The organism is Paenibacillus camerounensis (assembly GCF_000723885.1).
Lineage (GTDB): Bacteria > Bacillota > Bacilli > Paenibacillales > Paenibacillaceae > Paenibacillus_AQ > Paenibacillus_AQ camerounensis.
On the sequence record NZ_CCDG010000084.1, the window covers coordinates 1 to 57355 of the forward strand.

Here is a 57355-nt window from a genome sequence, read left to right on the forward strand (position 1 = left end):
CCCCCCCCACTACCCCCGCCTGTAATATGCTCCTCGGACTCCGCCGCCGCTTGTCTTAGGAATTAGCAAAATCCCGTCCCCGCCGTCACATGAAATTCACACAACTCCGGCTGCACCGGGTATCCGGTGCTTTATTACTTTTGCACTCTTTGTATGCGGTTACATTATTTTGGTGCAGCCAAGCCTTCGGCAGAGCTTTTCGTTCATGACAGGTGATAGGCGCTGCATACAATACAATGAGGCTGTGTGTCCCTTAGACTTGCAGGGATGACGGCAACCCAGAGAGTCTGAGAGGATGAGACCTATGCAGCAATATATTGCCCGCAAGGGAGATACCGTCAGCCGGATCGCGGCGAGATATGGACTTACACCAGAGCATGTTATTCAGGGGAACCCGTGGGCGGGCAGGCAGCCATATCTTTATCCGGGGCAGATTCTGTTCCTGCCCTCTGCTCCGCGTAAGCGTTACGCCGTGCAGGAGGGGGAGGATGCAGCAGCCATCGCCGGTCTGTTCGGGGTGGATATAGGTGAACTGGAGCTGCTGAACCCGGGTATCGCCGCCGGCCGCTGCTGCACTCCGGGCAAAGTGCTGGTCATTCCCAACGCTGCCCCAAGCAGTATAGTAACCATAGAAGGCGAATACGGCCCGGCGGAGCTAGAGGAGGATACCAGGCTGCTTACACAAAAGTATCCTTTTATTGATGCGAGCAGTATAGGAATGAGCGTTATGGGCAAGCCGCTGCAGTTGCTGCGGATCGGCAGCGGCCCCTGCCATCTGCATGTGAATGCCGCCCTGCATGCCAACGAATGGCTGACCTCCCCGTGCCTGATGTCTTTCATAGAGCAGTATGCGGAAACTTATGCAGCCGGCGGTGACTGGCACGGGCATGATCCGGCACGATGGTTCCGGGATTGGACGCTATGGGCTGTGCCGATGGCTAATCCCGATGGTGTGGAACTGGTGCAGGAAGGGGTGCTGCCGGGTCATCCCTATTACACTGAGGTGCTGAAATGGAACAGCAGACGGCGCAGCTTCCGCCACTGGAAGGCCAATATCCGCGGCGTTGATCTCGGCGACCAGTTCCCGGCTCACTGGGAGGAGGAGCGTAAGCGGCGGCAGATTTCCGGGCCTGCACCGCGTGATTACAGCGGCCAGGCACCGCTGAGCGAGCCTGAAGCAGCTGCGCTTGCCGCACTTGCGGAGCAGTATCCCGGTGAAGCGGCAGTTTCACTGCACAGCCAGGGTGCTGAAATCTATTGGAATTACCGCGGATATGAACCGCCTTCGAGCAGGCAGCTGGCGGCAAGCTTGGCTGCAGTAAGCGGCTACAGGGCGGTAGAGCTGGCCGGCAGCGATGCCGGTTATAAGGACTGGTTCATCCAGCGGTTCCGCAAGCCGGGCTTCACAGTCGAGCTTGGGAACGGCAAAAACCCGCTGCCGCTGGCAGACTTTGAAGACATGGCCTTGGAGACCGGTCTTATTATCGCGGAAATCCTTACGAATTTGCATAAAAATTGAAACAAAAGCTGCAAATTTGCGTAAGATAGCAGCAAAGGGTACGGCCGCAATCCTGATTATCGGTGCTTAGCGGCTGTATCCTTTTTATATTTTTTATTAAAAATGAAACAATAACTGCTGATTTGCGTAATGAACAGCAAAGAGTACGGCCGTAATCCTTTTACAGGTACTATAGCGGCGGTACCCTTTTCATTTGAGGCAAAAAAGCAGGAGGAATGTAATCTATGAAACTAAGAAAACTGCTGTCCCTGAAACAGTGGTCCTATATATTCAAAAGCACCTGGAAATTCGTAATGTCGCCTTCCGTCTCGCTGGGGGATAAGCTGCTTTTTACCATACCGGCACTGCTCTACTGGATTTTGCCTGATGTAATGCCATTCATGCCGATTGATGATATAGGGGTAACCATGCTGCTGATGGGCTGGTTCGTGTCACGGATGGACCGCAAATATCCGGGTCTGGGAAGCGTAAGATGAAAGTTTAAAGAATTTTGTACGTATTTTGTCATAAGACGTCCTTCTATTTGTCCGGGAAGGTTGCTTTTGCAGACTACTTTCCTTAAAATGAATTATTGAGGTTTTAAAGTAGATGCTGAGGAGATGGATGATGATGAACGTCAAAATTACCCGCAATGCGGCTAAAGTGATAAAGAAAACCATGGAACTCGAAGGCAACAGCGAGCTTAAGCTGCGCGTAGCCATTACACATGCCCACGGCGACCATGCTCATTACGGTCTGGATCTGGACACGCCTAAGGAAAATGACATCGTGGTCTCCACCGACAAAGATATCGATGTTATTCTTGATCCGAACCAGCCGCTGCTGGACGGTGTGAAGATCGATTACTTGTATCTGCCGGAAGAAGGCTTTGTCATTACTAATCCGTCCAAAGGCAATCACGGCGACCACTAAACCGCCGCTGTAAATAAGGACATAAAGAAGGGTTGCTCCATGGCTAACGAAATACAGATCTGTGATCAATGCAATCACACCAGAATGAAGACGATCATGCCCAAGCTGCGTAAGATGGCGCCTGACGCCGAGATCAAAGTCGGCTGCAAGTCCTACTGCGGACCTTGCGGAAAACGGGCCTTTATCTATATTAACGGACGTTATGTAAGTGCTCCTACCGAGGATGAGGTGCTGGCTAAGGCAGAAGCTTTTGTTAAGAAGCCGGCGGCTGTTAAGGAATAAATTCAAATAATGGGTATGCCGGATGGACTGGCGTTCCCGGACAGAAGTCCCTGCTCTCCGGCGGGGGCTTTTGTGTTATGCAGAGGAATTGCACTGATTTGGGGCAGATTGCTTGACGTGTTATAATATACAGGTTGTTGATTGATCTATTACATAGGCGGCAGCCGCCAAAACTTAGGAGGGAATGAGACGGTATGAAGCATCTTAATGGCAGCACGGTTCTGAATAACGGGGTTCATATGCCCTGGTTTGGTCTTGGTACGTTCAGAGCAGAGGGAGCCGAGGTGGCTAATGCGGTAACAACCGCACTGGAGCTGGGCTACAGAAGTATTGATACTGCTGCGGTATACGGCAATGAAGAAGAAGTCGGACAATCGATTGCATCAAGCGGTGTAGCACGGGACAGCCTGTTTGTGACGACTAAAGTCTGGAATTCCGATCAAGGCTATGATACGACGCTGCAAGCTTTTGACTCCAGCTGCAGGAAGCTTGGTCTTGATATGATCGACCTGTATCTGATTCACTGGCCGGGCAAGGATAAATATAAGGATACCTGGCGTGCACTTGAACGCCTCTATCAAGAAGGCCGGGTGCGGGCGATCGGGGTCAGTAATTTCCAGATCCATCATCTGGAGGAGCTGCGCAAGGATAGCGGCATTGTACCTGCCGTTAACCAGGTGGAGCTGCATCCGCGTTTTATCCAGAAAGAGCTGCATGACTACTGTGCTCAGCATCAGATTCAGATCGAGGCGTGGGCGCCGCTGATGAAGGGCAGACTGCAGGATAACGGGCTGCTGCAGGGCATCGCCGGTAAGCACGGCAAGACCGTGTCCCAGGTGATCCTGCGTTGGGGCCTGCAGAACCGGATCGTTATTATACCGAAGTCGGTTACCCCGTCCCGCATTAAGGAGAACAGCGAAATCTTTGATTTTGAGCTGACTTCTGAAGAAGTTAGTGCTATTAGCGGACTGGATGCCGGTGAACGGATCGGGACAGATCCGGATAAACTGATGTTCTAGCTATGAAAAGCATCATCTGAGCTTAGAAGTACAATCGGTATTACGCAATAAGAAGAGCCTTAGACCACAGCCAGTGATGCTGTTGTGGTCTAAGGCTCTTCTGTAAGCTCTTATTGCGGCTGACGAGGCGGGAGCGGTCCCAGATACTGATAATACTGGCACTCAATCCGGCCGTTGTACAGCTTGCGGCGCTTGTCCGCTTTGCGGCCGTAATATTGCTCGAATTCCTTATATGGACTGATTGCGAAGAAGGACCAGGTCGGCAGATACAGCATCATCTCGCCAAACTGGCGGGTGAGCTTCTCTACTTCCTTATCATTACTGATCCGCTCACCGTAAGGAGGGTTCGTGATGATGCAGCCGTATTCGCCTTCCGGACGGGCTTTGGCGGCGGCCATATGCTTGAATGTGATCTCGCCGGCGAGACCTGCGCTCTTGGCAGCGGCTTCGGCAATTTCAATAGCCGCCGGGTCAATATCGGTACCGGTCAGCTGCAGCGGGTAATCATCGCGCACAGCATCAAAGGCCTCGTCGCGGGCTTCCTCCCACAGGCGCTTCGGAATTTCCGGCCAGTGTTCGGACGGGAACGAACGCCGCAGTCCGGGCGCGATGTTCCAGGCGATCATCGCCGCCTCAATCAGAAGAGTACCAGAGCCGCAGCAAGGATCGTATAGCGGACGGTGTCCATTCCAGCGGCTGAGCTGAATAAGGGCGGCGGCCATCGTTTCCTTCAGCGGGGCTTCGGTTGCCTGGCGGCGGTAACCGCGCTTATGCAGCGCAGGACCGGTGGTATCCAGCGTAATCAGAGCAATGTCATTCAGCAGAATGACTTCAACCACATAACGCGGGCCGTTCTCCGTGAACCACTCGGTGTGATATGACTGCTTCAGCTTCTCAACAATCGCCTTCTTGACAATCCCCTGGCAGGCAGGTACGCTGGTAAGCTGGGATTTGTGGGACCTTCCCTCAACCGGGAACTCCCCGTTCTCAGGAATCCAGTCCTCCCAGCTGATGGCCTTGACGCCTTCAAACAGCTCATCGAAGGTCCGGGCCGGGAACTGGCCCATTTTGATCAGGACCCGGTCAGAGGTGCGCAGCCAGAGGTTGCAGCGGCAGATATCGATAAGATCCCCGCTGAATAACACCCGGCCGTTCTCAACAGTGGTCTCATAACCCAGTTCATTTAATTCACGTGCGACTACAGCCTCCAGACCCATAGGGGCGGTGGCGATCAGTTGTAATTTACCCAATTGTGCTCAACTCCGTTTAGCTTGTAGATGGTGGCTCCCAGCCAGTACAATAAGGAAAGCAGACAGTCAAAGCGGGTTCTTATACCTTCTTCATTCCGTGCATGCCTACGCTTAGTAAGGCCTGGCCTAGCCAATCCTTTTAAGTATAGGGGAACGCGCGTGACTTCACAACAGGATAAGGAGAATACATATGCTCAATCAGGAAGAATACAGTGAAATGTTGTACACAGAAGACGAATTATTGCTTGAGGTAAAAAAAGCGATCCTTGCTAACGGCATGCCGGAGGTCTCCGTCGCTCCGGGATACGGGCGGCTGCTGTCGATGCTGGTCAGGCTGTCCCGCTCCACGCGCATTCTGGAGATCGGCGCACTTGGCGGCTACAGCGGTATTTGCCTGTGCCGCGGATTTGCCTCCGGCGGACAGCTGACCTCCCTTGAGCTGAAGGCGGAATATGCGGAGCTGGCGCAGAGCCATCTAACCAAAGCCGGCTTCGGAGAAGCAGTGGAATATAGAATCGGCCCTGCACTGGACAGCCTGAAGGAGCTGGAAGCGGAGGGCCGGACCTTTGATTTCTATTTTATCGATGCGGATAAGCTGAACTATCCGGACTATCTGGAGTATGCGATCCGGCTTGCGGCGCCCGGGGCGATTATCGCCGGAGATAATATTTTTCTGCGCGGCCGCACGCTGAATCTGGAGCGTAACGGCCCTGCGATTCAGGCGGTGCGGAGCTTCAATGAAAGGATCGCAAGTGATGAACGGCTGATCAGCACCCTGCTGCCGGCTTATGACGGACTGGCGCTGGCGATGGTGAAATAAGTATCCGGCACATCATTAGCGGAACAGCTGGTGACGGGTCGGCTTGTACAGCTTGAAGCGTACCCAGACGGTATTGATCAGCAGGAACCCGCCGGAGATGATGAACAAGCCCTCGATACCGATATAGCCGGACAAAAACCCGCCGATTACCGCCCCCAGCATATTGCCCAGGGCCAGCGTGCTGCTGTTGAAGCCGAAGGCCCTGCTCTCCTTGCCGTCAGGGGTGTAGGAACGGATTAGTGCGTTCACACTCGGCAGCAGCCCGCCCATAAAGACTCCCATCAGGAAGCGTACAATAATTAATTGCCATACACTTGTCACAAAAGCCTGAGGAATCAGAAACAGCGCAGCCCCGATTAGCGCATACGTCAGAATCCGGTGGGCACCGACCTTATCGCTCAGCTTACCGAGCAGCGGTGAGGCAAGCATATTGGAAATACCGGTCACCGCGCTGACCATTCCCGCCCAGAAGGCGATATTGACAGCCGATCCGTGCAGCTTTTCGACGTAGATCGGCAGCAGTGACATCGGGCTGATCATCGCGAACTGCAGCAGAAAGGTCACACCGAACAGTGCAGGCAGCTGCGGCACCTTGGCCAGCTCCTTGAATCCCTCCAGCACAGACGCCTGCGGCACCTTGGCCGCCTCTTCGCGGCTGAATTTTTCTTTTACCAGGAATAAAGCAAGCAGTGAGGCTACAAACAGCAACGCACCTACGACGTAAAAAATCGGGCGGAACCCGATCCAGTCAGCAAGCAGGCCGCCGATAAGCGGTCCCAGGATGGTACCTGCTACCGAGCCGGACTGCATCAGGCCCATGGCAAATCCCATACGGTGCTTGGGGGTTGTACCGGACACCAGAGCGATCGAAGCCGGATTGAAGCCTGATATTGTCCCGTTCAGCAGCCGGAGCAGCAGCAGCTGCATCGGGGTCTGGGCAAAGCCCATCAGCACAATGACAATCGCCATGCCGAAGCTGGAGCGCAGCAGCATGATCTTACGGCCGTATTTGTCGGCGAGCTTACCCCAAAGCGGCTGAAATATAAATGAGGTCAAAAAATTTGCGGCAAAAATAAGTCCTGCCCAGAGTCCGATTTCCCTGTCACCGACAACACCTAAATCCTTCGCGAGATAAAGGGACAGGAACGGGGTAATCATAGTCATACCGGCATTTACGAGAAATTGGCCAAACCAAAGCACCATGAGGTTGATCTTCCAGGTCTCCCGGTTCTTCAAAGTGCTTTCACTTCCTTTCAATAAATATTATGCGAAAAAATTCACGAAAAATTGACATTATATCAGTATATCATAAAATTTAAGCTTCCCGGTGCAACACTTGTCATAGTAATGTCATTGGATTGTCATTCCGTCCGGGTGAGAACGCTTGTTACCCTCTTTTAAAAGGGGCATAATAAGTGATATGCGTGTGCAACTATCCTATCAAAAAACAATGGAGATCTTATCATGACCTACAATGACACTTTTATCCGCGCCTGCAGACAGCAGGAGACGGACCACGTTCCCGTATGGTACATGCGGCAAGCCGGCCGTTATGATCCCGAGTACCGTAAAATCAAGGAGAAATATTCGCTGCTGGAAATCTGCAGCCAGCCGGAGCTTGCGGCTGAAGTAACCTTGATGCCTGTGCGCAAGCTGGGTGTGGATGCGGCTATCCTGTATTCCGACATTATGAATCCGGTCGCTTCGCTTGGCATTAAATTCGACATTGTGAAGAATATCGGTCCGGTGATCGAGAATCCGATCACCAGTGCTGCCGATGTAGACCGTCTGAAACCGATTGATGTAGAAGGCGATTTGGGCCATATTCTGAAAACAATCGCTATCCTGGACAAGGAGCTGGAGGTGCCGCTGATTACATTTGCCGGCGCACCGTTCACTATTGCCAGCTATTTAATTGAAGGCAGGCCTTCAAAGAGCTATCACCGGACCAAAGAAATGATGTTCAGCCAGCCGCATGTCTGGGAGCAGCTGATGGATAAGCTGGGCGATATGGTTATCACTTATCTGCGTGCCCATGTAAAGAGCGGCGGCAAGGCGTTCCAGCTGTTTGACAGCTGGGTCGGGGCGCTGGCCCCGCGTGATTTCGAACGCTACGTATTGCCTACAATTACCCGTATTTTTGCCGAGCTGTCGGATCTTAATGTGCCGAAGATTTATTTTCCCGGCGTAAGCTCCGGCGAGCTCCTTCCGAGCCTTAAGGACCTGAAGGCTGATGTAATCGGACTGGACTGGCGTGTAAGCCTTACAGAAGGCAGACGCAGAACCGGAGGCGGCTTTGCTGTTCAGGGCAACCTCGATCCTTATCTGCTGACCGCACCGATGGAACTGCTTAAGGAGCGGGCCAAGGATCTGATCGACGAGGGGATAGAGCAGCCCGGATATATATTCAACCTGGGGCACGGCTTATTTCCCGAGGCTTCGCTGGATACGCTAAGAGAGCTGACGGAATACATCCACGACTATTCGAAGCAGGCGCTGAAACAGGCGGCTAAGCCGCACAATTAACATAAGGAGCTGAATTCCATGACTGCAAAAATCGGTGTTCTAGTGATGTCGTACGGCACACCCGAAAGCCTGGAGCAGGTAGAGGCTTATTACACCCATATCCGGCGCGGGCATGCCCCTTCTGCTGAACAGCTCAAGGAGCTCAAAGACCGCTATGAAGCCATTGTCGGAGGCGTATTTCCGCTTAGGGAAAATACCGACCGGCAGGTTGAGGCGCTTCAGGAGACTTTGAATAAATCTGGCGGGGACGTAGAATATGTGTGTTATCAGGGACTGAAGCATGCCAGGCCTTTTATCGAAGACGGTGTGGAAGCAATGGTGCGGGACGGCATTAATCATGCTGTCGGTATCGTGCTGGCCCCGCATTATTCGGTTATGAGTGTTGGAACATACATTAAACGGGCAAAAGAAAAAGCGGAAGCCTGTGGAATCACCATAACCTTCGTAGAAAGCTATCATCTGCACCCGGAGCTGGTTGAAGTGCTCAGCCGCCGGGTATCGGTGAAGCTCGACCAGTTCGAAGAGACCGGTTCGGCGCGCGGCGATGTGCGCGTGCTGTTCAGCGCACACAGCCTGCCTGAGCGGATTCTGGCAATGGGAGACCCTTACGTCGATCAACTGCTTGCAACCTCGCAGGCTATTGCTGGTCAGACGGGTGTAAGCAATTGGCAGTTCACCTGGCAGAGTGCGGGAAGAACGGCTGAGCCGTGGCTGGGTCCGGACATCCTTGATACCATGCGTGAGCTGGCCAAGAGTGAAGTGAAATATGTGCTGTCAGCCCCGATCGGATTCGTGTCTGATCATCTGGAGGTGCTGTACGACCTGGACATCGAGGCCCAGGCGCTTGCCGCTGAGCTGGATATGCGCCTGATGCGTATTGAGTCGCTGAACAGTGATCCGGCATATATGTCTGTTCTCAGTGATGTGGTCCGCGCCAAAGCCGGCGAGCTGCAGGTGAAGCAGCTATGACCGCACCACACCGTAAAGTAGTGATTATCGGCGGAGGCCTCAGCGGCCTCAGCGCCGCTTTTTATGTGCGTAAGTACTACCGGGAAGCAGGCGTCCAGCCTGACATTGTTCTTCTGGAGAAGGATAATGTTCTTGGCGGGAAGATCGAGACGCTGCAGCGTGAAGGCTTTGTTATCGAGAAGGGCCCGGATTCGTTTCTGGCCCGCAAGACGGCAATGGTTGAGCTGGCCCGGGAGCTTAAGCTTGACCATGAGCTGGTGAGCACGAACCCTAACGCCAAGAAGACGTACATACTGCAAAAGGGCAAGCTGCACCCGATGCCGGCAGGACTGGTGCTTGGTATTCCGACTGAGCTGAAGCCGTTCCTGCAGAGCGGCCTGGTCTCCTTCGGCGGCAAGGTCCGGGCGATGCTTGATTTTGTGCTTCCGCCGCGCCGCAGCCGGGAGGATGAATCACTGGGCGAGCTGATTGAGCGCCGTCTTGGGACAGAGGTGCTCGAGAATATGACCGAGCCGCTGCTGGCGGGGATTTATGCCGGCGATATGCGCAAGATCAGCCTCCAGGCGACGTTCCCGCAGTTCGGGGAGGTTGAGCGCAAGTATGGAAGCCTGATTCGGGGTATGACCACCGGCCGCAAGCCGGTGGAGACCCATACCGGCACCAAGAAGAGCGCCTTCCTAACCTTTAGGGGCGGCCTGCAGAGCCTTGTGCAGACGATGATCCGGGAGATGCATGATGTAGAGCAGCGGACCGGAGCAGCAGCAGCGGCCATTAGTAAGAGCGGATTACAGGATGCACCGCGGTATCTGGTGCACCTGGAAAGCGGCGAAGTTCTGCAGGCGGATGATATCTACGTTACCGTGCAGGATTTTGCCGCTGCCGGCTTACTCCGGCCGCATGTGGATGTATCACCGCTGGAGAACGTGAACTATGTATCTGTGGCAAATGTAGTTGTAGCGTTTGCCAAGAAAGACATCGTTACAGAGTACGACGGCTCAGGCTTCCTGGTCCCCCGCAAGGAGGGCCGTAATATAACCGCCTGCACCTGGACTTCGACCAAGTGGCTGCATACCAGCCCGGACGATAAGGTGCTGCTGCGCTGCTATGTCGGCCGCTCCGGGGATGAGCAGAATGTGGAGCTGCCGGACGATGCGCTTACAGAACTGGTGCTGAAGGATCTGCGGGAGATTATGGGCATCACCGCAAAGCCGCTCTTTACGGAAATTACCCGTCTCCGCCGCTCCATGCCGCAATATCCGGTCGGCCATCTGGCCCGGATTGCCGGCCTGCGCAGTGAGCTGGGGCAGAAATTGCCGGGCGTATATGCCTTTGGGGCAGGCTATGATGCAATCGGCCTGCCGGACTGCATCAGGCAGGCTAAGGATACTGCCGGAGCTGCGGCTGGCGGCCTTGGGAAGCTGCCGGAGCCAGAGGCGGCGGCTGTAAAATAAGAAGGAACGGTGAAGCTGGGGCTTCACCGTTTTTTTCTGCGGTTTGGGATACGCCGGGCGCATTAGTATGATTTGGAGGGCAGCCTGCCAGATATGCTATAATAGAAACACTTTTACGCATAAAGGAGATTATTTGTATCCATGTATCCGTCGCGATCACAGAGCCGCAAGAAAGATGAAAACAAGAAAAAACGCCGGCGCAGAACGGTTTGGGCATGGACTAATGTAAGTCTGTTATTGTTGATCACCGCCATGTTAACCTATTATTTCATAGGAGACCGAGGGAGCGGCAGTGCTGTGGAACTTCCGCCGGCTGAGAGCACGGCAACTGCGGCTCCAACACCATCGCCGGAGCTCCCGTCAGCAGCCCCTTCCTTAGCGGCTGAGCCGTTGCCTACAGCTGAGGCAACTCCGGAACCGTCACCATCGCCAACTGCGGAGGCCACGCCATCGCCGTCACCATCGCCTGCCAAGGAAGAGCCGTCACCAACACCGTCAGCAGATGGAATAGCGGAAGACGGTGCGCAGACAGGCGGCGGCCAGGAACAGGATGTCTCCGGCCTTCCTGAGAATGCTGCGGGGCAGACCGTTACCATGAATTTTGCCGGCGATGTCATCTTTGCGGGTAAGGTTGCCGAGCTGCTTCAGAAAAAGGGCTATGAGTATTCCTACTCTGCACTGGACGGGATGTTCAAGAAGGACGATCTGACGGTTGTAAATCTGGAAACTCCGATTACGACTGGCGGGGTTGGCGCAGCTGATAAGCAATTTGTGTTCAAAGGCGCACCCGCAGCACTGGATGCACTCAAAGCGGCCGGTGTGGATGCGGTCAATCTGGCCAACAATCATACGCTGGATCAAGGCGAGCAGGGCCTGCTGGATACACTGAGCCATCTTAGCTCACGGGGAATTCCTTACGTCGGAGCAGGCAAGAACAGCAAAGAAGCTTATACTGCACAGTATTTTGAACGCAATGGAATTAAGATAGCCCTTCTGGGCTTTACCCGGGTCATTCCCCGCAGTGACTGGACGGCCGGAGCCGCTAAACCGGGCTTAGCGGCGGTGTACGACAGTACGGAAGCGCTCAAGACGATCTCAGCCGTTAAGAAAAAAGCGGACATCGTCGTTGTAGTCGTCCATTGGGGGAAAGAGCGGGTGGAGCAATATGACTCTACACAGCAGACACTGGGGCGCAGCTTCATTGATGCCGGAGCAGACCTGGTTATCGGCGGCCATCCGCATGTGCTTCAAGGGATTGAGCCTTATAAGGGCAAATGGATTGCCTACAGCACAGGTAACTTTATTTTTACCCGCTCCACAACCCCGGCTACCTGGGAAACGGCAGTCTTCCAGGCGGAGTGCAGCATTAAAGGCGAGTGCTCGCTGACGCTGCATCCGATGGATGCCGAGCTGGGACAGCCGGTGCCGATGAACGATGCCGACGGACAGCTGCTGCTTAGCAAGGTTCAATCCTTGTCGGCGGGCCTGGTCAGAATCGGCAGTGACGGGCGGGTTGTCCAGGCAGGAAGATAATCTGCGTCCGGCTGATACAGCACAAGGATGATCTAGATCCAGTCTTGACCCGAGTATGTGACAGGCCATTTCTTCAGCTGGAGGGATTGATGATGATGAATAATAGTTGCGTAGCCCATCGCGGTTTTTCCGGCAAAGCGCCGGAGAATACACTCGCTGCCGTACGTATGGCGCTTGCCCTTCCTTTTGTCAGCTGGATGGAAATTGATGTGCAGCTGACCAGGGACGGTGTGCCGGTCGTCATACATGACTTCACGCTCGACCGCACGACGAACGGGCACGGTAAGGTGAAGAATATGGATTTTGAGCCTATGCGGCGGCTGGATGCGGGGAGCTGGAAGGGGCGTGCTTTTCGCGGGGAGAAGGTGCCTTCGCTGGAAGAGGTGCTGGAGCTTGCCTCCGGGAGGCTGAAGCTGAATATTGAGCTGAAGACAAGCGGAGATATGTATCCGGGGCTGGAGAAGGCGGTTATTGATCTGGTCTCCTCCAAGGGCATGCGGGACGAGGTCGTCCTGACTTCCTTCGATGCAGGAGTACTCCAGCGGATTAAGGAGCTCGATACACGCATCGTTACGGGACTGATCTATGACTCACGGCTGGGTGATCCTGCGCGCAAGGTGAAGGAGCTGGACTGCTCCTTTCTGTCGATCAGCTTTGCCAGGCTGAATCCGGGGCTGGCCCGGCTGATGTCGGAACGCGGGGTGAAGATGATGGCCTGGACGGTGGATAAGGCGAAGGAAATGCGCCGGCTGTCCGAGATGAACGCTGATATTATGATCTGCACGAACCGTCCGGATATTTGGGGCGATACTTTTCTGAAAGCCTGATCTGTCATCATATTAATAGGGAAGCGAGCTGAAGCTATAATGTGTGCTGATATTAATAATGTGTATTGTGTTGGTAGGAACTACAGATTGCATGCGGAGGAGCTCGGGAACAAGGTTCCTCAAGAGCCGCTGATTTTTTTGAAGCCGTCCCATGCTGCTGTAGCGCTGGATAAGGCGATTATCCATCTTCCCCAGAATGCCGGCCAGATTCACTATGAAGGTGAGCTGGTCCTGCGCATTGCCCGTGATTATGTCCCCGGCATGAGTGTGGAGGAGCTGGTGGATGTGATGGCGCTGGGCCTGGACTTCACGCTGCGTGATGTTCAGGAGGATCTGAAGAAGAAAGGGCTGCCCTGGACGGCGGCAAAAGGCTTCAAAAATGCGGCTCCGCTGACACCGTACATTGCTTTTCCTGAAGAGGAGGAGCTGGACGCTACTGACTTTACTGTCCGTAAGAACGGGGCAGAGGTGCAGCGCGGCAACGTGAAGGATATGATTTTCCCGCTTCAGAAAATTGTTGATTTTATTGCAGCCAGATACGGTCTCGGCAAAAATGACCTGATCTTCACAGGGACACCGGCCGGGGTCGGACCCGTGGTTTCGGGTGATTCCTTCGAGCTGTTCTGGGGTGACAGGCTGCTGGGCACCTGCATCATCGGATAAAGGAGCTGGCCGGCAATGGTGTCTTGGATAATTGGCGCCTTGGGCGCTATGCTTGTGGCGGGAGCGGCATACCGCAGGCAATCACTCAGCTTCTCAGGGATGATCGCAGCCTTTGTGATGGGGACGGTTTATTTTGGGGCAGGCAATGCCTTCTGGTTCGGCATTCTGCTGGTCTTTTTTATCTCATCAAGTCTTCTCTCCAGGCTGCATCACGAAAATAAAGCGGAGCTGGAGCTCACTTACGACAAAACAGGGACGCGGGATGCCGGGCAGGTCTTTGCCAATGGCGGGATGGGCATGCTGCTGGTATTGCTTAACGCGGTTTATCCGCTGGAGCTATGGGAGCTGCTCTTTATCGGTGTTATGGCTACGGTGACGTCCGACACCTGGGCGACAGAGATCGGCACGCTGGCCAAGCGGCCGCCGCGCTCTGTGCTGACCGGCAAGGTGCTGCCGGCCGGCACCTCAGGCGGCGTGTCGCTGCCTGGCACGCTGGCCGCCGCCGCCGGCGGAGTCCTGATTGGCGCAGCCTCCTGGCTGCTGCGGGCGGTCTCCGGCATGGAAGAGCGCTCCTTCCTGCTGCTGACGCTGGCAGGACTGCTGGGCGGGCTAGTCGGCGCCTTCGCCGACTCGATCCTGGGGGCCACGGTACAGCGGATGAACCGCTGCGGCGTATGCGGCCGCGAGGTAGAAGCCTCGCGGCACTGCGGCCGACCTACAGTACATGCCAGGGGCTGGCGCTGGATGAATAACGATGCCGTCAACGCGCTTAGCACGCTGGCCGGCGGCGCGGCGGCCCTGCTGGTCCGCCTGCTCTGATCTAGAACAGGCGGCAGAATGCTCCTGCACGGGGCAAAGCGATTATGATTTGGAGGTGAAACGGTTGGGCAGCACAGTAAGTCACAAGCATACAGCTATTCTCGATGCGGCTTATGAACTCTTCGGCTCAGGGGGTTTTTATGAGACGAAAATGTCCGAAGTGGCAGAGCGGGCGGGAATTGCCAAAGGTACCGTCTACTTATATTTTAAAAGCAAGGAAGAGCTGTTTCTGGCTGTTACACGCCGGGATTGCGAAGATTTCCTGGAGCAGCTGGAGATGAAGCTGAAAGGCTGCAGCAGCCTGCAGGACCAGCTCGCCGTAATTGCCGGCCATCATCTGCTGTACTATTTTGAGCGTAAGCAGCATACCAAGCTGTTCTTCCGTGCGCCTAATAACCATCCAGAGCTGATGGCTTTTATGGCCCGTTTTATGGAGGACTATATGCATGCGGTAATGAAGGTTATGCAGGACAGCGGTGCTGAGGAGCCGGAGCTGCTGGCCGAATCCTATATCGGCACACTGGACAGGCTCAAGATGGATATTATGCTGCGTCCCGGGTTCACGGAGGAAGATGCGCGTAAACGGGCGGATTTTGCGGCAGGGCTGTTTATCCATGGGGCACTCGGCAGCCTGAAGGAAGAACGGGTACATACCATACCTGAAGAAGAGGAAGAAGACAAAGCGTAATCCGCTATCAAACTATATAGCAAGTGAGGACAGAGCATGAATATTATGACAGTGGAGCATCTTTCCAAAAGCTACGGGGAGAAAGTCCTGTTCAAGGACGCATCCTTCGGGATGGATGACCGGGACAAAATTGGCGTTATCGGTGTGAACGGCACAGGCAAATCGACTTTTCTCAAAATAATTGCCGGGCTGGATACTGCGGACGAAGGGCAGATTGCCATCGGTAACGGTGTGCGGGTCCAGTATCTGGCGCAGAATCCGCCCTTTGAGCCGGGGAATACAGTGCTGCAGCAGGTGTTTGCCGGCGATGATCCGGACCTGCGGACTATGCGTGAATATATGGAGATTCTCTCCGGACTGGACAATAATCCGGGCAACGCTGAGCTTGAGGCTGCACTGGTACGGATTGGCCAAAAAATTGACGCGGCCGGGATCTGGCAGCTGGAAAGTGAAGCCAAAACAGTGCTTACAAAACTGGGGATTACCCAGTTTGATGCGCTGATAGAGACGCTCTCGGGCGGCCAGCGTAAGCGTGTTGCTCTTGCTGCTGCACTGATTACCCCGTCTGAGCTGCTTATTCTGGACGAGCCTACCAACCATATCGATACTGATTCTGTGGCCTGGCTGGAGCAATATCTGCAAAAACGACGCGGAGCACTGCTGATGATTACGCATGACCGCTACTTCCTGGAGCGTGTCGCGAGTGTGATGCTGGAGCTGGACGGCGGGCGGCTGTACCGTTATGAAGCGAACTATTCGCGGTTTCTGGAGCTCAAGGCGGAGCGCGAGGAGCGCGAGGCGTCTGAAGAGCAGAAGCGCCGCAACCTGCTGAGAACGGAGCTGGCCTGGATCCGCCGCGGAGCCAAGGCGCGCACAACGAAGCAAAAGGCGAGAATTGACCGGTTTGAAAAGCTTAAGGACAGCGTAGGCGGAAGTTCAGCAGGCTCTATGGACATTTCAGTGGCATCGACGCGTCTGGGGCGCAAGATTATTGAAATGAAGGATCTAACCAAAGTGCTGGACGGCCGTACCTTGATTAAGGACCTGACTTATATTGCTGTGCCGCAGGACCGGGTCGGTATTGTGGGGCCCAACGGCAGCGGCAAATCCACACTGCTGAATCTAATTGCGGGTAGGCTGCAGCCGGACAGCGGTGAGGTAGAGCTGGGTGCAACCGTTAAGCTGGGCTATTTCACTCAGGAGCATCAGGACATGGATGATACGATGCGGGTCATTGAATATGTAAAAGAAGAAGCGGAAATCGTCCGTACAGCGGACGGCAGCGTTATTACAGCCGGTCAGATGCTGGAACGTTTCCTGTTCCCGCCGGCGATGCAGTGGACACCGATTGCCAAGTTGTCCGGCGGAGAGAAGAGACGCCTCTATCTGCTGAGGGTGCTCATGGGCGCGCCTAACGTGCTGCTGCTGGACGAGCCGACGAATGATCTGGATATCGGAACGCTGGCGATTCTGGAAGATTATCTCGATGAATTCCCCGGTGTAGTTTTCACCGTATCCCATGACCGGTATTTCCTAGACCGCACGATTGATAAGCTGATCGCGTTCGAGAACGGTTCAATCCGGCTGCATGTCGGTGATTATACTGAATATGAAGAATGGCTGGCCAAAAATGTGCCCGCCGGTACCGACGGAGCTGCCAAGCGAAGTTCAGTACAGGAGCCTGCTGCTGCGGCTGTTACAGCCCCGGTAAGGGAGAAGGTGAAATTCACCTTCAAGGAGCAGAAGGAATATGAGACGATCGACGGGATGATCGAGCAGGCAGAGCAGCATCTGGTTGATCTCTCGGCGAAGATGGAGGCGGCCTTTGCCGATTCGGCAGCCCTTCAGGAGCTGGTTGAGCAGCAGAAGCAGGGTGAGGCTGAGCTGGAGCGGCTGATGGAGCGCTGGACCTATCTGAATGAGCTTGCAGAGCGGATCGCCGCTAAGTAGCCCAGGCCAGTGTAGGTGAATCACTTTTGAAATACAGGAGGCGTCTGGCTTGGATACAAAGATGCAGGAAGCCATAGCACTGCGGGAGAACGGCCGGGCAGAAGAGGCGCGGGTGCTTCTTCTGGATCTGCTGGCGGCAGAGAGCAAGGATGACGCGGCTGATGCCGGTGCCGATAGCATTAGCGGTTCCAATGCCGAGCTGCTGTACCAGCTCGCCTGGACCCATGATGTGCTTGGACTTGAGCGGGAGGCAGTTCCCTACTATAAGCAAAGTCTTGCCATAGGGCTGCCGCTGGAGCAGAGGATTGGAGCATTGTTGGGGCTGGGCAGCACGTACCGGACACTGGGCGAATATACCCGTGCCAGGACAATACTGCAGCAGGCAGCTGAGGAATTCCCGGAGTGGGCAGAGTTTCAGGCTTTTCTTGCAATGACACTGTATAACCTGGGAGAGCACGGTGAGGGCATGGGGATATTGCTCAGGCTGCTAGCCGAAACCTCTGCCAACACAGGCATCCAGGAGTACCGCAAAGCAATCTCGTTTTACGCGGACAAGCTGGATCAGGTGTGGAAATAAAGTCTCGTTGTTTAAACAAAAAACAAGCTAAGACCGGAGCGCCCGGTAATTAGCTTGTTTTTTTGTTTATAGAGGGGTTAGTTGCTTATTATCTATTTTATATATCTTTACAGCATCACTAATTTGTTTTTCGAACGTATATCTACCAGGGTCGTGTAGCTCCAAATCAAATAAATTATCAAAGCCATAACCTTTTAAGCTCTGTGTTTCATAGATCCCGTTAATTTTGATGAAGCTGACTGGAACCTGCCACACGTAATGATCTTCTCTAACAAACCAGATACTTACTCCTTGCTCGTATTCATAAAAATTTGTCAAGTAAACTGTGGACTGTTCCCATAACTCTCTGTCTGTACTGTCCAAAAGATCTTTAGTGATTTTTTGGATATTGTTTTCGATTGCTTTGATGATTTCTTCTTTAGTTTCAGAAACTCCATAGTTTGGAGTATGTGCATGCTTGACATCCAGAGTAAACCTGTCAATAACCTCATAATTACTCAAAGATAGTACACTATTTTCAATATCCGCGATACCATCACAGTATACAAATCCGTTAAAAGTTTTAAAGATGGCCAGCCAATCTCCAATATCTGTATGAATATAGGGAGTATCGGGGGCGCTAGCGTATAGGCGGATTTCTGCATTGATTTTTTGTCCAACATAAGAATCGAATTCATAGCTGTTACCAGGTACTGACTTTGGATAAAACCATAACCGGTAGTTAACATATTCATCAAAAGCCCTTTGAATTTTATCTGTTGTGAAATCTGCTGGCAGTGAATGCATCGGGTGAGAGCTATCCTTTGATCCAATTTGGTTAGAGCATCCATTTGCAAAAATCATAATAACAATAACTATAACGGTAAGTATGTTTTTCATGGTTCAACCACCTATTGAATAAATAAAAGATGCAACAGAAGGTAGCTTCGATCCTTCTGTTGCTGAATCCATAATCGACAATCAAAAATTAATTTAAATTAAAAAAGATATTGTGAGTTGCGCGTTCGGAGGCAGTATCAAGACTGGAGTGACTGGTGATTGCTGATCTTGAAGTAGGATTTTGAAAGGAGCTGCTTGAACTAAAAACAATTACTATATTTTTTATAGGAACGAAGGTGGAGCCTCCATTCAGACTATATTTAATACCTGATCCGACAGGAGTTACATCTTGACTAACACCAGTTAAAAAATATGAAAGTCCAACAAAAAACAACTGATTGGATATTCCCGGTGGCTTGGTGATGATGTCAGCATAGTCGGTCGTGCTGGATGTTGTTAAAAGAACGCACGCATTCCAAACTGCGTTACTCCACAAAGATGAGCTTGTATTTGGCACCCGGGCGTTAGTAGTTCCGCTTGAGGATCCTGTGATGGGTTCAAATGCGCCTGATTTAGTAGCAACACCTCTATAAGTGCCACCACCAAATTCAGAAGAATTTTGGAGTTTTCGATTAATTAGTACCCATGTCACAGCATTTTGGTCCGCGCTATTAGATGTGTTTTCAGCATAGATCAAACGGCTCAACAGCTCAACATCGGATAGCCCGCTGTACCAATTAGAACTATATGAAATTGATTTACCAAAATTACTGTCTTGCATCAGTGATGTCCTCCACTGGCTGATCTGTGTAAGCATGGCTTGCGAAACAAATGGAGTTACAAGTGTATCACCACTTACGATATATTCATTAATTTGTGAATCATAGTATCTGTCGCCATTATAGTATAATCCAGATTCTATATCATAATAAAAAGAATGTAATCTAATAAGGTTAAGGTTACCTATAAAATTGGGATCCTGACTTTGATCGATCCAAGCACCGTTAGTATCTTTTCCTAAAATAGATGAGGTTTTTCCGTTGCTATCATATTCATATCTAACAATTTCAATGCCATTTGTGTCCACAATTGCGATAACATTTAAATCATCATCTTTAATATAACCATAGTATATGCCATTAAGCTTGAAACCGATAAGATCATTTGTAGAGTCGTAGATATACTCATAGCTATCGTTATTTCGATGTTCTTCTATTAATAGCGATTGTTCATTGTAAGAATATATTGAGTTACCTTTTTCTGATACTTTTGTCAGTCGGTTATTATTATTGCTATAAGTATAGCTATAATCAGAACCATCTACTGTTACTTGTGTGATTACTCTACTATCGGAGTTATTAGACCACTCAATAGAATATTCTGACGTATCCTGTATCTTGGAAGTTTGAGAGCTTGCGGCGACTAGATTACCAAATAATAAAGTTGATGATAGTGCAAGAAGTGCTACCTTTTTGATCATTTAACATCATCCTCCTAAATAAAGTAATGAATACCAATTTAGCATAAAGGAAGATGTATGAAGATTGTGTCGGAATATGACATATAATCGCGTGTGAATAAAAAAATTCACAAAAAATACAATATAACCCTATTTCAGTCGAAAAATGAGAGATGATGAAGTAACTTTTGAAGTATAAATATCCAGATGAACTCAAAGAAAGATATAGGAAAAATGAAAAAATAAGGTGCAGGTCAGCAATTGAAGCCTTACTGATCTGCACCTTAAAATTAATTTCCGCTACTTCCCGCCCGCCACCGCAATCATCTGCACCACCGGACGCGAGTCGCCGGTCAGAACCGCCTCATCGGCGTTCAGCTGCGAGGAGCCGTCGCCGTCGAGGAAGATGCCTTCCCGGCCGTCACCGGGAACGGTGTCCAGCACGGCCTGGCGGAACGCTTCCGCCGTGCTTAGCGTAGGCGTGACGATCAGCCACAGCTTCCCGTCACTGTTATAGACAAGCCCCGAGCGCATGCGCTGCTCATCAGCAAAGGGGAGCTGCTCGGTCAGGCTTGCAGCCTTCCACAGCTCTTCATGCTGCAGATTCATGCTGATGCCGCCCTGGGCCCAATAGCGGCCGCGGTCTGTGACCGTCAGCTCGTCTCCGGAGGAGACGGTCTGGACGGACAGCGTGCCGGCAGCACCATCCCACACCAGTGTGCCGCGGGCATACTTGGCGTTGAACCAGCCGGAGCCGTAGGCTCCCTTGACCCCGTTAACGGGGTCATCATTCATGATGGCCACAGACAGAAGGTCTGTGCCATAAAAGAAGCCGCCATTGATACCATAGGCGGCAATCTGACGCAGCGGAAGGCCATCGGCCCGCAGCATAATATCTTCTGGCACAACAGCCAGCATATGCAGCTGTACTTTGCCGGGGCTCTCCGCCTCAAGATACTCATAGTTATGCGGGAGTCCGCTGAAGGCCTCCTGCGCCGGCATATCCGCCTTATTCAGCAGAGCTGCCGCCAGCACAATCAGCAGCACCAGCATAACCAGCAATGCTGAGCTAAGCTGCCAGCGTCTATGCTGCCACAGCCGCCGCCATTTACGTCCTGCTGGTTCAGTTGGTGCCGACATAGGCGGCCAGCAGCTTGGCTGTATTCAGGACAGCCTGCTTATGTGTACGCTCCATGGAGTGCGAAGCATGCACGCCGGGGCCGATCAGTGCTGCGCGGATATTGTTGCCGCCGCGCAGTGCTGCGGATGCATCGGAGCCGTACTGCGGATAGATATCGACCGCAAAAGGTATAGCCAGACTATTCGCCAGCTCGATCAGACGTCCGGTCATCGCATAGTCGTACGGGCCGGAGGAATCCTTGGCACAGATAGAGACGTCGGTCTCTTTACAGCTCAGGTCATCACCCATCGCGCCCATGTCTACAGCAATGAATTCGTTGATCTCGCCGGGAATCCAGGCTGTGCCGTGTCCAACCTCTTCGTAATTCGAGATCAGCAGGGAGAGGTTATGCAGGGGCTTCCAGCCCTCTCGTTTGCTGCTTTCCAGCAATCCGAACAGTGCGGCTACACTGGCTTTGTCATCCAGGTGACGGGATTTGATGTACCCGCTCGGTGTAATAACCGCCCTGGCATCGAAGGAGATGAAATCGCCGACGGAAATGCCGAGCTTTAGCACATCATCTTTAGTTGAGACCAATTCATCAATCCGCACTTCCATATTTTCTTCGGCACGTTTGAAATCACGGGCGTCGGCATAGACGTGCACAGAAGGGTGGCTGGTTAGAATAGTACCGGTATAAGTCAGTCCGCTGCGGGTATGAATGACACAGTATTCATTTTCGATGCTGCTCATCGTGAAGCCGCCGACCGAGGTCAGGCGCAGTGTGCCGTTTGGTTTAATGGAGCGGACCATGGCCCCGAGCGTGTCCACATGGGCACTGATCCCGATGGTACGGGAAGGGTCGAGTCCAGGCACATTGAGAATAACGCCGCCTTTTTCATTCCAGGTGAGCGGAATATCCAGGGCTGCCGCCTCCTCGGCGATCAGCGACATTACTTCGGCTGTGAAGCCGCTGGGGCTTGGGGTATCGAGCAGTTTTTTGAGCAGGGATAGAATGTACTCTTCATTTGGCTGAATTGTTAGCATCGGTTATAATTCCTCCATCCGTCTTTTATGATAATGTAACCGTTAATTAGAGCGTCTCGTCCGGCAGCGGTGTTAATGTGTCAAGCGAATGATCTGTATCGCGCAGCTTGGACAGCTCGGCTGTAAGCGACTTAATCTGCTTCTGCAGCTTGTACTGGCGGAAAATCCCGTAGGAGCCGACAATGATACCGCCGATCAGCGCGCAGCCCAGAATAACCAGAATAAGCGGAATGCTGACCTGGTCGAAGCCGAAATTAACCTGTACCGGATCAACATTAATCACTGCGAACACAGCTGTAATCAGTGCAAAGAAAAGCCCCAGAATAAGTGACCATTGAAATTTCATATCATAGTTACCCCCATAGACGAGTTTGACAATATAAATCCCCTGCCTGGCAGCAGGCAAGGGATGACAGCTTGGTTAAGCGGATTTGTAGAGTCTTATTTGGTCAATTGCTCCATCTGCTCAATTACGCTTTCGAACACACTCATCGCTTCGCGGATCGGCTCAGGAGTAGACATATCAACTCCGGCTTTGGCCAAAATGTTGATAGAATAATCGCTGCCGCCGCTCTTCAGGAAGCCGAGGTAACGGTCCACTGCCGGCTTGCCTTCCTCCAAAATCTGCTTGGAGAAGCTGGTTGCCGCTGAGAAGCCGGTAGCATACTTGTAGACGTAGAAGCTGTTATAGAAATGCGGAATCCGCGCCCACTCCATTTCAATGTCCTTATCCACTACCATATCTGCACCGTAATATTTCACGTTAAGATCATAGTAGACAGCGGACAGATCCTGCGGAGTCAGTGATTCACCCTCTTCAGCACGCTGGTGGATGATTTTTTCGAATTCAGCGAACATAGTCTGCCGGAATACCGTAGTGCGGAACTGGTCGGCATAGTAGGTCAGCAGGTACATTTTTTCCTTAGGATCTGTAGATTTGTTCAGCAGATAGTCCATCAGCAGCGCCTCATTGGTTGTGGAAGCTACTTCTGCCAGGAAAATGGTATACTGCGCATCACGGTATTTAAGCGCATTATCCGAATAGTAGGAATGCAGGGCATGCCCCATTTCGTGCGCCAAAGTGAACATGCTGTTCAGGTTATCATTATGGTTCAGCAGCACATAAGGGTGTGTACCGTAGGCTCCCCAGCTGTATGCACCGGTGCGTTTGCTCTCATTTTCGTAAATATCAATCCAGCCGTTGTCATAGCCTTCCTGCAGCACATTGAGGTAATCCCCGCCGAGCGGCTTCAGCCCTTCTTTGGTGATCTTTTTTGCTTCTTCAAAGGTAATATCCAGCTTGTATTCGTCCACCAGCGGCGCGAACAGGTCATACATATGTAGTTCATCAACGCCGAGCAGCTTCTGGCGCAGCTTCATATAGCGGTGCATCAGCGGCAGGCTCTCGTGAATCGTATCAATCAGGTTCGTATAAACTTCCTTCGGAATATTATCGCCGTAGAGTGACATTTCCAGGACAGAAGGATATTTGCGCACCCGTGAGTAAAATACATTTTTGTTCACATTCGCACTGAGTGTAGCGGCGATAGTGTTCTTTTGTTTAGCATAGGTTTCATATACGGCTTTAAAAGCATTCTTGCGCACTTCGCGGTCCGGGCTTTCCAGGAACTGAATGTAGCTGCCGTGGGTCAGCTCGACTTCCTTGCCTTCCTCGTTCTTGATCTTCGGGAATTTAAGGTCAGCATTGTTCAGCATACTGAAAATATTCTGCGGAGCCTGCGAAATGTTGCCGACCTGGGCCAGCAGCGCTTCCTCTGCCTTGGTGAGAACGTGGGCCTTTTCCCGCTTCATTTCAGTCAGTGTAAAAGTGTAGGCGGACAGAGAAGGGTCAGCGATGAACTGATCCAGCTTTTCTACAGGCAGAGACAGAATTTCCGGTGTTACAAAAGATAGTGCTTCTCCGGCTTCTACACTAAGCTTCTTCGCCTTTTGGGTAAGGGCCTGGTAGGTTGGAGCCGCAGTATCTTCATCCTGGCGCATATGGGCATAGACGTAGAGCCGTTCGGTCAGCTGTGACAGCTCATCATCGAGCTCAAAGCAGGCTTTGAGCTCGTTCGCCGAATCCAGCTTGCCCTGGAAGGCGGAGGCTTTCTTGATCAGCGCTTTGACTTCGTTGTATTCCTTATCCCACTGATCCTGTGAGGCGAACATATCTTCAAGCTTCCAGCGGTTCTCGGCAGGCACTTCACTTCTCTTTAATAACGGGTCCATAGAAATCCTCCTTAAATGATGGGATATAGCCGGCATGGACTGTTGTGCTGCAGACTTTGAGGAGCTTAGCGGCAGCAGGGACAGTGCGAGCACAAGCGAAAGAAATCTGGCGGTAAAGGGCATGACTTGCGCCTCCTGTATCATAGAGTCGGCTTAGTATGCCCTGCCAATTTCTGATTATGAACTTCTGTAACAAGAGTTATGCAAGCAGGCTATAAATAATGAAGATAAAAGCAAAAGCAATCAGAACAACTGCAGTCAGAGCCATACCGCGCTTGAGGCGGGGCGGCAGTTTGTCCTTACTCATAATAAGAACGGCTCCTAGGCAGAGGACAACAATGATATAAATAACCAGATTTTCATTATTCATACCAGCTTAGACCTGTTTGAATGCCGCAATAATATTTTTGTATTCTTCCTCGTTGTCTTTATAAGACTCTTTGTTAAAGCGGTTGTTAACCCATTCCATCATGGCCGGACGGCTCATAAAGGTATGGGTTTCCTCTCCCCACTGGTCAGAAATTTCCCTAAGAATAATGTAGCGTCCCTGAACCTCGACGGTCATCATATTCCATTTGTCTGTTTTGTATATTTCGTGTTTTTTGATCATGTCATTACCACCCTGGCGATTTTTGGCTTTTGGGTCAATGATAACGCACGGGGTTGGTGAAAAGCAAATTAAATCACTAATATAGGGAAAAAGTGGATTGCTTTGCAGGAATAGTTGGGGTATAATGTAAGCATACGCCATATATGGCGGTATTTTTAGGAGGTTGTTCATTTGAAAGGTACAGTAAAATGGTTTAACGCAGAAAAAGGTTATGGTTTCCTTCAGGTAGAAGGCGGCGAGGATGTATTCGTTCACTTCTCAGCTATCCAAGGTGACGGATTCAAGACTTTGGATGAAGGCCAAGCGGTTGAATTCGACATCACTGACGGTAACCGCGGTCCTCAAGCAGCTAACGTAGTTAAATTATAAGATACGGCTGGACAGTTTAGCTGTCAGCTGCAATATATATTTGATTTATGGCATGCCCTTACAAGAGTGGTAACCATCAACTTACACAGCACACAGTTCTTCCGGGAGCTGTGTTTTTTTATACCCTGAAGAGCCCCTTCCGCAATTGCAGAAGGGGCTTACCCGGCTAGAGTGTGGCTTTGTGTGAAGAGGCCGCTTCTGCAGCCGGTGAGGTGGTGACGGATTCCGTCTCAGGAGGGACGGCAGGGAGTGGCTTTTTACGGAAATAACGCCGTGAAGGTCCTCCGATATCAAGCAGATGCTTGACGAAGAAGCCGATGAATGCGAGAACAGAGAACATAGTAGCTACCAGATAGAATGTACTGCGGCCGGCATCCTCGTAAATCAAACCGCCGAATGTCCCGCTTAACAGCCCCGAGGCACTGGACCACACTACGGTAAACAGCGCGAGACCGGTTGCCCGCAGGTGATCGGGTATAATACGTGTAATATAACGGATAGCTGTTACGAAAAATACACCGAATGAAATACTGTGCAGCGCCTGGATGGCAATAATCGCCCCCGGCTGGACGGCCTGGGACATTAACAGAAAGCGCAAGCCGTACATGAGACTGGCAAAAGCGAGCAGCGGAAGCTCCTTGAACCGTTCACCGTGTTTGCTGAGCAAAAAGAAAACCGGAATCTCGCTGAGCGCCGAGGCAAGCAGTGCCCAGCCGATTAAATCGTCGCCGGCATTCATGCTTTTTAGGCTCAAGGTCAGAAATGCTTCGTTCATCCGGTGCCCGAGGGCCAGAACAAAGACGCAGCCGAAGAACCACAGCACTTCCTTCTGCAGCATAATCTCCTTCAGTCCGCCGCTTTGTCGAGGTGTTTTGCCGGAAGAAGGGGGGCTGCCCGCTGTCTCTGCTAAAGGCTTCACGTCCTTTAATCCGATAGTCAGAAGCAGGGCGCTTACAATAATAACGATACATACCCCGATGCTGTAGGATGAGCCGAGCGCTCTTAACACATACCCGATCGTAAGGGCGAAAAAGGAATAACCCAGGGAGCCAAATACACGGATGGTTATAAAGTTCCTTCCGTGGCGCTGGGCAACTTTGATCGCCATTGTGTCCGCCAGCGGGAAAACAGGGTAATAGAAGAAATAGAATAAGGATATTATAAGCATTACCATTGAAAAATCGGTAGCTCTTGCCAGCAGAATGGCGGTGACCAATTGTCCTGCCAGCAGAATGGCCATGATTTTTTTGATCGTTCCGAGCCGGTCGCTCATCATGCTCCAGAACAGATTAGACAGAATGGAGATCAGCGGTCCCAGAGAATACAACAGACCTACCTGTGTGCTGGTGAAGCCGAGATGCGTATAAAAGAGCGGGAAATAAGAGACTACCAGTACACTGGTCCCGAACAGTGTAAAGATGAAGGAACGCAGCCAATTCTGATCACTGTACTGGCCGCCGGTCCGTCCTGATTCCATGTGTTTGCACTCCTTGAGGTATCAAATACGCTCAGTATAGCATAAAGGCTGCTGCCGATGTTTGTTAAAAGTTTATTAAAATGGTGCGATTTCTGAATTTTTCAAGGATTTGCGAAAGTGATTTTGTTGTTTGTACAAAAACGCTTCGCATATTATAATAATGATGATTTGGATAAGGAGACAACAATGTGGAGGCACTGTCATTGAATGAATTTGAGCAAGGCCGTTACCTAAGCCCGCGCGGCCCAATAGGGCTTATGAGCCGGGTTTACAAGTACGTGCTGCCGGAAGTGCGGGAGTGTCTGCACTCCTGGCGACAGGATGCGGAAGGGATTCCCGATCCCGAGCTCCGGAAACAAGCGCTTGCCAGCATTGAAACCAAGCAGTTTCACTGTGAAGGCGGAGGTATTTATGCTGCCGGCAATTTGTCGATGAGACATATACTGATTCCGCTTATTGTCGCCTATCAAACGATCAGTGATTATCTGGACAACCTGTGTGACCGCAGTACCTCGCTTGATCCCGCCGATTTCCGGCTGCTGCATCAGTCGATGCTGGATGCGATCACTCCGGGTGCTGTGCCCGTTAATTACTATGCACTGCGCAGTGAACAGAATGACGGGGGATATCTGCACCGGCTGGTCCGCAAATGCCAGGAGATGACGGCGTTACTGCCCGGATATGCCGCTGCGGCTGAGGAGATTTATGATCTGGCCGTGCTGTACACAGACCTGCAGGTGTACAAGCATATCCGGCCTGAGCTCAGGGAAGCTGCTCTGAAGGAATGGTGGGCAGTGGAAGGTAAGCGGGCCTCCCATCTTGAATGGAATGAATTTGCGGCGGCAACCGGCTCAACACTGGGTGTGTTTATGCTGTTTCTGTCTGCCTGTGATCCCCGTCTGGACAAGTCGAAAGCGGCTTCGATCCGTGCTGCTTACTTTCCGCATGTCTGCGGACTGCACATTATGCTGGATTATCTCATTGATCAGGATGAAGACCGGGCCGGCGGTGATCTCAACTTCTGCAATTATTATGACAATACTGATACGATGCTGAATCGGATTGCTTCCATCGTGGAGTGGGCCCGCAAAGATGTCCGGAGCTTACCTGAGAACTCCATGCATCGTATGGTTATCGAGGGGCTTCTGGCACTTTATTTATCCGATCCAAAAGTCAGCGAACAGCGGGAGGTTCGTACGGTGTCCAAGCGCTTAATGAAAAGAAGCCCGCTTACCAGGCTGTTCTTCTTCGTCAATAGCCGCTGGATACGCAAACACATGTACTAAAGGCTGTGAAGCGTACATCCCCTTACCGGGGCCGTGCTTCGCACAATTTAAGGAGGAACTAACAGGATGTCAAACGTAAAAAAAATCGCAGTATTAACCAGTGGGGGAGACTCACAGGGGATGAACGCGGCTGTCCGCGCGGTTGTGCGCAGCGCAATCTTTTACGGAATTGAAGTGTACGGAATTCAGCGCGGCTACCAGGGCCTGCTGAACCGTGATATTTTCCCGATGGATCTGCGCAGTGTAGGCGACATTATCCAGCGCGGCGGTACGATTCTGCAATCGGCACGCTGTCTGGAGTTCATCAAACCGGAAGGCCAGCAGAAGGGTGCAGATATTCTTAATGAAATGGGAATTGACGGCCTGGTTGTGATCGGCGGTGACGGTTCTTATCAAGGCGCGAACAAGCTGAGCAAGCTTGGGATCAAGACGATGGCTTTGCCGGGAACCATTGACAACGATATCTCCTTTACGGATTACACCATTGGCTTTGATACAGCGGTAGGCGTTGTTGTGGATGCGATCAACAAGCTTCGCGACACTATGTCCTCCCATGAACGTTCTTCTATTGTCGAAGTTATGGGCCGCCACTGCGGTGATATTGCCCTTCATGCCGGCCTTGCTTCCGGCGCTGAGACCATTCTTGTACCGGAAATGCCTTATGACCTCAACGAGGTGGCCGACCGGATGAAGGATAACTTTACCAGAGGCAAACGCCACAGTATTGTAATTGTTGCTGAAGGCGTGGGCAAAGGTGAGGATGTAGCACAGGCGCTCAAAGACCGCCATGCTTCACTTGATGCACGTGTAACCGTTCTGGGCCACATTCAGCGCGGGGGTACTCCGACACCTGCTGACCGCAACCTGGCAAGCCGTCTTGGTGATTTCGCCGTTCGAAAGCTGATTGAAGGCGAATCTGCCAAAGCCTGCGGAATTATCAAAGGTGAATTGACAATTACGGATATTGATACTGTAGTTAACACCAAAAAAGGCTTTGATACGGAATTGTACGAGCTGGCTTCACGTCTGTCCCAATAATATAGAATGCATTACAGCCGTCTGGAAACAGGCGGTTTGTTTGCGTTTTGAGACTATATCCCGAAATACGAATAGACCCGTCTTCCCTTGAACTACAGGGTGAGACGGGTCTATGTGAAATATTAGGCTCCTGTGATTTCACTGTCTCTGCGGGCAGAGAAGCTCCGCTGGACCTTGACCAGGCGTCCCAGGAGCAGAATAGCTCCGATGGCGAGGCCGGCAATTAGGCCGATCCAATAGCCGTAAGCACCCATATCTGTGTAGGTTGCCAGCAGATAACCAGTAGGGAGGCCGATCACCCAATATGCGATGAAGCAGATGATAAAGGCCGGATTCACATCCTTATAGCCTCTAAGTACCCCTTGAGTCGGCGTAGCGATGGCATCAGAAATCTGGAAAAAGATTGCGTAAATCAGGAAATGCTGAATCAGCTCAATCACCTGAGAATCGTCCGAATACAGTCCCGCCACATGGTGGCCTGCAAACAGCAGGACCAGAGCAGTAAGCAGGGAGAGCGCAGCCGCAGAAGCGATACCCATAATACTGTACTGCCGGGCATCCTTCAGCCGGCCTGACCCGGTCTCGAAGCCGATGAGAATGGTCAGACTCATGCAGATGCTAAGCGGAATCATGTACAGTGTAGAAGCAAAGTTAATGGCTGCCTGATGGGCGGCTATCGTTACAGTATCGAAGCGGCTCATCAGCAGCGTTACGGCTGAAAACACGGCAGTCTCAAAAAAGATGGAAAAGCCGATCGGCACCCCGATCTTAAGCAGCTCCTTGAAGCTGCTTAAGGAGATACCGTAGAATTTGCGGAACAGCTGCAGACTTTTGAACGGTTCAAACCGGTATACGAAATGAAGGGCAATTGCAAAGATAATCCAGTAGGTGATAGCTGATGCAACTCCGGCTCCTACACCGCCCATGCGGGGGAATCCGAGGTTGCCGAAGATCAGCAGATAGTTCAGTCCGACATTGACCGGAAGGGCGATAAGCGTAATCAGCATGGATATCCGTGTCTGGCCGAGTGCATCAATCGTGCTGCGAAGCACAGTGTAGCCGAACAGCGGAATGATGCCGAATGAGATCGCACACAAGAAGCGGAAGGCGATATCCCTGACCTGCGGCTCGAGATTCATGAAATTCAGTACAGGCGAGAGTACGATACTGCCCACTGCCAGCACCAGAAGAGAGATCAGTAAGGAGAGCCAGAGTCCCTGGGTAACCTGATAAGCGACAACCTTATCTTTTCTGCTCCCGAGCAGATGGGAGACGATTGGAGTGATTCCCATCAGAATACCGCTGAGTCCAGTCTGGACGGGAATCCACAGACTTGTTCCGATTGCTACACCGGCAAGATCATTTGTGCTGAATTTACCTGACATATTTGTGTCGAAGAAGGTGATAGCTGATAATGCGATTTGTGTAATAAGAATGGGGAATAAGATATGTATAAACTGCCCTGCTTTTTTACTTAACGAATGCGTTTGTTTCATGAATAGCTGCCTCATTATCTGTTATTTGATATTTCCAGGAAAAGACCCGGCATTCGCCGGGTCTCAGGTATGCAAAGCTGTTGTATATCATTGTTTATAATGGCTGTAAGTTTATTATTGCTCGTAATCAACATCTGAAGTGTAACGGTTGTTGGCGTTCCAGAGCAGGAATTCGTCAACATTCTCATCTTTGAGAGCACGGATCTGATCTTCCACCTGCTGCTTGCCATACTTAACAAAGTGTCCGCTTCCCAGCCAGCTCGCGGTAAAGTCCTGAATCCACGGCCGGATAACCGGCTTATAGCTGCCAAGCGGATCAAGCTTCTTGTGGGTATCAACCATTGATCCTTTGATGGTAGCATAAGGGTCCTTGTCCGGATCTTTAACATCAAACCAGCCGGTGGAGTAATGGCTCGGATAAACCATCGGGCTGATAACATCTACATTTTTGGAAATCTTCACAAAGTCCTGGCCGATGCCTTCCGCCGCAGGTACAGATGCCGCATAACCGAAGATATCTACAGATACCCTTACCCCGAGCGGGGCAAGCTCAGCCTTGGCATATTTGACGAAGTCGGCAATAATCTCAACGCGCGGACGGTCACTCTTCGTATATTTCAGGGAGTCAGCACGTTTCTCGAAGCCCTCAGGGAAACGGACGTAGTCAAACTGGATTTCCTTAAAGCCGAGCTTGGCTGCTTCCTTGGCGATGTCCACGTTGTATTTCCATACATCTTCATTATAAGGATTGACGAAGCTGTCACCGCCTTTGTTCTTCCAGACACTTCCGTCTGAATTCACAAAGGACAGTTCCGGATGTTTCTTGGCCAGCACGGAATCCTTGAACACAACGATACGGGCAATAGGATAAACATCATGCTCTTTGAGCCGTGTCATCAGCTTGTTGATATCACCGATAAATTTCTGGGGGGTGCCCATTTCCTGCAGCTCAGCATTATCAGTCTTATATGTGATATAACCGGCATCATCCTTAATGTCGATAACCATTGAATTCAGCTCAGTCTTGTCGAGCAAAGCCAGCAGCTGTTCCATTCGTTCGCCGCCTGCACTATAAGCAGTGACATAAATGCCTTTAACCTTGGGTGCATCAGGCTGCGGATCGGTATGGAGTGCGCTGTCCGCAGCTCCGGGTGTAGTGCTTGGAGCAGGGGATGCTGACGGATTGCCGGCTGATGTATCCCCTCCCGAGGTTCCGGCCTGTCCGGCGGTGATTGGCGGGTTAGCAGCCGACTGCAGGGCTGCAGAGACATCTGCCTCATGCCCGCCGGTATGCTGGACGCCAACTCCTCCGAGAGCCATCATGAGTAATGCCCAGGTGATATTCATTGTTATTCTCTCCCTTTATGTACATTCCTTTAAAGTATAATGGAACGGCAGCTTCCAAAAAGAACAGACTTGTAACAATCCCCTGCAATTTTCGGAGCTCAGGATATTTACCGTTCCCTGTGTTTTTAAACGGGATGTACGGATTCTAAACCTCCATATTAAAAAAGTAAATGCCGCCCGGAGCGGCAAACAGCTGGCTCCGGGCGGCAAACATTGAAACTTGCCATCAAGCGGTATAGCTTATTGAAGATACGCAGGATTCTGGTGTTCGCAAATGCTGTAGTGGATGATATCCATGGCATCTGCCGGTTCGAGAATACTCAGACCATCGCGCAGAACGATTACGGAATTCAATTCGTCCTGCTTGAGAAACGGCATCATATCCGGATACCACCTCATGACGATTGCTGACAGTTTTACCGTTTCCATTTCCACAAAAATCACCCTTTCTTTTTCGAATGGTACTGAATTGACATTCAGGGTACACCCGTAAAGCGAAGTGCCTGGAAAAAAGAGGGTAAAGCACAATCTTCATGAAAGTGTTAGGCCTGCGTGAGTCTAATATATCACAATTTTAAAGTATGCGCATTTCTTTCAATTTGATCTTTTCCGGAAGGAGCCCATCACACCTACAGTCTCTACAATATTGACAAAAGCCTGGGGATCGCTTGTCTTGATGATCCGCCGGAGCTCCGCCAGCTCATATCGTGTTGTCACTGTCATTAGCATATCCCGTTCGACGTGAGAATAAGCGCCTTCGGTTTTTATTTTGGTGACGCCCCGCTGCAACGGAAGAAGATGGTCGAGGAGCTCTTCTGTACGATTGGTTACAATATATACAGTGACTTTGATGTGGCTGACATGAATCAGGTCCACAACCTTGCCGGTGACGTAAATGGATACCATAGAAGCCAGTGCCAGGTTCCAGTTGTTATCGAAATAGGCTGCGGCCAGGATAACCAATCCGTTCAGCCCGACGAGCACATTGCCGATTGGAAAGTCCCGGTAACGGGTAATAATGGAACCGAGGATATCAAAGCCGCCGGAAGATCCGCCCATACGGAAGGAGATGCCGGCGCCCACTCCAACAAGCACACCGCCGAATACGGAGGCCAGCAGCATGTCGGAAGTGACTGTAAATTCCGGAATCAGCGTCATCAGCCAGGTGGTGGAGCCAACGGAAAGGATGCTGAGAATAATAAACCTCCGTCCCAATTGAAACCAGCCGGCAGCGAGCAGCGGAATATTGAAGAGCAGATACAGCAGGCTGATATTGAACGGAGTGAAATAACCGACCAGCATAGCAAGCCCTGAAACCCCGCCGCTGAGCAGCCGGTGCGGGATCAGAAACAGATTGAAGCCGCATGCAATCATCGCTGAACCGAAGATGACGGCAAGGCAGCTTCCGATTTGTCTTAATTTTAACAAGTGTTTCACCTCTGACGTGTAATGTAAGTAATGAAAGTAAGGAATACACTGGTATTCCTAATTGGGTTTGTGATATAATGTATAGGATATTCTTGAGTAGAACGTTACAATGGTATTTTTGCATTGCTTCGGATGTGAAGCTACAATTGTTCAGGCCTTTAACCGGACCTGATCTTAGGACATTTTCGTCCCATACGCGTAAACCCATGCAGAATTTACCGCATGATTGGACAGCCTATAAAGGTGTTTACCGCTACTTAAGAATACAGATAAGCATGTGGAATGTCCACTGTATAGAAGGAGCATGAATAATTTGAAAACATTCGCAGAATTCGGCTTGGAGCCTAAGGTGCTTCAAGCAATCACAGAGCTAGGATTTGAGGAATCAACACCGATTCAGGAGCAGGCGATTCCAATCGCGCTGACTGGAGCGGACATGATCGGCCAGGCTCAGACAGGTACCGGTAAGACCGCTGCCTTCGGTATTCCTCTTATCTCCAAAATCTCCCGGGAAGATGAAAGAATTTCAGCGCTTGTTATGACGCCTACCCGTGAGCTGGCAATTCAGGTTGCTGAAGAAATCGGCAAGCTGTCCCGCTTCAAAGGTCTTCGTTCCCTGGCCATCTATGGCGGACAGGATATCGGACGCCAGATCCGCGGCTTGAAGAAGAAGCCACAGATTATTATTGGTACCCCAGGCCGTCTCCTGGATCACATCAACCGTAAGACCATCCGTCTGGATGACGTTCAGACCGTAGTGCTGGATGAAGCTGATGAAATGCTGGATATGGGCTTCATGGAAGATATCCAGTCTATCCTCAAGCTGGTTCCGGAAGAGCGCCAGACCATGCTGTTCTCAGCAACTATGCCTCCTAACATTCAACGTCTTGCCCAGCAGTTCCTGAAGAACCCTCAGCATGTATCGGTTATTCCTAAGCAGATCAGTGCGCCGCTGATTGACCAGGCATATATTGAAGTTCCTGAGCGCCAGAAGTTTGAGGCTTTGAGCCGTCTGATTGATATGGAATCCCCTGAACTGGCAATTGTCTTCGGCCGTACCAAGCGCCGTGTCGATGAGCTTGCTGAAGGATTGCAGAAACGCGGCTACTCCGCTGACGGACTGCACGGTGACCTGTCACAGAACCAGCGTGATGCTGTTATGCGTAAGTTCCGCGACGGCAGTATTGATGTCCTCGTAGCTACAGACGTAGCAGCCCGCGGCCTCGATGTATCCGGTGTAACCCATGTAATCAACTTTGACCTTCCGCAAGATCCGGAGAGCTATGTACACCGTATCGGCCGTACCGGACGTGCAGGTAAAGAGGGTACTGCATGGTCGTTCGTGACTCCGCGCGAAATGGATCACCTGCACCTGATCGAGCGTGTTACGCGTCACCGTATTACCCGTAAGCCGCTTCCTACTATGGCTGAGGCTATCGAAGGTAAACAACGCATTACAGCTGAACGCCTGCTCGCAATGGTTGAAGCCGGTGAACTGAACGAATACAAAGGAATTGCAATCCAGCTGCTGGAGCAATACGATTCCGTACAGCTGTTGTCTGCAGCAATGAAGCTGCTGACTGGTGATTCCAAGGATGCACAGGTTGAACTGACACCTGAAGATCCGATCCGTGCTAAACGCCGCGGCGGCAAGAATGATATCCGCAGCGGACGTAAGCCAAACGGCGGCTATGGCGGCAACCGTTCCGGCGGCAGCGGTGGCGGCTATCGCGGAAACCGTGAAGGCGGCAACCGTGAAGGCGGAAGCTACGGCGGCGGCTACAAAGGTAACCGCGATAACGCAGGCGGCACCACTCGCGGCGGCTACAGCAGCGGCTATGGCGGTAACAGCAGCAGCGGCGGCTACAAAGGTAACCGTGACGATGCGGGCCGCAGCTCCGACCGTAAGCCTTACACTCCACGCCCAAGCAGCAGCACAAGCACACGTCCTGCAAAGCGTGAAGATTACGATAATAACTAAACAGCCGGGTTTAACGGCATGATGAAGGCGGGAACCGGATATGCGGTTCCCGCCTTCTTTTTGTACGGTAATGTCTAAACTGGCCTGATTAATCTGAATGTCCCGGTTTCTTGTAAATGGGCGCTGGAAAAGTCCGGGTCAAATAGGTTATAGTTAAGGTACGCAGTATGCGCGAGACAGACAGGAGGAAGGGAATTGGAGTTTAAAGGAGCTATGGGCGGTTTATACCGCATCACGGAATGGATTTCACGCATTGCCTTCAGCAACATATTATGGGGCATTTGTTCAATTCCGTTTTTATTTATGGTCGTTATGAAGATGATTATGTATGGATCAGGTCAAGGGGGGCCCAACGAGCAGTTAACGTTGAACTGGGTGATTGGTATTCTTGCGCCATTTACTGTGTTTCCGGCTACGTCAGCACTGTTCAATGTAGTTCGTAAATGGGTGATGGGCAACACCGACGTCAGTACATTCCGCACTTTTTTCCAAGGGTATAAAGAGAATTATCTCAAAAGCATGCTTGGGGGACTCATCTATACCGTGCTGTTTGTTGTAATGTATGTTGATGTGACCGTATACATGACGCAAATGGCTAACTTCAGAATTGTCGGCATTCTGATGCTGGTGTTGATGATTATTTTATTTGTATCGATGTTTAACTTCTTCTCGATTGTGGTTCATTACCAGATGTCCTTCAAGGAGGTCATTAAGAACTCTGTCCTGTTGACCATAGCCCGGCCAATCCGTGTATTCTCTACGCTGATCGGTTCTGCGGTGCTTGCCTATATAGGTCTGAAGTATCCTGTGTTGTATGTAATCTGTATTCCTACGCTGGTTGCTATGCTTGCCTTCTTCAATTTCTTTGCTACTTACAACAAGCTGCAGCTGCAGGTGGAGAAGAAGAAGCAGGAAGAGCTGGAAGCCCAGGAGGCGGCGGAGAAAGAAGCAGCAGAGCGCCTTGAGGCAGATTATGATGACGACGACGATGATGACGATGACGATTATGATGATAAGGATACCTCCAAGTCACAGAAACGGATTTAACATCAGCGTTACAAACCCGGCAATAAGGGACGAGAATTTTATTCCAGTGTAAATTAAAGCGCATACAGGTTTACTTTTTCGTCAAAACGCAATATAATAGTTATAAATCCTGCGATGTACGTTACGGTTGCTCGTTGTTTTGAACCAATGATAATGTCTTGGGAGACTTATTACGGAGCGCGGCTGAACAGCCCTGTCTATATGACCTGGGGAATTCAAAAACGTCTTCTGCGGTCACCCACCTGCTCTAGCAGGTTCAGAAGACACTGTAGCCGGACGGCATAGGCGGGTTTTCTACTGATTTTGACAAGGTGCCCTGTATCCCGCTTACCCGCGGGGGAACGGGGCGCCTTTTTTGTTGCTGAGCCTTCTTGGAAACGGTGTCTGCGGGTGCCTTTCTTACATAGAAGAACACAGGAAAGTGAGCATTGCTCTTTTGTTCCTGGATTAAGAATGTTACACTGATAATAATGAACTTGGGATTAAAAGAGGGGGAAATATTTTGTCGCTCAAAAGAACATTGGTCGGTATATTCCGCAGTCATGACGGAACAAGCGACCGTGCAAAGGATCCGGCATTAAAGACACGCTATTACACTCTTTCGAAAGACAAGGCATGGGATGAAGTGTCCTCGACACTGAAGAAGGTACCCGGTTACAGAGTGCTGCATGAGGTTCAATCTGTAGGGGAAATTACCCTGGAGAAAAGAACGGGGTTCGGCCGTACGCTCGATATCACTGTATCCGTGCTGAACACCTCTCCCGTACGCTGCGGTATTGATATATATTCCGCATCCCGAGGATCGCTTGGCGACCTGGGTGCCAACTATCGTGTCATTCAGCGTCTGTATGATTCGCTGGACAAGAAGCTGGGCAAGTACAAGACGGATTAATAAACCGCGGGACCTGGTTGTCCGGTGTTTGTATGCGGTTCCGGTAACTGATAATATAGGATGCCATTACAAAAAAAGCGGCGGAAGGAAAGCCTTCTGCCGCTTTTTTAACATATCGTAACCTTGGTATACAGGGTTCGCGGGACTACAGCAATTCTTTGACTGCGGCAATCGCTGCATCGTAATTCGGATGCTCGGACATTTCGCCAAGGTATTCGGTGTAGGTTAATTTGTTATTTTTGTCGATAACGAAGATGGAGCGCATGTCCAGACGGAATTCCTTGATCAGTACGCCGTAAGCTTGTCCGAAGGCTGCCTCCTTGTGATCTGAAAGGGTAATGACCCGGTCAATACCGGCGGCACCGCACCAGCGGGCCTGTGCAAACGGCAGATCTGTGCTGATTGTGAGGATAACCACATCGTCCCCGAGCTCTGCGGCTTCGCTGTTGAAACGGCGGGTCTGGGCGTCGCATACGCCTGTGTCCAGGGAAGGCACGACACTGATCAGCTTGATTTTGCCGGCATAATCACTAAGTGATGCATTCTCCAGCAGGTTCTTGCTTACCGTGAAGTCTGGAGCGCTGTCCCCGGCTTTGAGTTCGGGTCCAACGAGAGTAATCGGATTGCCCTTAAATGTGGCTACACCTGTTCTTTCTTGCGTCATGTCCTTGTTTCCTCCTCAGATTGCTATATTGGATTGTTACTGCCAGAATAAATTATAATCGTTTTATAAGGTTGATGTCCAACCGGACAACATACATAAAGGATGGGTGCTATGATCTTCATACGTTACGAAAACTGGAAAAGCTATCTGCGGTACTATCCCGTAACCGTGATTCTCCTGCTGGCCAATCTCCTGATGTTTATCGTGGTTTCGCTTAACGGCGGCTCCACCAATCTGGATACACTGGTGAAATTCGGCGCAGTGGTAGATAACGGGCCGGAAAAAGAAGAGCTGTGGCGTTATTTCGCTGCTATGTTTTTGCATAACGGATTCTCTCATTTATTCTTCAACAGCTTTTCGCTGCTTGTGTTTGCTCCGCCGCTGGAGCGGCTGCTGGGCTGGTGGCGTTATATGATTCTGTACGTTATCGGCGGATTTTTGGCTAATGTGCTGTCGGTTGCGCTCGGTACAACACCTGAAGCCTATACGGCCACGGTATCTGTTGGCGCTTCAGGCGCGATCTATGCCATCTATGGCGCCTTCCTCTACATTGCCGTCCTGCAGCGCGGGATGATGGATGAGGGCTCGCGTAAGACGCTGTACGGGCTGCTTGTCATGGGGATTGTGATGTCCTTTGTAACGCCTTATGTTAATTGGCTTGCCCATTTGGGCGGACTGGTTGCCGGATTTTTCCTGTACGGGCTTATAATCCGGCTTTTAAAAAGAAGCAGGCGATAGGAGAGGTTGGACAGTGGAACTTAGACAGCTGCAGTATTTTTTGAAGGTTGCGCAAAAAGAGCATGTCACCAAGGCTGCGGAAGAGCTGCATGTGGCCCAGTCGGCGGTAAGCCGCCAGATTCACCAGCTGGAGCAGGAGCTTGGAGTAGATTTGTTTATGCAAAAAGGCCGCAATCTGCAGCTTACTCCTGTTGGCCAGCTGTTCTGCAAGAGGGTAGAAACGCTCCTGAAGGATCTGGAACGTTCAGTAGCAGAGGTGCATGAATTTCTGGACCCGGAGCTGGGTGAAATCCGTATAGGGTTTCCCCACAGTCTGGGGACACACCTGATTCCTTCCATTGTGGCGGAATTCCGGCGGATGTATCCTAATGTCAGATTCCGCTTCAAACAGGGGACATATGCATCCCTGATCAAGGATGTGGTATCTGGGGAAGTGGACCTTGCCTTTATCTCCCCGTTTCCGGAGAATGACGGCCAGGTTGCCGGAGATATTGTGATGACCGAGGAGCTGTTCGCGATATTGCCGCAGCATCATCCGCTCGCGGGTGAAGAGGTGCTCCGGCTGGAGCAGCTGGCGGGCGAGAAGTTTGTCCTGTTCAGCCAGGGCTACTCGCTCAGGCCGATTGTGTGGCAGGCGTGTATTGAGGCCGGCTTTAAGCCTCAGATTGCCTTTGAAGGGGGGGAGACGGATACTATCCGGGGCCTTGTGGCCGCAGGTATGGGGGTCAGCCTCCTTCCGGAAACGGCGCTGTACCAGACCAATCCGATGCAGCCTGCCCAGGTCAGGGTGGTTGAACCGGCTGTTACGCGGACGGTGGGCATTATTCACCGCAGTGACGGCAAGCTGCCGCTGGTAGCCAGATCCTTCCGCACGTTCCTGCTGACCTATTTCAAGGATTACAACAAAACCCCGGAAGGCTGTTAGCCTCCCGGGGTTTTATTGTTGTAACATATGCAATTGCCAGCCGGTTAATCCCGGTTGCCGAGGAACATGGTAATCAGGCGCAGAAGCTCGAGCAGCGATACCAGGGCGGCGGCCACATAAGTCAGGGCGGCGGCATTCAGTACCTTAGCTACACCGCGTTCTTCCTCATTGCGGATAAAGCCCTGCTCAACCATTACCTGACGGGCACGGTTGCTGGCGTTAAATTCTACAGGCAATGTAACAAGCTGGAAGGCTACAGCTGCCGAGAAGAAGATGATGCCAAGCCCGATAAGATTAGTTGCGCTGAAAATGAAGCCTGCCAGCAGCATGAACGGGGCCACACCTGAAGCGAAGTTAACGACCGGGAACATCCGGTGGCGGAGCGTCAGCATAGGGTAATGCACTTTATGCTGGATAGCATGGCCGACCTCGTGACAGGCGACAGAGACGGCTGATATTGAGCTCTCATAATATACCGGCTCTGACAACCGGACTACACGGTTGATCGGATCGTAATGGTCAGACAGTGTTCCGCGGACCGGCTCGATCGGAACATCATGCAGCCCGTTCGCATCCAGCATCCGACGCGCGGCTTCGTAACCGGTCAAACCATTAACGTTCGCCACTTTTGCCCATTTATTAAAGGTGCCTTTAACTCTGAACTGGGCCCACAATGAAAACAGAAAGGCAACAATAACTAAGAAAAACATATCTCATTCCTCCATCATGATGTGTGTAAGAAATTACATTGGCGGATTCTGCGTCAGCAGAAGCTTGATCGCCTCCATGCAGGCAACGCCTTGCGGAATCAGGGCGGCAAGCGCGCGTCTGGCCTGTACAGGCTTAAGGCCGCTAATCATAGGCTCAAGTGCCTTAACCTCGCGTTCGAGACGCTGCATTTGAAGCTCAAGCTCCACGAGTTTATCCGAGACATCGGCCTCTGGAGCGGCTGCGTTCCATTTATCCATCATGGATTTGATTTCTTCCAATGAAAATTTCTCTTGCTTTAGCTGGTTAATACGTTCTAAAGCGGTCAAGGTTTCATGGCTGTACAGCCTGTAGTTCTTCATGCTTCTTGATTCAGGGGCGATCAGACCGAGCTTCGTGTAATAATCGATGGTCCGTTCGCTTAAACTGGCAGCCTTGGCAAGCTCTCCAATCCGATAAAGGGTCATATCCCCATCTCAGTTCACCTCGCTGTTTAAACCTCCTGCTGTGTAATGCGGAAGATTTGAATAAGAATATCTATATTAAAATGATACCAAAAGTCGAACCGTACAGTCAAACGTCATGCTTACTTTAAGTATATGCTGTATTGGAATAAAGAATACCGTATAGATAAAGTGTGAATATGACATAATGATGTTATGTATATTGGAGGAGTGACTAAGCCGGGATGCTTACTTCAATTTATTAGTAGCATGTTTAGTCTGGCTTGCTAATAAAAATACATTAAAAGAATGCGTGCGCGGTGTATGCGTTTACAAGATTAATGGCTCATAAAGTGCCAAACAGCAAAGAATAAGCTGCTACACTGCATTAACGCTGTCCAACTGTGTAGAAAACATGTCCTCACAAAATAAAAGGATAAACAAACAAAAAAATAGTCTTGTCAATTTACCTGACTTCTGATTATAATGACATTAAGAGTTTCACGCTTTGTTAGAAAATATAACATTGGGGAGTGGGGTTAAGATGAAAAAAAAGTTATTGATGATGTTTCTGGCCATGATCACCTTGATGATCTATCCGGTCAGCGCCTTTGCTGCTGAGGGTCCTGCAGCACCGGACCTGCAAATTGGACTGGATACGGCGTTTACTTTCCTGGCATTCATCTTAGTATTCTTTATGCAATCGGGTTTTGCACTGCTGGAAGCCGGTTCGGTCCGGATGAAGAATGCCGGCCACGTAGCCGGTAAGACTGTACTGACGCTGGCTATCGCCAGCTTGTGCTTCTGGGCTGTCGGCTTTGCCTTTGGCTTCGGTAACGGTAACGGCTTAATCGGACTTGATGGTTTCTTCTATGGTGGAGATTCGATGTCCGCAGCTTTTGAGTCACTGGCCTTCTCCGATGTAACGCTTAACACGAAATTCCTGTTCCAGATGGCTTTCGCAGCAGTATCCCTGGCTATCGTATCCGGCGGTATGGCTGAGCGTGCCAAGCTGAGTGTGTACATTATCTTCGGCATTCTGTTCTCCGTCATTATCTATCCGGTTGTGGCTCACTGGGTGTGGGGCGGCGGCTGGTTGGCTAACCTCGAAATGCAGGACTATGCAGGTTCTACAGTAGTCCATCTTACTGGTGCTACTGCAGCAGTAGTTGCAACAATATTGCTTAAGCCTCGTCTTGGCAAGTTTAACAAAGAAGGCAAACCGGTTATTATCCCGGGTCACAACCAAGTATTCACCGTACTCGGTGTAATCATTCTCTGGTTCGGCTGGTTCGGCTTCAACCCTGGTAGTGCATTGACCCCTATGGGCGGTTTCTTCGGACACGTAGCACTGACTACTAACATTGCAGCTGCTGCCGGCGGTCTGGCTGCACTGGTTGCTTCCTGGCTGTACTTCGGTAAATCTGACATTCCAGCAATGCTGAACGGCGTTCTGGCTGCACTTGTTGCAATCACAGGAGCCTGCGCATTCGTAGAACCTTGGGCAGCGATTGTTATCGGTCTTGTTGCAGGTGCTTTCACCTTTATGACTTCGCAGTGGCTGGAACGCGCTGGTCTTGATGATCCAATCTATGCTTTCTCTGTACACGGTATTGCAGGTATGTGGGGCGCGTTGTCCACAGGACTCTTCGCAGCACCTGATCTGATTGAACAAGGAGGACTTGTTGGTAAAGCAGGCTTGTTCTACGGCGGCGGCTTACACCAGTTGGGTGTTCAGGCGCTGGGTGTTGTCGGAACCTTCGCATTCGTAGCTGTACTATCCTTCGTAATCCTCTATGTTATGAAGATGGTGATGGGTATCCGCGTAACAGAAGAAGAAGAATTGATGGGTCTGGATATCAGCGAGCACGGTACTTACGGTTACCCTGAGCAGATGAAGCTGATCACAGATTCAGAATCCAAAACCCAAAAGTAAATTACATTTATAATAAACACTGACGGGGGGCGGACCGGGTGGCCGGGATGGAACGGACAGAGTGGAATAAAGATGAGAGATTACTATCCATCACAACGGCCGGTTCGCCGCAGGAGCTTAGAGGCAGGCGTGCCGCCTGCCAGCAGGCCCTTCTGAAGCAGTTAAATGTGATTCCGATTGAGGAATGGGTGTCCCGTGTCAATGCAATGCATGATATGGTTGCAGCGGCGGCAGTTAACATTTGTGAGGCGCAGATGAAGGAGGCGGGCTACGGCCCGCCTCCTTGCGCCTATTCCTTTATTGTTTTCGGCAGCGCGGGCAGAGAGGAATCCACCCTTTGGAGTGATCAGGATAACGGACTGATTGTGGAGGGAGAACCGGATGACCTGAAGCGGACTTATTTTACTGCATTTGGCGAGCTGCTCTCAGATGTACTTGAAGCAGCGGGCTATGAGAAATGCGATGGCAGGGTGATGTGTTCTGAGCCGCTCTGGCGGAAGACCCTACCGGAATGGAAAGAACAGCTGAGCAGTTGGATGAGCCAGATGGAGTGGGAGCCTGTCCGCTATCTCATTATCGCTTCTGATATGAGGCATGTGGCAGGAAGTGCTGCGTTGTCGGCTGAATGGAGGGAAGCCTTTCAAGCCGGCTTTGCGGACAATGAGAAATTGACCACGGCGGTTCTGCGCAATACAGTCCGCCACAAAGCAACGCTGAATCTGCTTGGGCAGGTACTCACAGAACGGTTCGGCGATTATGCCGGAGGCTTTGATATTAAATACGGAGTTTACATTCCGCTAGTTAATATAGTCAGGCATTTAGCCTTGCTGCACGCGGTGCAGGACAGCTCTACTCTTAAGCGGATCGAAAGGCTGAGCGACCTTGATAAATATGAGCATCTCGAAGAGATAAGGGAGGCTTTCCTGACTGCATTACGGATGCGGGTGAATACACCGTACACCGAACAGGACGGTCTTCTGTCGAGCAGTGATTATATTTCGGAGAATGATTTGAAGAATAAACAGCTTATGTCTGAGCTGCGTGAAAGCCTGCTGCTCGTCAGAAGGCTGCACAGGGCTTTGCAGCGCCAGCTCCGGTCAGCGGAAAGGAGGCAGTCATGAAGGAGCCTAACAAGGGCGGCGGATTCTGGAACAATTTGCGGCAGGGCGGTATGCCATCCGCAATTGCATCAATCAGGGGCGGTGAATCCGCCCAGCAGACTGCGCAGCAGATGGCTTTTATCAGGTCTCTGATGCGCGAGAAGCGGCGGCCTGAAGTGCTTCATACTCCGCTTTCCGAGCTGGAGACTGTGATTTTCGACCTCGAAACAACCGGATTTTCCCACCAGCACGGTGATGAGATCCTGTCATTTGGAGCAATCAAGGTAGTCGGTGAAGAGATTAAAGAGGATGAGTGCTTCTATACTCTGGTGAAATGCCAGTCGGCAATCCCTGAGAATATTACCAGGCTGACGGGAATCACTGAGGAGATGTCGGCATCTGCGCCTTCGTTAATTGACGGGCTTCATAATTTCATGACGTTTGTCGGGCAGCGTGTGCTGGTGGCGCATGGAAGCGCACATGACAAATCCTTTCTGAATGCGGCGTTATGGAAAACCTCCAAGGTGCAGCTTACGCACCGGGTGCTGGACACAATGATGCTGGCCCGCTGGCTGGAGCCGCACCGCAGTAACTACACACTGGATGAATTGCTGGCAGTACATGAAATTCCCATACAGGGACGCCATCATGCACTTGAGGATGCGAAGATGACCGCCCGTCTATGGGTCGACTATCTCCGCGAGATTGCAAGTAAACGCCAGGTGGATACACTGGGCGATCTGTATGCCTACTTGAGCAGAGCCTGAAGCCCGGTATGCAGCAATTGCGGACCGTCAGCCCCGGATTCACGACTGATTATAAAACCGTTGAGAGCGGGAGGTTGGAGGCCGCCTTGTCCGGGAGAACCGATTAGATATACGCGGAATTCCGGCCCCAGAGCAATCAGCCCTTGTATATCTGCAGGAGAAGGCCAAGGCGGCGATGTTGGATGGGAATGAAATAAGCCTATGGGCGCAGGGCTGCTAAACATCGCTCTGACCCATTCAGAGGGATCGGGCACGAAGGCATGCAGCGGGTCAGGCGCAACGTTGCTCAACGGCACATAGCTGCTGATGAGTATGCCTCCCGCTGCGGCAGTACCCAGCAGTAATCCGCATGCTTCATGCGGAAGACAGGTCAGCAAGTGCTTCCCCAGCATGAGCTGTACGGAAGAATCCAGCCTGATCGGCGGAGGTGTTCCCTGGTGTGTTGTCATGTATTGACCCCTCTCTCTTCATAGGATTCTGTCTTCGGACGGAGTCCTCTTTTTTATGTTAGAGTGGTTTGAATATCGTTATGTTAGGGGTACAATAGGAGCAAACCATCCTATTAGTAAAGGAACAGACATCTGATGAGAGCTGTTAAAAGACTGAATGTTGCGGTTCTGGCTTTGGTAGTTCTATTTGTGGCAGCAGTCTTGGGGAGCCGGCTTGATGATGAACAGAAGGCTGTTCCGGCAGCCGGACAGACCTCTTCGGTTGGCCCAGGCCGGGCAGCACCAGCCTTTTCGCTGGAGGGTAAAGACGGCCATGTCTATTCGGTAGGCGGCCCCAGAGAGAAGGCGCTGATTGTAAACTTCTGGGCTTCCTGGTGCGGACCCTGCCAGGAGGAGGCGCCGGACCTGAATGCAATGGCGCTGAAATACAAAAATGTGCTGGATATATACGGTGTGAATGTAACCAGCCAGGATTATAAACCTAACGCAGAACGGTTTGTCAGGAAACATATGCTTGCTTTTCCCGTTATGTATGATCTAAAAGGGGATGTATTCGATCAGTATCAAGGCCAGGTCTTTCCGACTAATGTGCTGATTGACAAGAACGGTGTAATCACAGAGGTTGTACTCGGCACGCTGACTGCTGAGGAGCTGGAGAATAAGATTATAGCCTTGACCGGATCCTGAGCCTTCAGAAGCCGGAATGAAGCCCCTCTGTTAACCGGGAATTCCCGCTGCGGAGGGGCTTCATATGCGGTGGTATTCCATTCAAGCCTGTCATTAATGATTGACGAGACCTTTTGGTTCACTGCTGTTTCTGGTTTCGTTCTCCAGTGAAATCTGCCCGAGGAGGGCATAGCGCATACTGTCAACCAGCGCTTCCCAGCTGGCTTCAATCACATTACTGGATACGCCGACGGTACTCCAGGTATTATGGTAGTCCTTCGATTCAATCAATACCCGTACCTTCGCGGCAGTCTGATCCTGCTCATCAAGCACACGTACCTTATAGTCAGAAAGATGCATCTCATCAAGCCGCGGAAAATAAGTCTTCAGCGCTTTGCGCAGGGCGTTGTCCAGCGCGTTAACAGGCCCGTTGCCCTCAGCAGCGGTGTACAGGCTTTCTCCGCCTACACGAAGCTTGACGAAGGCCTCGGAGACTACAGGCTGGCCGGCGTTCTTTTCGACAAGCATTTTGAATGATTCAAATTTAAACAGCTCATTAAGCTCTCCGGTTGCCTCACGCAACAGCAGCTCAAGGGAAGCATCAGCGCCTTCGAACTGGTAACCCTGATGTTCGAGATTCTTGATCTTGTCGATCACCTTGCGAGCCTGCTCGCTGGTCGGATCAAGACTAAGCCCCATATCCTGGGCCTTGGACAGCACATTGCTCTGACCGGCTAGCTCTGAGACGAGTACACGCTGCTTGTTGCCGACCAGCTCCGGTGCAATATGCTCATAGGTACGGGAATCACGCAGGATGGCCGAGACATGGATGCCGCCTTTGTGGGCAAATGCGGCAGTTCCGACATAAGGCTGATTTACCGGCATATTCACATTGGCCACTTCACTGACATAACGGGCAGTGTTGGTCAGCTGCGGCAGGGAATCACCGGGAATACAGTGATAGCCCATCTTAAGCTGGAGAGTAGGGATGATTGAGCACAGGTTAGCGTTACCGCACCGTTCACCGTACCCGTTAATGGTGCCCTGTACCTGCCGGACTCCCGCATTAATTGCGCTTAGTGCATTCGCAACAGCGAGCTCACAGTCATTATGGGTGTGAATACCCAGAGCAGCGCCGGGTAGATGTCCGGAGACCGCAGTAACGATATCATACACTTCATTCGGCAGCGTTCCGCCGTTCGTATCACACATAACAAGCCAATCTGCCCCGGCTTCACGGGCCTTAGCCAGCACGGCTGCGGCATATTCCGGATTGTTTTTGTAGCCGTCAAAGAAATGCTCGGCATCAAAGATAACCTCAAGACCCTTGTGCTTGAGATAGGAGATGGAGTCGCCGATCATGGCCAGGTTCTCTTCCAGCGTAGTCTGGAGTGCGGTATGCACATGAAAGTCCCAGGACTTGCCGACCAGAGTTGCTGCAGGCACACCGGCATCGACCATTCTCTGCAGGTTATCATCATGCTCTGCGATGGAATTTTTGCGGCGGGTGCTGCCAAAAGCAGTGATTTTGGCGTTCAGATACAAATCCTTGACTCTTTTGAAAAACTCAATGTCTTTATTGTTGCTCCCCGGGATGCCACCTTCAATGTAATGTACACCGAGATCATCGAGCTTCTTGGCAATCTTCAGCTTGTCATCCGCCGACAGGCTGATGCCCTCGCCCTGGGTGCCGTCGCGAAGTGTCGTATCGAAGATGGAAATGGATCTAGACATTAAGTCTCCTCCTAAAAGTTTTGTGAGCATCAGCTCCGTTGATTTGGCTTCGAGCAAAACTGGCTTCGGAAGCATATGCTTAGTTTTGTGAGCGTGGTCTCCACGAACTGCTTCGAGCAAAACCGGCTCCGCAAGCATCAACTGTGTTTAGAAATAATTTTTATATTATAGCATTTTTACGCGGGAATGTAACAAAGAACTTTACAGGAGAGCAGTGACATTTATTGACCTCCTGAGGGCGTAGCGTTATGCTGAAATGAACAATGGAAACCATGTAGATAAGAAGGTAGATATTGTGCAGAATGTGGACCGTTATTATCCGGCAAGCGGCAGGGTGATCCTGCATGTGGATATGAATGCTTTTTATTGTTCAGTACATGAAGCGGAGGACCCGGATCAGTATAAAGGAAAAGCCACCGCGGTTGCCGGCAGTGTGGAGCAGCGCAGGGGGATTATCGTTACCTGTTCCTATGCTGCCCGCAGATTAGGAATATCCACCGGGATGCAGGTGCAGAAGGCGCTGCGCATATGCCCGTCCTTAACCCTTATTCAGCCGAATTTTCATTTATACCGCAAATATTCGAATGCTTTTATGCAGATTGCCTATAGCTATACCCCGCTGCTTGAAGCGGTCTCCATTGATGAATGCTACCTCGATATTACCGGTTCCAAGCAGTTTGGCACTCCGCTTGAAATTGCCGGGGAGATTCAGCGGCGGATTATGGATGAGCTGGGGCTGCCATGCTCCATCGGGGTTGCACCCAATAAGCTTCTGGCCAAAATGGCCTCTGATCTGAAAAAGCCAAACGGCATTTCTGTGCTTCGTCTGCGTGATGTGCCGGAGGTGCTGTGGGACAAGCCGTGCGGTGAAATGTTCGGTATCGGCGGCAAAACAGCGGAAAAGCTGCGTAAGCTGGGCATCTATAATATAGGACAGCTTGCGGCTGCCGACGAGGGGATGCTTACAGATCATTTCGGGGTGATGGGCTCCTGGCTGAAGCGGGCCGGAAACGGTGTTGATTACGGAGTCGTCAATCCGGAGCGCGAACAGAGCAAGTCCATCGGGCACACAACGACGCTGCCCAAAGATGTGGTGGGCCTGGCTGATGCCAGACCGATCCTGCTGAATCTGAGCGATCAGGTAGCGCGGCGGCTCCGGAAGCAGGGCCTGGTTGCTGCCGGGGTGCAGCTTACGATCCGGACTCCTGATATGAAGACGATCACGCGTTCACGCCAGCTGGAGGCCCCCACAGAAACCGCAGAGGACATCTAAAAAGTAGTCTGCGAGCAGTTTGCCCGCCACTGGAAAGGCGATAAGCCGGTAAGGCTCCTTGGCGTAACGCTGCAGGGCCTCAGTCCGAAGGAGGAGTCTGCGATTCAGCTCGACCTGTTCGATTATGAGCGGCAGCCGAAGAAAGAATCCCTCAATAAGGCTATGGACATGCTGCGCAACAAATTCGGTGAAAATGCAGTGCTCACTGCCGGAATGCTAAGCGACAGCCATTCCGCCCGGCTGCGTAACCACAAGGACCGCGGAACCTCACTGCAGAAGGATAATCTGCAGCAGGTGGACCCTGATAATACCTGAACGAACATTCCGGTTTCAAGGGCAAATAGTCGACAGATTATGCGGCAAAAATGTAAACGTGTTGAAATTTCATTGAAATTGTATTCCATTTATATTAATATGAGTGAAATAACAGGCTGCTGCTGCAGGCTGTATTGTTCAACGGGAGGCAGAGATAAAATGGCTAAGTACACTTGGGTCGAGAAAGACACTTGCATCGCTTGCGGTGCCTGTGGCGCAACGGCTCCTGATATTTTTGATTACGATGATGAAGGTTTGGCAGAAGTGATTTTTGAGAGTGACGGAAACCGCGGATGCACAGTGATTCCTGATGATCTGTTCGACGATCTGCAGGATTCGGCTGACGGCTGCCCTACCGATTCCATCAAAATTGCGGACGCTCCTTTCAATAAGGAAGGCTAATCTTCCAGGCAGGCGGCTTCGCACCCGGATATAAGGGCCGGATATAAGATATAGGCTTATATTTGATTCTTGTAGACACATAAAGACATCTCTTTCCCGGTACTTGTCCGGAAGGGATGTCTTTTTTGCATGTACATGCCGATATAAAGATTAGAAAGAATTAAATACCCGCGGAGGCCCCGATGAAAAATTCGCAGCATCTTAAGGCATATGTTCAAATGCATCCGGATAACAAAATGGCATGGTACTTGCTCGGAAAGGAATATTATAAGAACGGACAGCAGGGAAAAGCCAATTACTGCTTCAATATGGCCGGTGAGGTGTACGAGGCTTTTGAACGCAGTAAAGTACCGGCGGAAATGCTGCGTGAATATGAGGACGGCTTGCTTAAGGCTGCGCATGACCGTCATCAGGTGCAGCTCAAAAAAAAGCGTACACTGGTTGCGCTGATGCTTGCAATGCTAGTCTTTCTGCCGTCGGCCATTCCATCCGTTGCAGATATAGGGACGGGGGCGGAGCTGGCTTCTTTATTGAGCCAAACAGATGAAGCGGCTCCTGGCCCTGCAGAGGAAGAACCGCAGGGAGATCTGCAAATGGAGCTTGAGGAACCAAAGGAGCAGGAGGAACCGGAGCTTGCATTCACGGCTGTTGCCGGTGATTCAGCCGGCTCAGGCGGAGCAATGGCGCAGCTGCTCCAGGGAGGAACTCCGTCCGTTACAGCTATTCTGGAGATGGAAAGGTCTGGACGTTGGCTGCTCTGGAAGGAACGGCTGCCGCTGGCTGCAACGATTGTTACAAATGGTAACGGACGCGTTGTCTACCAGTCCTATGACCAGGCTGCCTGTGATTGTGAGCCGCCTGAAGCTGCTGCGCTGCAGAAGCAGGCAGAACAATGGCAGGACCGGCAGGAGCAGCTTGCTGTTCTGTGGAGCGCAATGCGTGCCTATAAAAACAGCAAGGGGAGTCTTCCGCAGACCGCAGATGCTTTGACGGGGGCTTTTCCCGGCAACTGGCTTGGCGGAACTACGCCGCTGATGCGGGAGGTTTTTGCTTCATTGCGCGGCACGGCAGCTGCAGTAATGTCGGGACAGCCTGCGGCAGACTCCGGCATTAAAGTCCCGGCAGATTCGGGTCAAGCTGCCGGAGCGGAGACTAAGCCGGGCGGAAGCGGGCATCAGGAGATGCCTTATTTTACCGGACCGCTCACCATTATAGTAGACAAACAAAATCACCGTCTGGCGGTAACCAGCGGCTCAGTTATTCTGCGGAATTATGCGGTTGGACTGGGAGGCGGCAGGACGCCAGAGGGAACTTTTACGATTACGGATAAGGTTGTGAATCCGAACGGCCGTGACAACGGGGAATTCGGCAGCCGGGGCATGCAGCTCTCGGACAGCAATTATGCTATACATGGAACGGATGAGCCGGAGAGCATCGGTAAGGATGAGTCGCTGGGCTGTATCCGGATGAGCCGCAGGAATGTGGAGGAGCTGTTCGCCATGGTGCCGATGGGCACGAAGGTGCAGATAAGTAAAGGGGGCCTGCCTGATGAGCTGCTGGTTCCGGGGGAGCGTTACCCTTCGGAAGCTCCTGCCAATCAGACCAACCCCGGTAAAGTCTATCATTGGCTGAATTAATTGCCTGCTACCAGAAACAAAACGATAATAAGAAGAATCAGCAGGACCAGACTTGCACCAATCCACAGAATGGCTTTGCGGTTTACTTCTTCTTTTTTCTGCTGGAGTGTCGGAGGTTTGCGTTTAGTTGACATGATCGTCATCCTTCTTTCTCTCTTTATCGGTGATTACCCTTACATTGTAATGGGTTTAGATGAAAATTACTATACTCCCCGGCTCTGTCAGGAATATCCGTACGGTAAAAAACTTTTCTTTTCGTCCGGAAACGGATAAAATTAAGAAGAAAACTAACGAAACGGGGAGTCGGAGGACGATTCGGTTAATCCCTTGAAGGAGCGAGAACGGTGCTGTATCGGCATTTAGGCAAACCTATTTTCTTTAAAATGGATCCGGAAAAAGCGCATCATCTCGTAATCGGCGGATTAAACAAAGCGGCATTTGTTCCGGGCGGCAGCGCGGCTATGCGGCTCATGTACGGAGTCCCTGAAACGGCAGATATGGCAGTGGATCTGTTCGGTGTACATTTCCCTACACCTGTGGGACTTGCGGCCGGTCTCGACAAAAATGCCGAGGCGGTCGGCGGCTTCTCTTCAATCGGCTTTGGCTTTATGGAGGTAGGCACAGTAACCCCTAAGGGTCAGCCGGGCAATGACAGCCCAAGACTGTTCCGCCTCATTTCAGATGAAGCGCTCATCAACCGGATGGGCTTCAATAATGAAGGCGCCGAAGCAATGGCAGAGCGGCTGAAGGAGCTTAAGCTGCGCAGAATACCGGTGGCGGTCAATATCGGACGCAATAAAGCCACTCCGAATGAAACAGCGCATGAGGATTACCGCAAATGTATCCGTACGCTGTATCCGTACGGTGATTTTTTTGTGGTTAATATCAGTTCCCCGAATACGCCGGATCTCCGCAGTCTCCAGCATGGCAGTGAGCTGTCGAAGCTGCTGTCCGAAGTGAAGGAAGAGATGGAGATTCAGCGGGATAAAAGCGGCAGCGCCAAGAGCCTGCTGGTGAAAATTGCGCCGGATGTCAGTGACAGCGAGCTGGAATTTATGGTACATACGCTATCTGAAGCGGGTGTGGACGGTGTTATTGCCACTAACACCACGCTAAGCCGTGAGGGACTGACAAGCGACAAGGCCGGTGAAACGGGCGGGCTCAGCGGTAAGCCGCTGAGAGACCGGTCGACTGAAATCATCCGCAGCATCTACCGACAGACTGGCGGAAAGCTGCCGATTATCGGCTCAGGCGGAATTTTCAGTGCGCAGGATGCATATGACAAGATTCGGGCAGGCGCGAGCCTGGTTGAAATTTATACGGCGCTCATCTATGAGGGGCCGGAGGTTAACCGCCGGCTGCACGCCGGCTTACGGCAGCTACTGCGGCGGGACGGCTTCTCTCATATCCTCGAAGCGGTGGGCGCCGATCATCACTGAAGGTTGAATGGACAGGAGGACGAAGGGGATGGACGGCAGGGATTGGGGAACTTTTTTACTTCCATATGAACAGACTGTGGAGGAACTCAAGGTTAAATTCAAAACAATGCGCTCGGAGCTCAAAAAGAGAGAGGAATACACGCCAATCGAGTTCGTAACCGGACGTGTAAAACGCCTCTCCAGCATACTTGAAAAAGCGAAGCGCCTGAACGTGAAGATGGAGGACCTGGAAACAGGCATCGAGGATATTGCCGGCATCCGGATTATGTGCCAGTTCGTTGAGGATATACGCAGGGTAGCTGAGTACATCCGGGCCCGCAAGGATCTCGAAGTGCTGTATGAGAAGGATTATATTACTAATTATAAGGAAAGCGGCTACCGCAGCTTCCATATGATCATCAAATATCCGGTACAGACAGCCCTGGGACAGAAGATAGTGCTGGCCGAAATTCAGATCCGTACGCTGGCGATGAATTTCTGGGCTACCATCGAGCATTCCCTTAATTATAAGTACCGCGAAAGCCTGCCGGATGAAATGAGGGTGCGCCTGAAGACAGCGGCTGAAGCCGCATCAATCCTGGACAGTGAAATGTCCAGCATCCGCGAAGAAATTCTGGAGGCACAAAAGCTGTTCGAAGAGAACTCCAATACGACGACTCAGGTGCTTAACGCCATTCATCAGCTGTATTTCTATCATCTGGTGAACGAGGCAATTGAAAGCCAGAACCGTTTCAATGAAATCTGGCAGACGCAGGACATGGACGCGATGAAGCAATTGCTGGAGCATGTGCGCGAGCTGATTTCTAATGCCAAGAAGGGCAGCCTGCCGGATGGCCTTTGAACCGCTGTACCTGGCTTACCTCGTCTACTTCAACCGTGACAGAGATTATTTTGAGTGCCATGAGGTGCTTGAAGAGCTGTGGCTGGCCCGGGACCGCGATCCGTTATACAAAGCGCTGCTGCAGGTGGCTGTCGGACTGTATCATTTCCGCAATGGCAATGTGCGCGGCGGCATGATTATGCTCGACCGTTCTTACAACGCGCTTAGACAATACCCTGGAGACATACTTGGCATCAATCTTGCCAAGCTGGCCTCGGAGGTCGGCGAATATGCTTCGCAGCTGAATGCATACCAGGACAGCCCGTTTGCTTATTACGACCTCACAATCGAAATTACAGATCCGTCGCTGGCAGCGGAAGCGGAGCAGGCTGCCTTAGGCATTGTGCCTAATGTTCCCCAGCGGCGCGGGCCGCAGAGGCCGGATAGATCCCGGCATAAATAGCTGCGCCGATAAAAGCAACATTTAACCAGGAGCACCCGCAGGGGTGTTCCTTGATTGTTAATCCCCAAATTCAGGTAACACAAGCAGGAGGACAGCATCATGGCAGCACAACTGCCCGGCACGTTTACCGGGCGTATGAAGGAACTGCTGGGAACGGAATATGAGCAGTTCATGGAGACCTATAAGGAAACGCCTTATGCAGGACTCCGTGTCAATACACTAAAAATTACAGTCCAAGAGCTGCTGGAACGCTCACCGTTCGGGCTGGAGCCGATTCCATGGTGTCCTACGGGCTTCTATACGGAAGCAGGGGCCCGGCCGGGGAAGCATCCTTATTATCATGCCGGCTTGTATTATATCCAGGAGCCAAGCGCAATGGCGCCGGTTGAACTGCTGGATGTTCAGCCTGGTGACCGTGTGCTGGATTTGTGCGCTGCACCCGGCGGTAAGTCTACCCAGATTGCCGCCAAGCTGCAGGGCACCGGAATGCTGGTCAGCAATGACCTGCATCCGGACCGCACCAAGGCGCTGGCCAAGAATCTGGAGCTCTACGGCGTAAGGAACGGCATCGTGCTGAATGAGACCCCGCAGCGGATTGCCGCAGCCTTTCCGGATTTTTTTGACCGGATTCTGATTGATGCCCCCTGCTCCGGTGAGGGCATGTTCCGCAAGGATGAAGATATGATCAAACAGTGGGAGCCGGGAACTCCGCTCAAGTATGCCGAGATGCAGCGGGAGATCCTGCTGTCAGCAGCGCAAGCGCTGAAGCCGGGCGGAACGATTGTGTATTCGACCTGTACCTTCGCCCCGGAGGAGAATGAAGGGTCCATTCTGGAATTCCTCGCCGGGCATCCGCAGTTTACGGCGGTCCCGGCGGGCGGGTCCGGCGGGTTCGCGCCGGGCCTTAGCGGATTGCCCGAGGCCGCGCGGCTCTGGCCGCACAAGGTCAAGGGCGAGGGCCATTTCATGGCGGTGCTGCGCCATGACGGCAGTTCTGCTGCGCAAGGAAGTGCCGGGGACGCGGATACCGCGCTCCCGGTTTCCGTGCGCAGCAAGGGCAGCTCTGCCGCCCGGCCGGCCAAGGCAGGCGGCAGCAAGGACCGCGAAGCCAGGGGCGGCCGCGGTCAAGGTAAGGGCGGCGCGCGCGGGCAGCGGCCGCAGGCCTCCGGCGAAGCAGCGGCGCTGGACGCGTTCGCCGGGTTCTGCCGGGAGCAGCTCGGCTGGCAGCCGGCGGGCTACCCGGTATTGTTCGGCGAGCATCTGTATATCTCGCCGCTGCCGCCTGCGGCACTGGACGGACTGAAGACCATCCGTCCGGGCTGGTATATGGGCCAGCTGCGCAGCGGCCGGTTCATTCCCGGCCATCCGCTGGCTACAGCGCTAAGGCCTGCGGAGAGCCTCCGCAGCCTGTCGCTGGACAGCGCAAACGGCGAAGCCGTCTCCTATCTGAAAGGCGAGACGCTCTCTGCTCCTGAGGAGCGGCTGTCTGTGCAGCCGGGCAGCCCGTCCAAGGGCTATGTCCTGGTGTGCATCGACGGCTTCAGCGCAGGCTGGGGCAAATGGCAGGACGGCATGCTGAAGAACGAATACCCCGCAGGGTGGAGGTGGACCTAGAGCATGAGCGTATCAGCCAAAAAACAGCGGATCGATAAGGTGCTGTCCCATATGGGCATCGGCTCGCGCAGTGACATCCGCAAGCAGGCCAAGCAAGGCTTAATAACCGTGAACGGTAAGGTGGTTAAGGACAGCGGCTTCCATGTAGATCCCTACGGAGATGTAATTGAAGTGGCGGGTGAAGCGGTCCGCTACCGTGAATTTATATATCTGATGATGAACAAGCCGGCAGGCGTGCTGTCGGCTACGGAAGACAAGCGGGACCGGACGGTGCTGGATTTACTGAAGGCGGATTACGCCCAGTTTGAGCCGTTTCCGGTCGGCAGGCTGGACAAGGATACAGTCGGACTGCTGCTGCTTACCAATGACGGCAAGCTGGCCCACGAGCTGCTCTCTCCGCGCAAGCATGTGCCTAAGACCTATGAAGCTACGGTAGACGGGGATGTGGATGCTGCAGATGTGGAGGCTTTTGCCCGGGGGGTTGAGCTGGAGGACGGATACGTCACGCTGCCTGCCCAGTTGAGCATTCTCGGCCGGGAACAGGGAGAGAAGACGGTCTCGTACATCTCACTGACCATTACGGAAGGCAAGTTCCATCAGGTAAAGCGGATGTTTATCGCGGTCGGCAAAAAGGTGACGTTTCTGAAACGGGTATCCATGGGCGAGCTGAAGCTGGATGAGAGCCTGCCGCTTGGAGCCAGCCGGGAGCTGACGGATGCAGAGCTCGCGCTGTTAACCGGCAGTGGAGTAGAATCCGCGGAATAACAGATGGGAACGGCCGGACAGATTACAGACAGATAAGGATGGTGTGGAATGAAATACAAGCTGATTGCACTGGATGTTGACGGAACACTGCTGAACGATGATCACAAGCTGAGTGATGAGAATAAAGAAGCCATTGCCGAGGTTACGCGCCGGGGAGGCCAGGTCGTATTGTGTACCGGCCGCAGCCCGCAGAACTCGATTCCTTTTATGGAGGAGCTGGGGTTGTCGGGGTATGTCATCGGTCATAATGGCGGTGCAACGGTATCGGTCAGCGACCGCAAGGTACTTGATCAATACGGGATGGACGGCCGCGGGCTGGATCCGTATATTGAGTACTGCCGGAAGCATGACATTCATTTTGATGTGAGCACAGCCTTCGAAATGTATGTGGACAACGCGGAGAACCTGACCAAGGAAGCCAACTATATGTATGAGCATTTCCGCATCCTTCCGGCATCCCTGCCGGCCTGGGAGGAGTTCGGTGAACCCATCGTTAAATTCACTGTATTCACTAAGTCTGCGGTATTGGATGAAGCGATGCGTGAGTGGGGAACCTGGACCCAGCAGTATAATATGCTGCGCAGCGGTGAGTTTTTTGCCGACTTCATGCATCATGAAGCCTCAAAAGGTAATGCCTTGAAGAAGCTTGCTGCACAGCTCGGTATCGCGCAGGAGGAAGTAATGGCTGTCGGCAATTATTACAACGATATCTCCATGCTGACCTACGCCGGTCTGGGCGTTGCCGTAGACAATTCTCCGCTGGAGGTTAAAGCTGCGGCTGATGCGATTACAGGTACTAACAACGAGCACGGTGTAAGGGATGCACTTGTGAAATATTGTCTTTAATACTCCAGGCTATTATAAAATACGTGTCTTCCAAGCATAAACCGGTGCCTTTAGGCGCTGGTTTATGCTTTTTTAATGGGGAAGAACCACATATGATTTTGGATTCTCTGCAAAGTGCTGGAGAGAGCATCATTCGGATTCTCTGCAAGTATTGGGGGACTGGTGACAGCATGGTTCTTCGGATTCCCTGTAAAATAC

General features: G+C 51.7%; 56 protein-coding genes, 1 other RNA gene and 1 pseudogene. 38 read left to right on the forward strand and 20 right to left on the reverse strand.

Features of this window, described 5'->3' with window-relative positions:
- Positions 1-304: 304 nt before the first annotated feature.
- From BN3772_RS26560 to BN3772_RS26580, 5 genes are all read left to right on the forward strand, one after another.
- Entirely contained in the window at positions 305-1519 is a 1215-nt protein-coding gene (locus BN3772_RS26560; protein WP_042203362.1) for a M14 family metallopeptidase, read from the forward strand.
- Between the two features lie 224 nt (positions 1520-1743).
- Positions 1744-1995 (forward strand): hypothetical protein, encoded by a 252-nt coding sequence (locus BN3772_RS26565; RefSeq protein ID WP_042203364.1) that lies wholly within the window; start codon positions 1744-1746, stop codon positions 1993-1995.
- Positions 1996-2128: 133 nt separating this feature from the next.
- Entirely contained in the window at positions 2129-2431 is a 303-nt protein-coding gene (locus BN3772_RS26570; RefSeq protein ID WP_039871960.1) for a HesB/IscA family protein, read from the forward strand.
- A gap of 39 nt (positions 2432-2470) precedes the next feature.
- Positions 2471-2713, forward strand: a complete 243-nt coding sequence (locus BN3772_RS26575) for a YuzB family protein (RefSeq protein ID WP_039871963.1) — start codon at positions 2471-2473, stop codon at positions 2711-2713.
- A 194-nt stretch (positions 2714-2907) separates the two neighbouring features.
- On the forward strand, positions 2908-3732 hold the full coding sequence (locus BN3772_RS26580) for an aldo/keto reductase (protein WP_042203365.1): 825 nt from the start codon (positions 2908-2910) through the stop codon (positions 3730-3732).
- Positions 3733-3842: 110 nt separating this feature from the next.
- Here the strand turns inward: BN3772_RS26580 and BN3772_RS26585 are convergent, their stop codons facing one another.
- The gene (locus BN3772_RS26585) at positions 3843-4982 is read right to left on the reverse strand and encodes a THUMP domain-containing class I SAM-dependent RNA methyltransferase (protein ID WP_042203366.1); all 1140 of its coding nucleotides are present in this window, start codon (positions 4980-4982) and stop codon (positions 3843-3845) included.
- 190 nt (positions 4983-5172) lie between these two features.
- Between BN3772_RS26585 and BN3772_RS26590 the strand changes: the two genes are divergently transcribed.
- Positions 5173-5802 carry an O-methyltransferase gene (locus tag BN3772_RS26590; RefSeq protein WP_042203367.1) on the forward strand — a complete coding sequence of 210 codons (630 nt, stop codon included), beginning with the start codon at positions 5173-5175 and terminating at the stop codon, positions 5800-5802.
- Positions 5803-5817: 15 nt separating this feature from the next.
- Here BN3772_RS26590 and BN3772_RS26595 read toward each other — a convergent pair whose 3' ends face one another.
- Positions 5818-7038, reverse strand: a complete 1221-nt coding sequence (locus BN3772_RS26595; RefSeq protein WP_042203368.1) for an MFS transporter — start codon at positions 7036-7038, stop codon at positions 5818-5820.
- A 228-nt stretch (positions 7039-7266) separates the two neighbouring features.
- Between BN3772_RS26595 and hemE the strand changes: the two genes are divergently transcribed.
- The 10 genes from hemE (at position 7267) to BN3772_RS26645 (ending at position 17805) form a co-directional block, all read left to right on the forward strand.
- Complete coding sequence (gene hemE, locus BN3772_RS26600; RefSeq protein ID WP_042203369.1) at positions 7267-8328, forward strand: uroporphyrinogen decarboxylase; 1062 nt, start codon at positions 7267-7269, stop codon at positions 8326-8328.
- An 18-nt stretch (positions 8329-8346) separates the two neighbouring features.
- Positions 8347-9297, forward strand: a complete 951-nt coding sequence (gene hemH, locus BN3772_RS26605; RefSeq protein ID WP_042203370.1) for a ferrochelatase — start codon at positions 8347-8349, stop codon at positions 9295-9297.
- Complete coding sequence (hemG, locus tag BN3772_RS26610) at positions 9294-10748, forward strand: protoporphyrinogen oxidase (RefSeq protein ID WP_042203371.1); 1455 nt, start codon at positions 9294-9296, stop codon at positions 10746-10748. Before hemH ends, hemG begins: the two co-directional genes overlap by 4 nt.
- A gap of 297 nt (positions 10749-11045) precedes the next feature.
- Positions 11046-12281 (forward strand): CapA family protein, encoded by a 1236-nt coding sequence (locus tag BN3772_RS26615; protein WP_244444849.1) that lies wholly within the window; start codon positions 11046-11048, stop codon positions 12279-12281.
- A 95-nt stretch (positions 12282-12376) separates the two neighbouring features.
- On the forward strand, positions 12377-13108 hold the full coding sequence (locus tag BN3772_RS26620) for a glycerophosphodiester phosphodiesterase (RefSeq protein ID WP_042203410.1): 732 nt from the start codon (positions 12377-12379) through the stop codon (positions 13106-13108).
- 39 nt (positions 13109-13147) lie between these two features.
- On the forward strand, positions 13148-13771 hold the full coding sequence (locus BN3772_RS26625) for a fumarylacetoacetate hydrolase family protein (protein ID WP_042203374.1): 624 nt from the start codon (positions 13148-13150) through the stop codon (positions 13769-13771).
- Positions 13772-13789: 18 nt separating this feature from the next.
- The gene (locus tag BN3772_RS26630) at positions 13790-14590 is read left to right on the forward strand and encodes a DUF92 domain-containing protein (RefSeq protein ID WP_042203411.1); all 801 of its coding nucleotides are present in this window, start codon (positions 13790-13792) and stop codon (positions 14588-14590) included.
- A gap of 64 nt (positions 14591-14654) precedes the next feature.
- A complete protein-coding gene (locus tag BN3772_RS26635) occupies positions 14655-15278 on the forward strand; it encodes a TetR/AcrR family transcriptional regulator (protein ID WP_042203375.1) in 624 nt (207 codons plus the stop codon).
- A gap of 36 nt (positions 15279-15314) precedes the next feature.
- Positions 15315-17228 carry an ABC-F family ATP-binding cassette domain-containing protein gene (locus tag BN3772_RS26640; RefSeq protein ID WP_042203376.1) on the forward strand — a complete coding sequence of 638 codons (1914 nt, stop codon included), beginning with the start codon at positions 15315-15317 and terminating at the stop codon, positions 17226-17228.
- Between the two features lie 49 nt (positions 17229-17277).
- The gene (locus tag BN3772_RS26645) at positions 17278-17805 is read left to right on the forward strand and encodes a tetratricopeptide repeat protein (protein WP_244444851.1); all 528 of its coding nucleotides are present in this window, start codon (positions 17278-17280) and stop codon (positions 17803-17805) included.
- Positions 17806-17871: 66 nt separating this feature from the next.
- Here BN3772_RS26645 and BN3772_RS26650 read toward each other — a convergent pair whose 3' ends face one another.
- The 7 genes from BN3772_RS26650 to BN3772_RS26680 form a co-directional block, all read right to left on the reverse strand.
- Positions 17872-18684: a hypothetical protein gene (locus BN3772_RS26650; RefSeq protein ID WP_042203377.1), complete on the reverse strand. Its 813-nt coding sequence runs from the start codon at positions 18682-18684 to the stop codon at positions 17872-17874.
- Positions 18685-18772: 88 nt separating this feature from the next.
- Entirely contained in the window at positions 18773-20104 is a 1332-nt protein-coding gene (locus tag BN3772_RS26655; RefSeq protein ID WP_042203378.1) for an RHS repeat protein, read from the reverse strand.
- A 279-nt stretch (positions 20105-20383) separates the two neighbouring features.
- Positions 20384-21223, reverse strand: coding sequence for a hypothetical protein (locus tag BN3772_RS26660; protein ID WP_042203379.1), 840 nt, complete (start codon positions 21221-21223; stop codon positions 20384-20386).
- A complete protein-coding gene (locus BN3772_RS26665) occupies positions 21207-22250 on the reverse strand; it encodes a M42 family metallopeptidase (protein WP_042203380.1) in 1044 nt (347 codons plus the stop codon). Before BN3772_RS26665 ends, BN3772_RS26660 begins: the two co-directional genes overlap by 17 nt.
- Positions 22251-22296: 46 nt before the next feature.
- Positions 22297-22596, reverse strand: coding sequence for a LapA family protein (locus tag BN3772_RS26670; protein WP_042203382.1), 300 nt, complete (start codon positions 22594-22596; stop codon positions 22297-22299).
- Positions 22597-22691: 95 nt separating this feature from the next.
- The gene (pepF, locus tag BN3772_RS26675) at positions 22692-24482 is read right to left on the reverse strand and encodes an oligoendopeptidase F (protein ID WP_042203383.1); all 1791 of its coding nucleotides are present in this window, start codon (positions 24480-24482) and stop codon (positions 22692-22694) included.
- Positions 24483-24858: 376 nt separating this feature from the next.
- Positions 24859-25092 (reverse strand): hypothetical protein, encoded by a 234-nt coding sequence (locus BN3772_RS26680; protein ID WP_039872008.1) that lies wholly within the window; start codon positions 25090-25092, stop codon positions 24859-24861.
- 171 nt (positions 25093-25263) lie between these two features.
- Here BN3772_RS26680 and BN3772_RS26685 point away from each other — a divergent pair, with 171 nt between their 5' ends.
- Positions 25264-25461, forward strand: coding sequence for a cold shock domain-containing protein (locus BN3772_RS26685; protein WP_019911834.1), 198 nt, complete (start codon positions 25264-25266; stop codon positions 25459-25461).
- Between the two features lie 166 nt (positions 25462-25627).
- Here the strand turns inward: BN3772_RS26685 and BN3772_RS26690 are convergent, their stop codons facing one another.
- The gene (locus BN3772_RS26690) at positions 25628-26938 is read right to left on the reverse strand and encodes an MFS transporter (protein ID WP_086074776.1); all 1311 of its coding nucleotides are present in this window, start codon (positions 26936-26938) and stop codon (positions 25628-25630) included.
- A gap of 203 nt (positions 26939-27141) precedes the next feature.
- Here BN3772_RS26690 and BN3772_RS26695 point away from each other — a divergent pair, with 203 nt between their 5' ends.
- Complete coding sequence (locus BN3772_RS26695; protein ID WP_042203414.1) at positions 27142-28224, forward strand: tetraprenyl-beta-curcumene synthase family protein; 1083 nt, start codon at positions 27142-27144, stop codon at positions 28222-28224.
- A gap of 66 nt (positions 28225-28290) precedes the next feature.
- Positions 28291-29262 (forward strand): 6-phosphofructokinase, encoded by a 972-nt coding sequence (gene pfkA / locus BN3772_RS26700; protein WP_042175297.1) that lies wholly within the window; start codon positions 28291-28293, stop codon positions 29260-29262.
- Between the two features lie 122 nt (positions 29263-29384).
- Here pfkA and BN3772_RS26705 read toward each other — a convergent pair whose 3' ends face one another.
- The 4 genes from BN3772_RS26705 to BN3772_RS26720 all read right to left on the reverse strand — a co-directional run bounded on the left by BN3772_RS26705 (position 29385) and on the right by BN3772_RS26720 (position 33533).
- Complete coding sequence (locus tag BN3772_RS26705) at positions 29385-30758, reverse strand: MATE family efflux transporter (protein WP_042203385.1); 1374 nt, start codon at positions 30756-30758, stop codon at positions 29385-29387.
- A 114-nt stretch (positions 30759-30872) separates the two neighbouring features.
- Complete coding sequence (locus BN3772_RS26710; RefSeq protein WP_042203386.1) at positions 30873-32105, reverse strand: putative glycoside hydrolase; 1233 nt, start codon at positions 32103-32105, stop codon at positions 30873-30875.
- 240 nt (positions 32106-32345) lie between these two features.
- Positions 32346-32534: a hypothetical protein gene (locus tag BN3772_RS31410; RefSeq protein WP_039878584.1), complete on the reverse strand. Its 189-nt coding sequence runs from the start codon at positions 32532-32534 to the stop codon at positions 32346-32348.
- A gap of 165 nt (positions 32535-32699) precedes the next feature.
- Positions 32700-33533 (reverse strand): YitT family protein, encoded by an 834-nt coding sequence (locus BN3772_RS26720; RefSeq protein ID WP_086074777.1) that lies wholly within the window; start codon positions 33531-33533, stop codon positions 32700-32702.
- A 313-nt stretch (positions 33534-33846) separates the two neighbouring features.
- Between BN3772_RS26720 and cshA the strand changes: the two genes are divergently transcribed.
- From cshA to BN3772_RS26740, 4 genes are all read left to right on the forward strand, one after another.
- Positions 33847-35514, forward strand: coding sequence for a degradosome RNA helicase CshA (gene cshA / locus BN3772_RS26725; RefSeq protein WP_042203387.1), 1668 nt, complete (start codon positions 33847-33849; stop codon positions 35512-35514).
- 195 nt (positions 35515-35709) lie between these two features.
- The gene (locus tag BN3772_RS26730) at positions 35710-36561 is read left to right on the forward strand and encodes a YesL family protein (protein WP_042203388.1); all 852 of its coding nucleotides are present in this window, start codon (positions 35710-35712) and stop codon (positions 36559-36561) included.
- A 103-nt stretch (positions 36562-36664) separates the two neighbouring features.
- Positions 36665-36857: non-coding RNA, 6S RNA (gene ssrS / locus BN3772_RS26735), on the forward strand.
- A 206-nt stretch (positions 36858-37063) separates the two neighbouring features.
- Positions 37064-37453 carry a DUF1499 domain-containing protein gene (locus BN3772_RS26740; RefSeq protein ID WP_039872022.1) on the forward strand — a complete coding sequence of 130 codons (390 nt, stop codon included), beginning with the start codon at positions 37064-37066 and terminating at the stop codon, positions 37451-37453.
- Positions 37454-37598: 145 nt separating this feature from the next.
- Here BN3772_RS26740 and tpx read toward each other — a convergent pair whose 3' ends face one another.
- On the reverse strand, positions 37599-38117 hold the full coding sequence (tpx, locus tag BN3772_RS26745) for a thiol peroxidase (protein WP_042203389.1): 519 nt from the start codon (positions 38115-38117) through the stop codon (positions 37599-37601).
- A gap of 111 nt (positions 38118-38228) precedes the next feature.
- Between tpx and BN3772_RS26750 the strand changes: the two genes are divergently transcribed.
- Positions 38229-38855, forward strand: a complete 627-nt coding sequence (locus BN3772_RS26750; RefSeq protein WP_042203390.1) for a rhomboid family intramembrane serine protease — start codon at positions 38229-38231, stop codon at positions 38853-38855.
- A gap of 13 nt (positions 38856-38868) precedes the next feature.
- The gene (gene gltC / locus BN3772_RS26755) at positions 38869-39780 is read left to right on the forward strand and encodes a glutamate biosynthesis transcriptional regulator GltC (RefSeq protein ID WP_042175312.1); all 912 of its coding nucleotides are present in this window, start codon (positions 38869-38871) and stop codon (positions 39778-39780) included.
- Positions 39781-39824: 44 nt separating this feature from the next.
- Here the strand turns inward: gltC and BN3772_RS26760 are convergent, their stop codons facing one another.
- Entirely contained in the window at positions 39825-40490 is a 666-nt protein-coding gene (locus BN3772_RS26760; protein ID WP_042203391.1) for a zinc metallopeptidase, read from the reverse strand.
- A gap of 33 nt (positions 40491-40523) precedes the next feature.
- A complete protein-coding gene (locus tag BN3772_RS26765; RefSeq protein ID WP_042203392.1) occupies positions 40524-40955 on the reverse strand; it encodes a MerR family transcriptional regulator in 432 nt (143 codons plus the stop codon).
- Between the two features lie 520 nt (positions 40956-41475).
- On the opposite strand from BN3772_RS26765, the gene BN3772_RS26770 reads away from it, so the two are divergent.
- The 3 genes from BN3772_RS26770 to BN3772_RS26780 are packed head-to-tail and all read left to right on the forward strand — an operon-like array spanning position 41476 to position 44734.
- Positions 41476-42867 (forward strand): ammonium transporter, encoded by a 1392-nt coding sequence (locus tag BN3772_RS26770; RefSeq protein ID WP_042203393.1) that lies wholly within the window; start codon positions 41476-41478, stop codon positions 42865-42867.
- A 47-nt stretch (positions 42868-42914) separates the two neighbouring features.
- Positions 42915-43988: a DUF294 nucleotidyltransferase-like domain-containing protein gene (locus BN3772_RS26775; protein WP_042203416.1), complete on the forward strand. Its 1074-nt coding sequence runs from the start codon at positions 42915-42917 to the stop codon at positions 43986-43988.
- Complete coding sequence (locus BN3772_RS26780; RefSeq protein WP_042203394.1) at positions 43985-44734, forward strand: exonuclease domain-containing protein; 750 nt, start codon at positions 43985-43987, stop codon at positions 44732-44734. The genes BN3772_RS26775 and BN3772_RS26780 overlap by 4 nt, the downstream gene beginning before the upstream one ends.
- Here BN3772_RS26780 and BN3772_RS26785 read toward each other — a convergent pair.
- Complete coding sequence (locus BN3772_RS26785; RefSeq protein ID WP_052380713.1) at positions 44716-45183, reverse strand: M67 family metallopeptidase; 468 nt, start codon at positions 45181-45183, stop codon at positions 44716-44718. The two genes, BN3772_RS26780 and BN3772_RS26785, sit on opposite strands and share 19 nt — an antisense overlap.
- Positions 45184-45318: 135 nt before the next feature.
- On the opposite strand from BN3772_RS26785, the gene BN3772_RS26790 reads away from it, so the two are divergent.
- Positions 45319-45870, forward strand: a complete 552-nt coding sequence (locus BN3772_RS26790) for a TlpA family protein disulfide reductase (RefSeq protein ID WP_042203396.1) — start codon at positions 45319-45321, stop codon at positions 45868-45870.
- Positions 45871-45963: 93 nt separating this feature from the next.
- Here the strand turns inward: BN3772_RS26790 and cimA are convergent, their stop codons facing one another.
- Positions 45964-47583: a citramalate synthase gene (gene cimA / locus BN3772_RS26795; RefSeq protein ID WP_042203397.1), complete on the reverse strand. Its 1620-nt coding sequence runs from the start codon at positions 47581-47583 to the stop codon at positions 45964-45966.
- 256 nt (positions 47584-47839) lie between these two features.
- On the opposite strand from cimA, the pseudogene BN3772_RS26800 reads away from it, so the two are divergent.
- From BN3772_RS26800 to BN3772_RS26810, 3 genes and pseudogenes are all read left to right on the forward strand, one after another.
- Positions 47840-49171: pseudogene (locus BN3772_RS26800) on the forward strand (DNA polymerase IV).
- 159 nt (positions 49172-49330) lie between these two features.
- Positions 49331-49573, forward strand: coding sequence for a ferredoxin (locus BN3772_RS26805; RefSeq protein ID WP_042175324.1), 243 nt, complete (start codon positions 49331-49333; stop codon positions 49571-49573).
- 182 nt (positions 49574-49755) lie between these two features.
- On the forward strand, positions 49756-51210 hold the full coding sequence (locus BN3772_RS26810; RefSeq protein ID WP_042203399.1) for a L,D-transpeptidase: 1455 nt from the start codon (positions 49756-49758) through the stop codon (positions 51208-51210).
- Here the strand turns inward: BN3772_RS26810 and BN3772_RS30975 are convergent.
- Positions 51207-51344: a hypothetical protein gene (locus BN3772_RS30975; RefSeq protein WP_167336699.1), complete on the reverse strand. Its 138-nt coding sequence runs from the start codon at positions 51342-51344 to the stop codon at positions 51207-51209. The genes BN3772_RS26810 and BN3772_RS30975 overlap by 4 nt on opposite strands.
- A 210-nt stretch (positions 51345-51554) precedes the next feature.
- On the opposite strand from BN3772_RS30975, the gene BN3772_RS26815 reads away from it, so the two are divergent.
- From BN3772_RS26815 to BN3772_RS26840, 6 genes are all read left to right on the forward strand, one after another.
- Positions 51555-52649: a quinone-dependent dihydroorotate dehydrogenase gene (locus BN3772_RS26815; RefSeq protein ID WP_042203400.1), complete on the forward strand. Its 1095-nt coding sequence runs from the start codon at positions 51555-51557 to the stop codon at positions 52647-52649.
- Between the two features lie 28 nt (positions 52650-52677).
- Complete coding sequence (gene yjbM, locus BN3772_RS26820; protein ID WP_042203402.1) at positions 52678-53490, forward strand: GTP diphosphokinase; 813 nt, start codon at positions 52678-52680, stop codon at positions 53488-53490.
- Entirely contained in the window at positions 53480-53932 is a 453-nt protein-coding gene (locus BN3772_RS26825) for a DUF309 domain-containing protein (RefSeq protein WP_042203403.1), read from the forward strand. Before yjbM ends, BN3772_RS26825 begins: the two co-directional genes overlap by 11 nt.
- Positions 53933-54031: 99 nt before the next feature.
- Positions 54032-55546, forward strand: a complete 1515-nt coding sequence (locus tag BN3772_RS26830; protein WP_042203404.1) for an RsmB/NOP family class I SAM-dependent RNA methyltransferase — start codon at positions 54032-54034, stop codon at positions 55544-55546.
- 3 nt (positions 55547-55549) lie between these two features.
- Positions 55550-56311, forward strand: a complete 762-nt coding sequence (locus BN3772_RS26835) for a pseudouridine synthase (RefSeq protein WP_042203405.1) — start codon at positions 55550-55552, stop codon at positions 56309-56311.
- Between the two features lie 48 nt (positions 56312-56359).
- A complete protein-coding gene (locus tag BN3772_RS26840) occupies positions 56360-57157 on the forward strand; it encodes a Cof-type HAD-IIB family hydrolase (RefSeq protein WP_042203406.1) in 798 nt (265 codons plus the stop codon).
- Positions 57158-57355: the final 198 nt, after the last annotated feature.

Bases quoted from the DNA above. Each gene is read 5' to 3' on its own strand.
- BN3772_RS26780 (WP_042203394.1), top strand. From the start codon at position 43,985: ATGAAGGAGCCTAACAAGGGCGGCGGATTCTGGAACAATTTGCGGCAG.
- tpx (WP_042203389.1), bottom strand. From the start codon at position 38,117: ATGACGCAAGAAAGAACAGGTGTAGCCACATTTAAGGGCAATCCGATT.
- BN3772_RS26790 (WP_042203396.1), top strand. From the start codon at position 45,319: ATGAGAGCTGTTAAAAGACTGAATGTTGCGGTTCTGGCTTTGGTAGTT.
- BN3772_RS26690 (WP_086074776.1), bottom strand. From the start codon at position 26,938: ATGGAATCAGGACGGACCGGCGGCCAGTACAGTGATCAGAATTGGCTG.
- BN3772_RS26705 (WP_042203385.1), bottom strand. From the start codon at position 30,758: ATGAAACAAACGCATTCGTTAAGTAAAAAAGCAGGGCAGTTTATACAT.
- hemG (WP_042203371.1), top strand. From the start codon at position 9,294: ATGACCGCACCACACCGTAAAGTAGTGATTATCGGCGGAGGCCTCAGC.
- BN3772_RS26710 (WP_042203386.1), bottom strand. From the start codon at position 32,105: ATGAATATCACCTGGGCATTACTCATGATGGCTCTCGGAGGAGTTGGC.
- BN3772_RS26670 (WP_042203382.1), bottom strand. From the start codon at position 22,596: ATGAAATTTCAATGGTCACTTATTCTGGGGCTTTTCTTTGCACTGATT.
- BN3772_RS26785 (WP_052380713.1), bottom strand. From the start codon at position 45,183: ATGACAACACACCAGGGAACACCTCCGCCGATCAGGCTGGATTCTTCC.
- BN3772_RS26620 (WP_042203410.1), top strand. From the start codon at position 12,377: ATGAATAATAGTTGCGTAGCCCATCGCGGTTTTTCCGGCAAAGCGCCG.
- hemH (WP_042203370.1), top strand. From the start codon at position 8,347: ATGACTGCAAAAATCGGTGTTCTAGTGATGTCGTACGGCACACCCGAA.
- BN3772_RS26765 (WP_042203392.1), bottom strand. From the start codon at position 40,955: ATGACCCTTTATCGGATTGGAGAGCTTGCCAAGGCTGCCAGTTTAAGC.
- pepF (WP_042203383.1), bottom strand. From the start codon at position 24,482: ATGGACCCGTTATTAAAGAGAAGTGAAGTGCCTGCCGAGAACCGCTGG.
- BN3772_RS26775 (WP_042203416.1), top strand. From the start codon at position 42,915: ATGGAACGGACAGAGTGGAATAAAGATGAGAGATTACTATCCATCACA.
- BN3772_RS26570 (WP_039871960.1), top strand. From the start codon at position 2,129: ATGAACGTCAAAATTACCCGCAATGCGGCTAAAGTGATAAAGAAAACC.
- BN3772_RS26750 (WP_042203390.1), top strand. From the start codon at position 38,229: ATGATCTTCATACGTTACGAAAACTGGAAAAGCTATCTGCGGTACTAT.
- BN3772_RS26560 (WP_042203362.1), top strand. From the start codon at position 305: ATGCAGCAATATATTGCCCGCAAGGGAGATACCGTCAGCCGGATCGCG.
- yjbM (WP_042203402.1), top strand. From the start codon at position 52,678: ATGGACGGCAGGGATTGGGGAACTTTTTTACTTCCATATGAACAGACT.
- BN3772_RS30975 (WP_167336699.1), bottom strand. From the start codon at position 51,344: ATGTCAACTAAACGCAAACCTCCGACACTCCAGCAGAAAAAAGAAGAA.
- BN3772_RS31410 (WP_039878584.1), bottom strand. From the start codon at position 32,534: ATGGAAACGGTAAAACTGTCAGCAATCGTCATGAGGTGGTATCCGGAT.
- BN3772_RS26665 (WP_042203380.1), bottom strand. From the start codon at position 22,250: ATGCTAACAATTCAGCCAAATGAAGAGTACATTCTATCCCTGCTCAAA.
- BN3772_RS26625 (WP_042203374.1), top strand. From the start codon at position 13,148: ATGTGTGCTGATATTAATAATGTGTATTGTGTTGGTAGGAACTACAGA.
- BN3772_RS26650 (WP_042203377.1), bottom strand. From the start codon at position 18,684: ATGAAAAACATACTTACCGTTATAGTTATTGTTATTATGATTTTTGCA.
- BN3772_RS26770 (WP_042203393.1), top strand. From the start codon at position 41,476: ATGAAAAAAAAGTTATTGATGATGTTTCTGGCCATGATCACCTTGATG.
- BN3772_RS26680 (WP_039872008.1), bottom strand. From the start codon at position 25,092: ATGATCAAAAAACACGAAATATACAAAACAGACAAATGGAATATGATG.
- BN3772_RS26835 (WP_042203405.1), top strand. From the start codon at position 55,550: ATGAGCGTATCAGCCAAAAAACAGCGGATCGATAAGGTGCTGTCCCAT.
- BN3772_RS26660 (WP_042203379.1), bottom strand. From the start codon at position 21,223: ATGTCGGCACCAACTGAACCAGCAGGACGTAAATGGCGGCGGCTGTGG.
- BN3772_RS26640 (WP_042203376.1), top strand. From the start codon at position 15,315: ATGAATATTATGACAGTGGAGCATCTTTCCAAAAGCTACGGGGAGAAA.
- BN3772_RS26590 (WP_042203367.1), top strand. From the start codon at position 5,173: ATGCTCAATCAGGAAGAATACAGTGAAATGTTGTACACAGAAGACGAA.
- BN3772_RS26830 (WP_042203404.1), top strand. From the start codon at position 54,032: ATGGCAGCACAACTGCCCGGCACGTTTACCGGGCGTATGAAGGAACTG.
- cimA (WP_042203397.1), bottom strand. From the start codon at position 47,583: ATGTCTAGATCCATTTCCATCTTCGATACGACACTTCGCGACGGCACC.
- pfkA (WP_042175297.1), top strand. From the start codon at position 28,291: ATGTCAAACGTAAAAAAAATCGCAGTATTAACCAGTGGGGGAGACTCA.
- BN3772_RS26810 (WP_042203399.1), top strand. From the start codon at position 49,756: ATGAAAAATTCGCAGCATCTTAAGGCATATGTTCAAATGCATCCGGAT.
- BN3772_RS26565 (WP_042203364.1), top strand. From the start codon at position 1,744: ATGAAACTAAGAAAACTGCTGTCCCTGAAACAGTGGTCCTATATATTC.
- BN3772_RS26825 (WP_042203403.1), top strand. From the start codon at position 53,480: ATGGCCTTTGAACCGCTGTACCTGGCTTACCTCGTCTACTTCAACCGT.
- BN3772_RS26575 (WP_039871963.1), top strand. From the start codon at position 2,471: ATGGCTAACGAAATACAGATCTGTGATCAATGCAATCACACCAGAATG.
- hemE (WP_042203369.1), top strand. From the start codon at position 7,267: ATGACCTACAATGACACTTTTATCCGCGCCTGCAGACAGCAGGAGACG.
- BN3772_RS26760 (WP_042203391.1), bottom strand. From the start codon at position 40,490: ATGTTTTTCTTAGTTATTGTTGCCTTTCTGTTTTCATTGTGGGCCCAG.
- BN3772_RS26840 (WP_042203406.1), top strand. From the start codon at position 56,360: ATGAAATACAAGCTGATTGCACTGGATGTTGACGGAACACTGCTGAAC.
- BN3772_RS26580 (WP_042203365.1), top strand. From the start codon at position 2,908: ATGAAGCATCTTAATGGCAGCACGGTTCTGAATAACGGGGTTCATATG.
- BN3772_RS26655 (WP_042203378.1), bottom strand. From the start codon at position 20,104: ATGATCAAAAAGGTAGCACTTCTTGCACTATCATCAACTTTATTATTT.
- BN3772_RS26805 (WP_042175324.1), top strand. From the start codon at position 49,331: ATGGCTAAGTACACTTGGGTCGAGAAAGACACTTGCATCGCTTGCGGT.